Here is a 57671-nt window from a genome sequence, read left to right as displayed (position 1 = left end):
GACATGACCAGTGATTGCCTTAGCTTCACGAGCGATAAGACCCGCTGCTGCGACATCCCATGGTGATAGACTTTCTGTATGTGCGTCTAGACGTCCAGATGCAACATAACAGATATCTAATGTCGGGGCAGCGAAACGTCGGATGTCTCTACAGTGAGTTGATAAGAGATTAACCCTGGCAAGAGCCGAATGCACCTTTTCTTTATCGTGTGGGAAACCAGTACCGATTATCGAGTCTGACAAGGATCTGGACTGAGGTACTTGAAGCTTTACACCATTACAAAGTGCTCCTTCTCCTCGAATACCTACATAGGTAACCCCCAGATTAGGAGCATGCACAACCCCTGCCCAAACAATGCCATCAACTGCAATGGCCGCAGAAATTGCGAAATGAGGGAGGTGATGCGCATAGTTTACCGTTCCGTCCAAAGGGTCAATAATCCAAACAGGACCTTCGAAGATATCGTTAGTCCAAACTCCTTCAGTGGTTTCTTCGGAAAGAATACCATGTTCCGGGTAAGAGCTAGTTATTGCCTCACGAATGATATGATCAGAGGCAAAATCCGCCGAAGTTACAAGTTCTCCGGTGTCTTTATATGTAACTTCTACAAGAGACTCTTCTTTTAGTTCGATAACTTTTTTTCCAGCTAAGCGAACAACCTTATCTGCGAATATAGCCCAATCAAGTGCTTTATCTTTCACTCGTCGATACCCTCCTTATAATATATCTCTGCTACATGCTGTCTTTTATCATTGAACTATCCAGCCCGCTAGTTTAATAGTCTACTGAGGTCGATTCATATTAGAAAAGCCGCCATTTTGGCGACTTCTTAAGTGTGTATGTTTCCTCCGACAAGTTCATAGTTTATTAAACGCCTTGTGCTAGTTGAGAATATACTTTACCTTTTTCCAAAAGTTGCTCATGAGTGCCCTGTTCTTCTACACGGCCCCCATTCAAAACATAAATAATGTCAGCATTCATAACTGTGGTCAACCTATGTGCAATAATAATCGTTGTTTTCCCCTGACGAAGAAGATCTAGTTGCTGCTGTACAAGCCGTTCGGTCTCCAAGTCCAGCGCCGAAGTAGCTTCGTCCAGAATGAGAATTTCACTATCCGCCAATAAAGCACGTGCGAGGGCAATACGCTGGCGCTGTCCACCTGACAGTTGGATCCCCCGCTCTCCCACATTTGTATCATAGCCGTGTTGAAGAGACTCAATAAACTCATGAATTCTCATGCTTCTGCAGATATCCATCAGCTTATCCTCATGAATATTGCGTCCCAATGTCAGATTATATCGAATCGTATTGGGAAATAGATATGCATCTTGAAAAACGATATCAATGCGCTTCATCCAGTCATCTCGCAGAATTTGCGTTAACGGTTCACCGTTAATCGCAATCTGTCCTTGATACGGATCGTAGAATCGAACAAGCATTTGGGCAATAGTCGACTTCCCTCCGCCACTTGCCCCAACAAAAGCTACCTTTTGACCTAACGGTATATCAATGTCGAGTCCTTGAATGACCGGTTGACTATCTGAAGAATATTTAAAGGATACGTTTTCAAAGGTAAGACTACGTAGTGGCTCTTTAATCTGGATTGTGCCACTCGCGATCATTTCTCCTTCCATCACTTCACGGACTCGCTCTACAGATGCCATACTTCCTGCCACCCCCATCAAGAAGTTGTATACCTTCTCATAGGCTTGGAGAAGTTGCGTAGAGAACTGAAACACGACGACTAGCCAACCGATGGACATACTTCCCTGAATGACCAGCACGCCTCCGTATCCCAATACGAGCAAACGAATCCCCCACAACATGATCATGGAAAACATCGACTGCCGATTGGAAATGTCAACCTGCTTCATTAAATTGGTAAAGTGAACAGACAGCTTGTCCCTGAAACGCAGACTTTCCCATTCTTCACGATGAAAGGCAATAACCTCACGGGAGGAAGCAATTCCTTCTTCAATAACAACAATAACATCCGTCTGACTAGAGGCGCTGTCCTTTGCTGCTTTTTTCATCCGTGGTGCATAATATTTGCCCAACAAAATATAAACGATACTGGTCAGTATCACTGCCAGAAGCAAGACTGGACTTGCTATTCCGATAATAATGGAAAGAATGATTGCTCCGCTAATTTCCATCATACCATTCGGGATCGTACCGCCTACCAGATTCGCAGATTGATTAACATCATCAGTGAGATTGGTAACATATTTGCCCGTGCGTTCGTTCCGGAAAAGTCCTACCGGAATGCGATGCATATAGCGCAACATATCGGCAAGCAGTAGTTTCTGTAGTCTGAACGTTGCTTTGTTTCTCACAAGTGCTGCATATAAATGAAGTACGTTGTAAGTGACTGCTAGACCAGCAAGCCCTGCCATCAATGGGACTAACAAGTCATACTTACGGTTTACAAATAAATCATCAATAATAAATTTCTGAATGCCGACAACACCAATATTGGCTATTATCTCCAACACTAACAGCAATATCGTGAGCACCAGCAAGCCCTTGACCTGCCGTGCATAAGTCCAGATCCATGACCAATTATTCACAAACCGCACGCTCCTCTCCCGCTGCCAAACGGCGGAATGAGCCTTGCTGGTGCATCAATTGTTCATAGTTACCCTTCTCAACAATGAGGCCTTGATCTATGACAATAATTGTATCGAAATCTTTCACCGTTGATAACCGGTGAGCTATCGCAATGATTGTCCTTCCTTCAAACAAACGATTCAAAGCTTGCTGTACTTCCCATTCGCTAACATTGTCCAGAGCCGCTGTTGCTTCATCGAGCAATACAATTTTGGGATTTTTGATAAACATACGAGCTATTGCGATGCGCTGCTTCTGACCCCCCGATAACTTCACACCGCGCTCTCCAACGAACGTATCATAACTTTGGGGAAACTGTTGAATGAAGTCATGGGCATAAGCCGCCTTGGCTGCGGCTTCAACCTGCTCATCCGTTGCATCTGGCGCACCGAATCGTATATTTTCACGGATAGTGCTGCCAAACAAATAGGTTTCTTGGAACACAAATCCCATTGTCTCGCGAATCTGCTTTAGCGATAACTTCGGAAGCGGAATACCGTCTAGACGAATTTCCCCATGAGTCGGATCATAGAAGCGGCCGATCAGCTTAAGCAATGTCGACTTACCGTTGCCGCTGGTACCGACAAAAGCGACCTTTTCCCCTGGTCGAATATGTAAGGAGAATCCCTTAATTAATTCGGATTGGGTCTCATAATTGAAAGATACATTACGAAAAACAATTTCTCCTTGAACCTCCATTAGATCGTTCGCAGATTCACTTTCCCGAATATCCGGTTCTTGCTTCATAAAGCTGAAGAGTCTTTCAACCTGATTCATCAACACTTTTTGTTCGGAAGTCATCGTGACAAGGAACGTGATATCCTGAATCATACGGAAATAATAGAACATAAAAGCGACTAAAGCACCTGTCGTTACAGCGTCTCGGCTTAATAAATACGCACCATATGCGAATACGGCCACAGCTCCGAACTGAACAGAAACTCGACGAACAAGACCTCTCGCATAGCTCATAAAATGAAGCAGGTTGGTTTTATCATGCAATTCATGCTGCTTAGACATAACTTGTGCTGTATCCCAATCTTCTCCTTGATAGGCTCTTAGCTCCAGCAACCCGGACACAGTATCATAAATCTTCTGCTGAAAGGCCATTCGTTTCACCTGTGTTTCATGTCCGAGACGAGCAGCTTGTTTCTCAAAATAGGGACCGATCAAATAATAGGACAAGAAACAGGGAATCACAACGAGACTCAAGCCGATATGTATTGACAGCATCATTACCGAGCAGGCCAGAAAAGTCACACCTGTGATTATCATCCCAGGAAAGTATCGGTAATAAATCTCTTGAACAGCCTTTACCTCCGAGTTAAACAGGGAGAGCGTTTGCCCAACTGGATTTTTCTCATAGTACGAGAAGCCTAATTTTCGCAAATGAGCAAATAAAGTAAACTGCATATCACGTGCAGCCTTTTCCTGAATATAACGCTGTAACCTGTTGCGGAACAAAGTAAAAGCAATCACCAACACAACGAGACCAGTCAAAATGCCAAGCGCAAGCAAAAATACATCCAGTGCACTGCCGGGAAGCAAATGATCCACAAAATATTGAATAAACTTCGGTACGAGCAACTCTACTCCGATAATAAAAATACTAATGAGAATATAACCTGCAACCTTCAGCCAGTAAGGCTTCAGAAAGCGAATGACCCATAGATAGGATTGAATAGACGATCTCGTATTAATGACTTGTAACCCCCTTTTTATCTAAAATCAAGACATACGAATATATGGTCTAATTCCCATTATTAATTCTACAGATATTGGAAGTATCCTGCCCGTTAGCTTAATGGGCTCTCAAAGACGATTAACATAAAAAAGCCGCCATTTTGGCGACTTCTTATGGTGTATGTTCTACTTTTCTGCAAACAGCACCAGCCCCGATATCAATCCAAGGAATAGATAGTGCACCCCCTCCTCAATTTATCTGTGACATATATTCAAATGCTGTAGTTCCATATACGCTTTTAAAGTGCTTATTTAGATGGGTTAAGTCAACGAAACCACATGCGGCTACTGCAGAATATACATCTCCACTTTGTTCGATTAACTGTTTTGCACGTTCGATTTTGCAGTTAAGAAAGTACTGGTAGGGTGAAATTCCAGTATGAGCTTTAAATAATCGAATAAACTGAAATTTCGATAAATGAAGCTCGTTACAAATTTCATCAAGTTTAAGTACATGTTCTAAGCTAGAATGAAACATATCCTTTGCTTTTCTAATTACTGTGTTATCCTTCTTGTCAGCTGTAGAAAGACTGGTTTGAATTAAGATATCCGTGAGAGATAAGAACAATTCATTGCATAATGCCTCATCTTTATCACTTAAAATGGCATGAGATAGACTTAATATTCGTTGTTCAATCTTGCGATTATACACAACAGGAGTTGAAAAAAGTACAATATCCTTTTTTTCAGTAGCCTCTAAAAGCATTTGTGGTTCAATATATATCATGACATAATCGAGTCCTGCCTTATCATGTGCCATTCCGTCATGAGCCTGTTCTGGATTAAATAGCATAACTCCATTTTGATAGGATAATTGTAAACTGCCATCCAAGTTATAATGTTGGATTCCTCGTAAAGTTACACCGATCGCATACTCTTTGTGTGCGTGTTTTTTATATTTGAATTCGGTCATGCTTGCTGATAACGCAGTAATACCAGCAGATTTTTTGTAATGAAATTTCTCCACTTTCTCCACCTCCGCTCTAGCTATCCTATATCCAGATCATGATGGAAGCATAAATTAAAAACAAAGCCATCATTCCATTAACCATTTTGTTATGCTTCTGTATAAACGCTTTAAAGATTGTACCGAAAAGAACCCATGTAATAAAAGCTAAAAATCCAATCAAAGTTATTATGAAAATACTTATCGTCACCGCAAAGGCCGCACTATACTGGGGTATAATAAAAGTGGGAATTACAGTCATTGTAAATAGTACCACCTTTGGATTCAAGAACTGCATAAGAAGGCCCGACTTAAATGTAGCCGATTGTTTAACAGTCGGATTTGATGTATCTGTTTTAGAAATTTGATAAGCGAGATATAACATGTAAGCACTCCCAATGATCTGCATTACTATTAATATTTTCGGTATGATCGTTATTAGCATCGTGTTCAACGTAGCAGAAAGAACAAGTAATATACCAAAACCAATCGTTGCTCCATACGAATATTTCAATGCCTTTTTGGGCCCGTAATTATTCACAGTGGACAATATAACGATATTGGTAGGACCCAGTGTAAAAGTAGCAATCGTACAGTAAATCAAAAAAGATGTAAGATCCATGAGATAACTCCTTTCAAGCTCTTCTCATATCCTACATCTTATATAAAAATACATTATAGTATATTATTGCAGGTATTACTTACACCTCTTAATAGCCCAGGAACTTTATTTCTTATCCCCAAGATCTACCGATCTTTTTAATTTTTGAATTGTTTTTAATATTACTTCCCTATTATTTTTATCCTTTATCCATTGGGGCAATCTACTAAAAAGTCCTTGATTATCCCATCCAAATTCTTCGTGTCTATTATTTTCTCGTAGCTTTGCCCCTACATAGTTCTCAATAAATTCCAAATGTTTCAAATTATAAGCCCATAATAAGTTTCCTTTGCAATTAGCCGTCAGCCATAAGTCGTAATTATTAGAACCCTCACTAATACCCCCGCAATGGTTACAAACAAACAGTTTCTCTTTGAAAAGGTTATGCACTTGTTTATTGTCATTTGTAGTTATACTCGCACATTTATCGCAGCTAGGGCACTTTACCAAATAGTAATCTGCGAAGTCATAGAGATGTAATCTTGGATTTTTGAATCTTTGCGCCATTACGTTCACCTTCAGTAGTTAGTTACTATTTTTAAGGATCAATCAAATATTCAAAGAATTTCTTAAAGTTGTTATTTGTGCGATATGATGCTTTCCATGCCATGCGTATAATCCAAGATTATAATCAAGTCTAATCGGTTCCAGTGATTCTGGGTGATAAAACTGTTTCTCAAAATCAGACGCAGTCATGGATGCTAACAAGACAACCCATTTCTTATGTAAAGCTTCTAATAGCAATAAGGAGAGGTTTATGTCTGTATTTACACTATCATGAAGTTCAGCCCAACAATCTTCACGATAAGGTTTTATTGTAGGTGCATCTTCAGTTAGAGCTAATTTAAATCGTATAAAACTATTCATATGACTATCAGCAAGATGGTGTACAACCTGCCGTAGTGTCCATCCACCTTCACGATACACCAGATCTAATTGTTCATCAGATAAGTCCTTAACAGCTTCTCTCAATTTGACAGGCATTTCGTCAATTTCTTTTATCCATATATCTCGTAGTTGTTTTGAAATCGTTCCAACGTATTCAAATTTTCCAATAGGGAATCTGCGATCCATTAAACATCACTCCATTTTCCGCTTTCTACGCCAAAATGTTTGAGTTAACATTTACTATCAATTATTAATTCTTTAAGCCTTGTTAGTATTTTTGTTATATGACCGTTTAATATCACTCCATTGAATAAACCTTCAATAAATCGATCTCCGCGTATATAACTTGTCATCAATTTTCGAAGAGTATCTAAATCTGCTTTCATTAAATGCTCTTCTATATCGTTTTCTATATTTTTATAAATTTCATTTTGATCCAACCAACTCTTCCAATTAAACACAATGATAAATCCTGAATTACATAATTCTGTATAAAATTCTCGTATTTCTTCGCATTCAAGAAAATTCCTTTTTCCCTCTTCACAAGTCATTGCGTCTAGCCTTTGAAAAAAATCAAGATATTTGAGTAGTTTATTTACCTCTTCATATTTTATTTCTGAAATATTTGAAATCATATTCACCTCAATTAATATCTATTTAAATCAAAAGAGTTAAATACTCGTGTTTTCGGCCACCTTGAGTCTATTTCTTTATCCATCTTCCAAGTTAGATGTACTTGTACACACTTATGTGGTTTAGTTTTGTATTGGTATAATACTTCGTCTTTATCTTCTCTTCGTGCAATGACGTCTAGAACAGCCCCATAAAGAATATGGTTTTCAGATATTTCTTTATGTAGTTCTTCAAGGAAGACCATCGAAGTTTCAGGTATCCACGGTTCTAAAAATTTCATCTCTTGTTGGATATTATAATCCCCTTCATTAATTCTTTTTGAATATTATTACATAATTTTAGTTCAGAAACTTTTTCATCTGTCCAATTTCATTTTAAATATCTTGAGTTACTTAGACTTTATCTACCCAAGTATTTTATTGATCCAGTGTCATCAATTGCCCTAAATACAAAACCACCAGCATCTTTACTATCCAACTCCTGAAATGTACCCGCGTATCCATTTACGATGTTAAGTTCTATAAATATATTTGAGTTCTCTTTTATTTCTTCCACATCAGTGGATTTTTCATTATCAATCTTTTCATTTGTTATTATTACTTTTCTAAATCTAGGATCAGAAACCTCAATTGCTAGAATTGTGTCATATCTTTTATTAGAATTTAGGTGTGCAGACCATGTTCTCAAATTTGTTTCATCTGGATATAAGGGACCTAGAACTGAAACATTCGTGACTTGAAATAATACATTCCATTTAGATTTAATTAATTTTGCATACGTCTCTTGCTTTCCCTTCAAAATAACTAATGTATGATTACTAAAATTCTGTTCGTATACAATATCGCCATCATATGGAACTGAATATTTCAATGCTCCTTCCTTGCTGAAAGAGTATCCAGACATTTTTAGAAAAAATAAAACTGAACAAACACAGATTGTTAGAATTACGACTAGTAATTTATGTTTCTTCATTATTCCTCCTTAATTGATCTTGCAGTAATATCCTACAACTTTCTTGTCCCACGGCCGCAATGCGGTTAGGAGGTGTGGATGTGTCCAGTTAATATCTCTATGGTATTAAGGCATCTGTCCGGACCGAGGGGCAAATGTCCTGAAGCGCGAATAAGTTGTTAACTGATGTGGATATCCGCTTTGGATTAACTTACAAATTATTTTTATTATTTACACCCCGAATTAGTTCGTTTACCTCATTTTCAGAAACACTAATATTCCCGCAATAAATCGAATTATGAGAGAAATCCCAATACCCTTCCAAGATCAAACTGTAGTGTTTGGCTTTTTTCTTTAATAGTGCCCATGATCCAATATCTCCTTGTGAGCACGAATCAATATAGAGCCATTCCTCATAAGTGAATATATGAGAACTATCATATAAATCAAAGTTTTTCATAATCCCTGGACTTTCACGTGATTTCAATCGTATATCTGCTTCTTTTAGTAATAAAACATCTTCAATTCGTATAACTATCCATGCCTCTTTCTCATTACGAGATATAATACTCTTAAAACAAAACTTTACCATGGCTGAGTTATTTATTTCTTCAGGATGTTCATCCCAGCCATTAAATAAAGATAGAGCAGGCTGAAAAAGAGTCCAAATCTCATCCCCAATTGCCAAATTAAATGGATGAGAAACCAAAACGGATCTATATGATCCAACAACAGGCATAGTCGAGGATCTCTCCCAATGTCTTTCGTTAAGATTGGGCACTTCTATCATAAAATCTGACCATTCTACTCCCCAATCCACTCCACTTATCGATATATCTTTATCTTCTTTCATATTCATTGCATGGAATTCGTGAACTTTCTTGCAGGCTGGGCATAAAAAAGATAATTTATTATTCTGCATATGATTACCAATCCACCTATCGGAAATGAAACAAAGTTTTTATCAGTCGAGAATGATTTTTCTTAGTCATCCGTAAACCAGAGTCTGAAAAAGACCCTGGCTTCATTTTTTTCTGTCAAGTAACAATCAACTTGTAAGAGTTAGCAACTTCGCAAAAATAGCTCTAAGCTCAAGCTCCGTTTGCTCTGTCTTCACGACTTTCTCCAGCTTTGCACGACTTCCGAAAATTCGGTATAGAACCTGCTCCCGTTCATATATTTCTTTAGACAACAGCTCATGAAGCAGTGCTTCTGCTACCTCGATCCGATCGTCCACGAAGTTTTTGACGGGCCTTGCTTCCTCATTCCCTGCAAGCAGAATGTCTACTAGGACTGGCATAAGCTCCGGCTCCATGCCGTGCGCATCAATAAATGCCTCAGCATAACTATCCTGTATCATTTGGTGCTCTGTATCTACCATCTTCATATATCGAGAGACGAGTGAGAAATATTCCTTACTATACAACCCCAGTCCTAATACCGCATATGTGCCTGGCATGACCGATTTTTCACTCGGTTCTGTGTCCTTGTACCACGCATAGGGTTCCATAGCGATATTTGCATACGCAGCCAGCTTAGAATAAAGGGCGGGATATGTAAGTGCTACTGCAAAAAACTGATGCAGTCCAGATTTAGCCATTTTTTTAAGAGGAAGATAGTTCTTTTGTTTACTTTTCAGCTTCAGCTTATATTCCTTCGGAAATCCTTTCTCCAGCAATTCAGTAATTTGATCCAACGCTTCCCCATAAGCTTTTTCCTCCTCGGTCAAAATCCGAACTTCAATCGTCTGTGTTACATCATTATTATGAATTTCAGCACTGCTACCTTTATACACTGGATCGAATTTCCCGCTCCCCCGCTGGATATACTCCGTTGCCTGCTTTGAACCTAGCTGAACAGCAAGCTTCAAATATTGTCCCCGGGTATCCGGTTTCGTCTTTCCTATCTGCAAAGCGGCATACACAAAAAAAGAAAGCCCCTCTGCATTAGGATTCATAAGAGCGATATCTTCTTTGGGTGTCCAGTCTATCGTAAAACTGTCTGTACGTATAAAATAACGAGGAAGATAAACGTTCTGCACCCAATCATCCATAGCCAAAGTATACTGGCCAGTCCATTCGTTAAAACGTTCTCTGTTACTTCTGAGCTTGTCTGATAAACGATGGATCAAAGGGTCAAGCGCTGCTTCTTCCTGCTTCATAAGATCAGGGTTCAACAAGTGACGAGAAAAGAAAAACTGGTCATCTACACTCGGCAATACCGGAAGATCAGGCATGATTTTGAATTCTATAAACTTCTGTAATGATTGCCGCAGTTGGTTTAGCTTCTCTTCGTTTACCAGCTGCTCGCTAATCGTTAAGTCTTCGTCCTCCATTTTAAAGGAAAGTATGAGCTGGAATCGGTAATCAAAAAAACGAGGACCTAATTTCTCTGATACAAAGAGCTCCTCCAGTCGCTTGCGTAATGCCGGATAAAGCTCAGATCTGATTAGTTCATCCGTAAGCTCAGCAATATAAGAACCTGCTTCGATCTTATAAGAGCTGTCAGTCCAATCAAGCGGTTCTTCAACATCAATATGTATTTTTCCATCACGCCAAGCTACCTGGAGATAATCCTTTACACCAGCCTGAAGCGCACGATTGTCTATGAACCCATTTATTCTTTCACTCTCTTTATAGTAAACGGTCATCAACTCGTTCCACACATCGTCTAAAAACCTCTGTACTGCTACGTACATTATTTCTCCCCCTATTTGCTAAAGATATGTTCCGAACAAAACCTCCATCCGTTCCCGTGAATAACCATCTTCCCCGCGCCAGGTTGCTACGGACATAAAATCTGTGCCTCGTCCCCTCTCTTTTCGAAAATCACTTGTTGCAACAAGCAATTCGGCGTATCCCCAGATTTCGAGCACAGCGTCCCGCTCATGCTTATTCGATGGAAATACGTCTTTCCAGCGTTTCTCGAGGCCTCGTGCCGCATCTTGATTGTCGCACTCATCAATGGCTTCTATCATTTTTTTAAGAATGTTCACGTCATCCTTTGTCACTTCGAGCCCGGATTCCTTGCTCATCATTTCCAGATCCATTAAGCAATAGATGAGATTATTGAGCCGAACGCCTCCCCATTTCACTCTCTCGAATTGAAGCACATTCAGATCATAATTTATATATTGCTCATCAGACATTAGACGATTGCCATTACAATAAGCACATGAGCTGTACATCGGTTCTTCCGTTTGTTTGTCACGGTAGCCATGCTGACAGAGATCACGGGTCAACGCCCAGCTTGATAAAGCGCTCCGCAAATAAACTTTCCGAGTCGTTAATCTGTGTAGAAAAGCTTTAACCACTTTCTCACGCGTTACTGCCTCTTTGTGAATATGCCTCAATTTAAGGATGCATTCATCGTGTGTTATGGTCAGCGGATCAAACATCAGCCCTTTATCCTTCGCGTACTCGAAATCTTCTGCGATGCAGTTTGCCAGCCCACCTTGCCTCCAGCCGCTAGCTGACCAGAAGGCGCTCGTTAAAATCTTCTTTGCTTTGGAATCCATGATAACTCCCTCCAATATGCGTTCGCTTCATCTCTATTTGAAAAAACTCAAAATCTAGCTCTACTCCTCCACATGTATAGTTACTTCATTATACCAATTTTTAGTTGAACTAACCTGCCCGTTAGCTTAATGTACTAGAACCATTATGATAAAGTTTGTTGCTGCTCATCTGTATTTTTAATTAAAAAAGAGCAGACGGTATGTAGACCGCTGCTCATACTTTATTTAGTGATGTTGGTTTCCTAAAACCATTTCATGATCTCTTGATGTGCTCCAAAAAAATAATCGAAATTATATCCTCCCTGCCATTGAGGAAGTAATAATCTAATCGTCTTTTATTGTCTTTCCATAACAAACCTCCATGTTTTTATTAACACTGCATTTATGTAATGGAATGCAATACCACTATACAGCAGTTCATCACGGTACATTTTTGGTTGTTATTCCAAGCGCGTTTGCTCGCATTCTTCCTGATCAGAATTCCTTCCACCCGAATACCGGCCTCAACATCCTGCGAATCAAAAAAGCGAGCATCGTCCCTACATTCCATACACTGGGATTCTGTAAGTACTCCATGTATTGATCGTTCATCGTATAAGTCCAAGTAGATGTAGGATTCTTCAGCCCGAACTTTTCCCACTTCTCAGGGTCATTTGAACCTCCGAGCTTTATAAGCATATTTGTCGACTCTCTAATTATTTGAGCCGGTAACTGCTCGTATGCTTGGATGATTTGCATATGAAATTCGTCAATCGGATTACGGTTCGTAAGGCTCGTCAAATGAATGCTTTCGCGAATGTAAGAAACGTATGCTAGATGGTCAGCCCAGAACTTGTCGATATAATAAAGCCGTACTCGTTGCTCCGAAGGACTCATCGGCGTCTCACCTTTCAAGATTCCAAGCCGTTCCTCGTATAGAAGACGCCTTTGTTCCTCTACCATATCGGAATAACGGTTCAGTTCTCGACGGATTTGGAAGTTTTGGCCCATAATAACGCGCTGAATATGCGTAACTTTGCTGTGAAGCACCGACTCGCTGAGAGCCTCTTCCTTCCTAAGACGACGATACATAGGTGGAATCGCTTTCTCGATTCCGAACTGAAGGATCAACTCGTCCTCTAAGCTTACGAAAAACACAGAAGCTCCCGGGTCGCCTTGACGGCCAGAGCGCCCGCGAAGCTGGTTGTCAATTCGCACGCTTTGGTGCACATGTGTACCAATCACGTACAATCCGCCCAGCTTGGCGATAACTTCTGCTTGCTCTGGGTTGCCTCCGCCGAGCCGAATGTCGACTCCGCGTCCCGCCATATTCGTAGACACCGTTACGGCGCCGATTTCTCCGGCTTTGGCGATGATCTCTGCTTCTTTTGCGTCGTTTTTCGCATTTAGAACATGGCAAGGTACGTCGGCTATTGCTAGTGCCTCCGCCAGCATATCAGACTCCTCGACGCTAGACGTACCAATGAGAATTGGACGTCCCGCCTTATGGACGGTCGCGATTTCTTGCACAAGCGCCTTAAGTTTGGCTTCTCTATGGGTATAAATCCGGTGAGGATGGTCGATCCGTTTGTTCGGCCGGTTTGGTGGGATTTGCACGACCTGAAGCGCATAAATTTCTTCGAATTCCATTGCGGAAGCCTGCGCGGTAGCCGTCATTCCACAAATCTTCGGATATAAGCTAAGAAAGTGTTGAAGAGTGATCGTACCGAGAACTTTCCCACCAGCTAAGGACTGCAATCCTTCTTTAGCCGCAAGCGCGACTTGCAGCCCTTCTGGCAAATGTCTGTTCTCTGCCACGCGGCCGGTATATTCGTCAATAAGCTCAATTTTACCGTCCCGGACGATGTAATGGACATCTTTTTTCAGTATCGATTCCGCATGCAGTGCGCAATTTAACGACGACAACAAATGACTATTATGACTTTCGTACAAATTGCCGCATCCCAAGAGTGATTCTGCTTTCGCTGAGCCCGCTTCATTTAAATAAACGTTTCGCATAAACTCATCGAAATTGTAATGCTCATCTTGTACAAGCTGCCTTGCTACTTTTGCAAAACGAATGCCATCATTGTTGGAAGAGCCCGGCTCGCCAGCAATAACTAGCGGGACCCGCGCTTCGTCGAGAAGCAGCGAATCCGCTTCGTCAACGATGACATAATTAAAACGACGATGTACGGTATCGGCTTCGTCCAGTGCGATCGTATCGCGCAAATAATCGAATCCCGCCTCTTTGGCCGTAACATAGGTTATATCCGCGGCGTACGCTTCCCGCTTTTCCGATAAACTCATGCCGGCTTGAACCGAGTTTACCGTTAACCCTAGGAAACGATAGATCGGGCCCATCCACTCCGCATCTCGTTTCGCCAAATAATCGTTAAAAGTCAACACATGAACGCTTTCGTCGGTTAATGCATTTAGATAAGCAGGCATAACAGCAGAGAGTGTCTTCCCTTCGCCTGTATGCTGCTCGATCAAAAATCTCTCGTGCAGAGCGATAGCAGCCATGATCTGGACTTCATAAGGCTGTAATCCGACCGTTCTCTTCGCTGCCTCGCAGACTAACGCATAGGCATCAACAAGAAGCTCATCCAAAGGCGTACCCGACTTTGCTTCCTTTTTCAACCGGAGAGATTCCAATTGTAACCGCTGATCGTCCCAATCTTCCAAATTGCGTCTCCTGATGAGCTCCGCTTTGTCCCGATAGCCTTTCAACTTATGCCGGTTATCGTAGTCTTTGAAATCTCGTATCAACTTGACGGCTAAATTCAATTCAATCCCTCCTTGGTAAAATATGAGATTCTATTGTGGCTAGAGTATAATTAAATTTCATAGATATGGCAATGTTTGGAACAGGTAACAGATAACGATCAGGCAAGTCAGGTTTGAACCAGTGTAGGAGAATATCCTAGATTGTCGAATAAGGTTAAAGAATGGATGAAATAAAACAAAGTAAATGCATTTTAAAGGGGGCTTTCTTATGTCTAAATTCAATTCAGCCATGAACTTAATAAAAGAAAGGCCTGGTATGTATTTAGGAAAGAAAAGCTTTACAATTTTATATGGATTTATTACTGGTTTCTCGTACGCAGAATTCAATAATAAATTAGAGGATCATTCAACGTTATTTCCTTTACCATTTCGATTTTTTCATGAGTTTGTGAAGGTTAAACACGACGCATTCCCATCTAGACAGTTGACTGGTTCTAATGAAAACAGAAATCCATTATATGAGCCTTATTTTTCTGACCCTGAACAAATATTTTTAATGAAAATGTCTAATAATCTTGGCTACCTACGAGTGATTCTCACTAAAAAAGAATGCTATTTGGTATTTAAGTTTTGTAATCATAAACAGGAGTCCATCGAATACTTCCAAAAAATTTTTGGCGAGAATTTAAGTTGGATGAAAGATGAGTGGAAGAATGAAGTGTTAAACAATAGAGAATTAACTTGGGCTTAATGTGTCCAAAAGGAGATGTCAATGAGAGTTGGAATTATCGGCGGAGGGTTTGGGTTAGAGGTACAGGCACCCATTATTCGGTCCTACTCCAAAATGAACTTAGTTGCTGTAAGTACAATGAAGCGTCATAAACTTCCAAAGGACCTAATGAACGGTGATTCTTCTCCTGCCCATTATACAGACTGGACCCAAATGCTAGACCAGGAGAAGCTTGATCTTGTATTTGTTAGTACCTTGCCTGCTCATCATTACGAAATGGTAAAGTATGCTCTGAGCAGAGGTATTCATGTTGTATGCGAAAAGCCCTTCACCATGAACAGTCAAGAGTCCGCTGAGCTGTTAAACCTTGCTGAGGAGCAGCAACTCAAAGTCTTGATTGATTTTGAATGGAGATACCTACCGATTCGCCAAAAAGCGAAGAAACTCACATCCCAACATGCCCTAGGTACACTCCTTCATCTGGAATATCATACTTCCAGTGCTCAGTTCCTGAAACTTCAGTCCTCTGCAATTGGCTGGATGGGAGACAAGAAGCAGTTTGGAGGTATGTTAGGAGCATTAGGAACGCATATGATAGATTGTGTTAGATGGTTAGCAGACGATGAAGTGCAATGGATTCAGGGCTTTGTCCATACCCATGTCCCGGAAGGTGCTGGTGAACTTAGAGACGCCGACGATGCTTTTTTCATCCATGGAACTATGGGTAGAGGTCCTACTTTCTCCATCCAGCTGTTATCAGGGATTAACCATGGATTCGGTTCTCACTTAAAAATATTCGGAAGTTCGGGTACGATTCATATTATTAACGATAAGACCCTGTATTATGGTACAGCAGTCGAACCACTCCAAGAGATCGATATTCCCACTTTAACTACAGCACCAAACACCCTATCAAGCGAAGCCCAAGCTTATTATCCTGCTTTTCACACGTTTATCAATAAGGTATATGACTATATTGCCTTTCATAAAAAAGATAAAGACTTACCCACGATTGCAGATGCGCACGAAAACCAGACGATTATTGATAAGATATTAGCTAACATTGTTCCACCAAAAAAAGCGTGATTCCTCACGCTTTTTCGCCCTGTTATTTAATCTCCTAATGGATAATTCAAGGTTCTAATTCAAGATGCATCTTAGCTTCCGCCTCATCCCATGGCACCGAGTAGCCTGCTCCCTTGGCGCAAAAGATAGAGGAAGATGTATACAGTGGATCAGCCTCTTTACGGTAGCCCATCCGTTCTATGACTTCCTCCGTATTATGGCATCGATCATAGCCACTAAACACACAGCGAATACTACCTCGTCCATGCGTAAAGGATGCAAATTCAGCACTGTAGTTCATAAAAGTCGACACGGGCACCCTTCCTGTAACCACTGCTTGCGTTTCGGTTGTCTGTGGCGGATCAAAAAGACCTGAAGCACGCTGAATATCAGACAGCACCCTGCCCATTTCATCGATAGTGACCTTAATTTTGAAATCGTAATAAGGCTCCAGCAGTACATTGTCAGCCTTCTCCAGCCCCTGCCGTAGCGCTCTAAAAACAGCCTCACGAAAATCTCCGCCATGGGTATGTTCTTTATGCGCGCGGCCCTTAAGCAGTGTAATATTCACATCGGTAATCGGCATGCCGGTCAGCAGTCCGTGATGCTCTCGTTCATACAAATGATTCCGAATTAGATTCTGATAGCTGACATTCAAATCATCGGAATGACATCTGCTATCGAACTTGATGCCGCTCCCTCTTTCTCCAGGTTCAATCAGCAGATGCACTTCCGCATAATGTCTGAGCGGTTCGAAATGGCCGTAGCCTATCACAGCCGACTGAATCGTTTCCTTATACAAGATTTCCGGTTGTCCAAAAGAGATAACAAAGCCAAATCGATCCCTTACAATCTGCTCCAGCACTTCCAGTTGAATCAATCCCATGACGCGGATCGAAATCTCTTGGAATTTCTCATCCCAGACAACGTTCAGAGACGGTTCCTCCGCCTCCAGAATGCGAAAAGCACCGAGTACCTTCTGTACATGTATCGAAGTGTCGAACAATACCTTCGATTGTAACGTCGGCTCCGAGTCATAAGCTAACTTATCTGTTATCAATCCCAGACCTTGTCCAGCCTCGGTGGTGGACAATCCGGCAACCGCAAACAAGTCGCCGGCCGCGATTTGTTCTACCGGCTGCGATTTGAGACCGTTCACCAAGAAAATTTGTGTAATTTTCTCGTCATATTGAACCCCACCGCTCGTATAACTAAGCTGTTCTCTCACCTTCAATCGACCTCCCAGCGCCTTAATGAAGGTGAGTCTCGTTCCGCTTGCATCGTACCGGATTTTATAAACCCGCCCCTGGAATGATGCATTCTCATCATAAGATGTTGTCGTCAGCAGGTGCAGCTGATCCAGAAATTCAATAATGCCTGTATCCTGAAGCGCAGAACCATAAGCACAGGGGAAGAGAAGACCTGCTGCTATCATCCTCTGCAAGGCCTCAAACCAGAAACCGGAATCCTCTCTTCCCTCCAGAAACGCTTCCAGCAAAGCTTCGTCCCGCTCCGCCATGGCCTCACGCAGCTGCTCACCGATCAAGCCATCAGCGAAGCAATCTGTGATGCAGCATACTTCCCCCGTTAACTGCTGACGAATATCTGCCTCGGTTCTGCCTGCATCTGCACCAATCCGATCAGTCTTGTTGATAAAGAAGAACGTCGGAATCCGATGCTTGCGCAGCATCTGCCAGACCGTTTCAGTATGACCTTGAACCCCTTCGACCGCACTTACAATCAGAATAGCATAATCAATAACCTGAATCGCCCGTTCCATTTCCGGTGAGAAGTCGACGTGTCCGGGCGTGTCTATCAAATAATAGGTGTCTCCTTTATATTCCATTACTGCCTGATCAGCGAACACCGTAATGCCCCTTGCCCGTTCGATGTCGTGGTTGTCCAGGAAAGCATCCTGATGATCCACCCGCCCCCGCGACCGGATACTGTTTGTATGGTACAGCAACTGTTCCGCAAATGTTGTCTTACCTGCATCCACGTGGGCGAACAGGCCAATTGTTAGTCGCTTCATAGAATCCCACTTTCATTGCTTCTTGTTGATACTGCTCATTTTATTAAAACATAGAAACCGGGATAGTGGGATCTTTAAGTATGATTCTCCTCCTTTATCTGATTGTGTTGTTCTGTATACATATTGTCCTATCAAATTTAAATTCGTTATAATTTAATAACGACAATAAACAAACTCTCAGAAAAGGTGGCAAAGTTAACATTGGAATTGTTCGAGTTTATTTTACTTATGCTAGCAACAGTTGCATTATCCAATTTGATAAACAGATTTATCCCTTCTTTATCTGTTCCAATCATTCAGATCATCCTTGGAATGACAATTACTCTATTACCTTTGGATTATAAATTAACCTTAAATCCTGAGTTGTTCTTAGTGCTATTTATCGCACCTTTATTATTCTATGATGGTAGAAATGCAGATAAAAAATCATTATGGGAATTAAAAAAACCTATTCTGTTAATGGCATTGGGACTAGTCTTCATGACTGTATTGGCACTTGGCTACTTTATGAATTGGCTTCTGCCGATCATACCGTTAGCAGCATCCTTTGCACTCGCAGCTGCACTAGCTCCTACCGATGCTATAGCCGTAGGCGCATTGGAAGAAAAAATAAAAATTCCGCATCAAACAATGAAAATATTAGAGGGAGAGTCCTTGATCAACGATGCTTCCGGCCTAGTCTCTTTTCAATTTGCGGTGGCTGCTATGGTAACAGGAGCATTTTCTCTTAAGACTGCAAGTATCAGCTTTGTTCTCATATCACTAGGGGGCATTGTACTAGGTTTAATGTTAACACTGGTGAAATATGTATTCGTTAGATGGCTGAGAAGACTTGGCATGGAGAACGTTACACTTCATATGCTCATTGAATTATTGACCCCATTCGCCATATTTTTATTAGCAGAGGAACTAGGGGTTAACGGAATCCTTGCGGTGGTTAGCGCAGGTATTGCTCACTCTTTAGGATTTAAGAAATTACATCCGGAAATTGCTAAATTAAACATTGTGTCCAAAAGCACCTGGTCTGTTATTGCTTTTGTTTTAAATGGATTGGTATTTTTACTCTTGGGAACTCAGCTTCCAGACATCATTCAAACCATATGGAGCAGTTCGTATATTGGACATGTTCAATTGATTTTCTATTCTTTATTATTAACAGTGGCGCTGCTAGGACTTCGTATGATCTGGGTCCTCATCATGAACATTTCTCCACAGTCGGAGAACCAATCTCAATCATGGCAGCATAAGCTTAAAAATGCTCTCATTCTTAGCTTATCGGGTGTACGTGGTACGATAACACTTGCCAGTACAATGTCCCTTCCTTTCATACTGGATAATGGGAATCCCTTTCCAGCAAGAGATTTGATTATTTTTCTAGCATCTGGCGTGATTGTATGGACACTGCTTGGCGCAAATTATCTACTGCCTCTTTTATTAAAAAAAGAGTCCCAGGCTGAACATAACAAGGATGAAATCCAAGCTAAGATCGACATGCTTCGGAACGTCATTGCTGGTTTACACGAACAGGTAACCGATCAGAACAAGTTAGCTTTAAGTCATATTATCGGTACGTATGCGGCAAGAATTCAATCTCTTCAGATGAATGAAGCTTCAAATCAACAAGTTAAATCACTAACTATTGAAATATTGAAATGGGAAAGAAAAAGTACACTTCAAGCGATCAATAACAAAAGTGTAAATCCATTCATAGCCCATAAGTATTTAACTAGATTGAATAAATTGCTATTCATGTACACACATGATCATCAATATAAGAAAGAGCTGCCTTCCTTCAAGAATCTGCCTGAAATGATAGAAGTACTCCGTACTTCTAAGTTAAGCATTCGTGAAAGAAGAGCAGAGCTAAATCGACTGAGAAAACACAATATATTTTACATTCTTGATCATTTAAAAAGCTTATTATCAGAGGAGCCGCCGAATATTGAGATTGTAAGTTCGCTCATTGCTCGTTATGAAAGAGAACTGATTCTCTTAACTGGAAGTAAAACCGATGCTCCTACCAGACAAGAGTTTGACGCAGCGTTACAGGAATTATCCAGAATAGGGATTCAGCTAGAACGGGATCAAATTCAGTCCATGTTTGAGGCTGGTCGTATTTCAAGATCAATCATGAAAGAATTAAAAAACAACCTATGGTTAATGGAACACGATCTGAAAGAAGAATCTAATATTATTTAAGAACAGCTATCCCATCAAAAAAAGGACCTTTCAAAGGTCCTTTTTTTGATAGGATTCACTACTTTCATTGACTTTTCTAGGCAGCCCTCTACACGGATTGACCAATTCTTTTAATAATGATGCTAGGGATGACTAGTAAAAGCACAATAGAACCGTAAACGCCAATTGTATAGCTGGTGACATAACTGAGATCGAATCCTTGATGAAAAAGGGTCGTAATAAGATGAATAAACATGTTCGTAAAACAAAAAGCATAGCTTCGAATCATCCCGTTCCGGTGCTGGAGAATTCGTTTCTTTTTGATTTGTATGAGCGCTATAATGGTGATAATCAGCCATATCATATTAAGAGCGTTGAATCCAATACTGCTTATTTTTCCACCAGTAGCGTAAGGCGCCATGTATCCGGAAGTAGTCACGACAACAAGTACGGACAATAAATAAACATAACCGTTTATACGGTGGAATTTGCGGCTTTTTTCAAAAATTCTACTCGAAAAGTTTAGCAGCCCCGCCGCCATAGCGACACAGGCAAACACAACATGAACTCGCATGACGGTTAACCAAGCAGGAAGATTAAGCTCCCGCTTCAAGCCAATTTTATGGCCTAGAAATCCCGTAGCACCGGGATCACTAATAAAATTGGCCACCAAACTATAAAGGATAAATACAATACTGATACAGGCTAAAAGTCTATATAATAACTTCCGATTCTTCATGCGATTCAAAGCTCCCTCTATTTTACTGTTGTTAACCATGGGTAAGTTAGAAAATCCGCTTGCCTGTTAATTTGGATGCCGGCAGTATACCGGCCTTAGCGATTCCGGTCATCTGATCTCCGTCGACATCCACTTCAAATTTCAGATTTAATCGCATGGGTTTCGTGATACGAAGCGACCAGATAAGATTGTTACCTTGAATTAATGGGGTTATAAACTCGACCACCTCATCCCCTTGTGTGGCCTTTCCTTGGATGGTCCCGTTACTTATGGAGATAGAGAGCCTGACCTCCAGTTTCCCAACAGGTGTAGCGATTGTCGCATCCCAATCCCCGTTGAAATCCGATTCCTCGGTTTTTTTATGTCCTTGGTGTAAGTCATCTCCACTTTATTCGCTTCGATGTTCGTGTCTTCGTCGGGCACTTCGATATGAGAGCTAGGCACGATTCCCTCTTCCCGCCATACCGTTCCTTTCCGTTCATATTCGAACAGCTGCTCTATCTCAAGTGCGATGCGCGGCCCAAGCTCTCGTTCCACCAGATACAGGGCTACATCGAGTCCTGAAGTAACACCGCCGCCAGTAACGAGGTTGCCGTCGTCCACTAAGCGTGCCCGGACGGGAACGGCACCGGTTGCTCCAAGTGCACCCATGCCCATATGATGCGTTACTGCTGGTCTGCTCTCCAAAAGCCCTCCCATGGCCAGCAACAGAGAACCGCCGCAAACGGTGGCGACAATGATGTCTTTTTGCTCAAGTGCCTGACCAATCATTCCAGTCAATTCTGTATTCATGGCCCGTGACAGAATGACAGGGGGAGAATCAGGACCCTCTCTTTTCACGTCACCCGACGCACCGGGTACGAGAATGATGCCCGGTTGTTCCGGGTTCAGTCTGCCGCTCGCTTCAATTTTTAACCCTTTAGTGCCGCTAGCGACGGATCTGGGCCCTTCGGCCGTGACGATTTCTACGCTTACCGCGTTTTCAGCATACATTTCAGCAGCGCAAAAAACCTCATATGGCGCAAGAGCGTCCAGAAGATCGAAGCCATCAAATAACACGATTTGAACCGATAACATGGATAAACCCCCTAGTATTTAAAGTCAGTGCTTTAATCCTCCACTGCGAATCGTCCTACAAAAAATCATAACAAATGAATATCTCAAACAAAGCTGAACAAAGGTAACAAAAGAATAAACATTACATAACAAAACATGAAATTACGCTTGTTCTTTTTAAAAAAATGATAGACTAGGCTCAAAGGTGGGATATTCATGATCGAAGAGCTTACGATACTGGTAGTAGACGATGACCCAAGTATTGTCGAACTATTGAAGGACTTCTTAGTATTTGAAAATTTCAAAGTAATAACTGCTTTCGATGCCACTCAAGCATGGGCCTCATTTAAACAAAGTTCCATCCATTGTATTGTTCTTGACATCATGATGCCGGGACAGAACGGATTGGAGTTATGCCGCCGGATTCGGGCGGAGAGTAACGTTCCGATCCTCTTCTTAAGTGCACGCAGTGATGATGTGGACAAGATTCGTGGGCTGACACTCGGCGGTGATGATTATATCGTCAAGACTGCTTCACCCGGTGAGATCGTAGCCCGAATAAAGGCTGTATTGCGACGTTCTGCTTCTCAACAGCAAATGGAGGACAGAATCTTGGATTTTGGTCACATTAAGCTAAATCTATCTTCAAGGGAAGTTACGGTAGATGGGAAAAATGTAGAGCTCACGCCTAGGGAATACGAGCTATTACAACTATTTCTCGAACACCCTAGACATGTATTTTCATATGAACAGCTCCTCTCAAAATTGTGGAATGGAGTGGGCGATAGGCATACCATTCGGGTGCATCTCGGTCGTCTGCGTGAAAAAATCGAATCCGATCCGAATCACCCTCAATACCTGGTCAACATATGGGGAATCGGGTATCGCTTTGAGGGAGGATAATATGAGAACGCTTCGAATTCGTTCGTTTATAATACTGATCTTTTTCTTACTTCTGATAATACCGTGGATCTTCTTTGTCTCAGCTCACTTCATGGAGACAGGAACACTCAGCTTCACAAAAGAAGGTCCGCGTGATGAAATTATGAGTGAAAATTTGAACAAGATCATACAACTGATCGAAAGCAACACGGACAAGTGGCGGGACCCGAGTTGGCAAAATCGATTAGATACCCAACTGCAGCAAACTCAGATGGAGGCGGTTATTATATCCGCTTCAGATCAGGAAATTTATCGGTCTAATAAAGAGAAGCGCAGCAGGTTGTCCTCAACCGAACGGTTCTCCGTCATAGAAGACGGCAGGTTACTTGGAAATGCCTTCATTTATATGCCGAAATCAAATACAACACTAATCATTTCGATAATAGCTGGACTATTACTCGCTTTCTTTATTATCGGAGTTGAAATGCGAAGATTCCTGATGAAACCTCTTGAAAAAATGAGTTTTGCAGCTAGACAAGTTGCCGCAGGTGATTGGGAGATGGAGTTGCCTCCATCCAGAATCACCGAAATCTCGGAGGTACGCGATGGTTTCAAAGTGATGGTAGGAGGACTTCGAGCATCTTTTCAGAAACAAGCGGAATTAGAGGAAGAACGCCGATTCGTAATCACAGCAATCGCGCATGATTTACGAACCCCGTTGTTCGCCTTACGAGGTTACTTGGATGGCCTGGAGCAAGGCATCGCCCAATCTCCAGAACAAATAGCCAAATATATAGCCGTATGTAAAGAGAAATCGGCGCAATTGGATCGGTTAGTAGAAGACCTTTTCACATTTTCAAAGATGGAGCATGTGGAGATGAAACTCCACAACCAGACAATAGATCTAAAAGTCATCATTCAGAAGTCAATTGATAACCTAAGTCCTTTGGCCCAGCAAAAGCACATCTCAATTTCGAGCCATACGTCAGACGACTGCTTCATTAAAGGCGACATTCATTTGTTAGAGCGTGCGATGAACAATTTGTTGGATAATGCCGTCAGATACACACCCGCCTATGGCGAAATTATTGTTCAATGTCATAAAGCTGATAACAAGATCGGATTTACGATACATGATACTGGCCCAGGTTTCTCCTTGGAAGAACTCCAGCGAATTTTTGAACCACTATATCGAGGCGAAACATCCAGGAATCGTTCAACCGGAGGCAGCGGATTAGGGCTAACCATATCTCAAAAAATTATAAGGCTGCATGGAGGCGAACTTTCCGCAGATAACCATTCGGAAGGAGGGGCACTGCTAACAGGTTGGATACCTGTAATTTCATAATCCCCCTCAATCCAAATAGACTATTGCATGTCTTTCACTAAAATTTATTAAATATTATATCGATGTTAATCACTCATACCCGTCTTGTAAGTAATGATTGTTCCGATAGCACAAAAAAAGCCGCTTAATAAGCGACTTTAATGTAGTATTTAGTATTTAATTATTTGCTGCTGATAGGTTGACCTATAAAAGCTTGAACATTTAGCGGGGCTGTCAAGTATTGTGGAGCTTTAGCTACGAATGCCTGAAAGTGGCTGCTCGCATTGTGAGCCTCTACTGCTTCTTGATCTTTCCACTGTTCGACCATGAGGTATGTGTCATCCTTACCAGTATCCTTCAAGAGCTTATACGACACATTTCCAGATTCCGCACGGGAGGACTCAATAAGCTCTTGTACGGACTCCAAAAATTCTGCTTCAACTTCACGATTTACTTGCATTTCTGCATGAATAATAATCATGCCCATAACCTCACTTCCACTCCGCAATACGGTCAATTGGAAGACGAGTTGTTCTACGTGCTTCTTTAGCAGCTTTACCTACAGAAATGAGCATAACCGGTACATAACGTTCCTTCTCCATACCAAATGCTTCTGCAATTCGTGTTTTCTCAAATCCACCAATTGGGTTTGTATCGTATCCACGGGCACGAGCAGAAAGCATTAGTTGCATGGATACCAAGCCGCTATCAATAAGAATCATTTCGCGAAAAGCTTGCGCTGGTATACGTTCAAAAAGATCGGTGTAGTTAGCCATCATTTGATCTTTAATCTCTTGCGGTAAATACCCTTTTTCCACAGCAGAACCCATAATTTCGTCAGCATATTCAAATGCGTTCATATCAGCGAACACTGCAATGACTGCAGAAGAAGTTGTAACTTGTGTTTTGTTACGTGGTGCAAGCTCTTCAAGTGTCGATTTACCTTCTGGGCTATCAACGACAAGAAATCTCCATGGCTGAAGATTAACGGAAGATGGTGCTAAAGTCGCTTCTTCCAAAATTTCAGTCATTTCCTCACGGCTGATTTTAACCGTTGGATCGTACACACGCACAGAGCGCCGTGAAGTAATAATTTCTTTAAAATCATTGTTTAAGGATGTTACAGTCATGTTATTCTCTCCTAATCTCTATAGTTAATTGGTTTTACTTGGTTCGGTCATTTGTTGAATCTGGCTGTTCAGCTTTCGTAAAGCTTGAATAAACCCAAGGCGTTCTGATTCCGAGAGGTCTGCCTGCAGTTCCTCCAGAAATCGATCTTTCTCCGCTTGAAACTTTGCTACTTTACTTTTGCCTTCTTCGGTTAGCTGAACTAGCGTAATCCGATTGTCGCTCTCACACCTAGTTCGTAGAAGAATTCCTTCCGCTTCCAACTGCTGAACATGACGGGTCACCGCAGCTGGATCAATAGACACTGCCTTCTGCAGGTCCGACTGGCTAATTTGGCCACCCGTCAGTTTACAGAGCAGTTCGAGCCGATTGGGACTAACTCCAGCACATCTTTCAAACCGGGTCGCAATATGCTTGTTTAAATGCATTAGCAAGTACAACAGATCATCTTTAAGACATGTAGAGATGATAAAGACCTCCTCAAATTCATTGACCCGTCAAAGGTTGATGGGTCAATGATAAATCTTTATTTAAAAAAAATCAAGTCTAAATTATTTGCTGCCTCTTATTACAGCAGCAGCCGATCAACTGACAGCTGCTACTGTTGTGGCATATTAGGCTGTCATTTATTTGATTACACTAGATCACTTTGTTCATCTATGCACTTCAAAAATAATCTCATTGTCTACATTAAGTTTATAAAAATAATCAGTTAATGTTTGGCGTTTCTCATCGTCTATATCATATTCAATGTCTATTCGAGTACTCACTTTTAAAGATTCTGCAGTTTCATTGGTTAATATAATTGTAATAAGCTTAGTCCCTTGACTTATACTCACTATCCCTCCATATTTAGATCTATCTTGATTATTAATTGTAATATGGATTTGATTTAATAGTTGATTGTCATCTAGATATAATGACTTCTGAAGTAACAGATAATCATTGGTCTCAAACTCGTCATCTGCAAAACCAATGATCAGCGTTTCATCTTCAATCCCAAAATATATAAATGATGCTTTTAATAGAGTATTCATAACATATCACCAATTTCTGCAGAGTTTAGTACTTCAAAAAAAGTTATTAACGGAACGTTGCGACTGGCTTACATAAAACCTTTATGAATAAAGTTAGCTGATATTGGTTTAATGCCCATTTCCCTCACCCATATAGACAGTTGACCTATATGATGGATCTCATGAGCAATGATATGTCTCAATACTTCCCCTTTATATAACTCATCTTCCATCCATTCGACTTTTACCTTATTGTATTCCATATCATCCGTCCAACTGTCCAAATATTTCTGAACAATAAGGCGATATTCATTAGACAAGCCCTTGACTAATTCTAGAGTTTTATAATCTTCATAATCGGGATCCATTACTACATTTCCTGATATTCCATCAATCCAACTGTACTCCACATCTACAATATGAAATAAAGTCTTCAAAATACTTCCTGCTCCACCTATTCGAGTACGAAGTAGTTCTTCTTCAGGGATTTTGTTACATAAATCAAACCATTCATCCCGAATTCTCCAGTTATATTGAAAGAGTTTTATCATATTCTATTTCTCCATTTTTTATTAGATTGAGGTCATCAATTCAGCTAAGAAATACAAGTTTTTGTCCTTCTCGGCTAAATATCACGAAGCAGCGAAGTATCCAACTCGGCTCTTCCCAGATAACCGCTGCAGATGACAGGGCGGTTAATGATCTCACACAGTTTTTTACGATCTGTAATATCCTCTTGGCTCCATGTTTCAAACGAATCGAACTCAGTCTTAGAAATTTGATGGTACTCCGGGGAGTCAGTTATCCCTGTTAGGACCTCATACGCATAAATATGGTCGCCAAACATTCCTACAGATTGGTATCCACCTGTTTTCAGGCGGATATAATCGGTGTATCTCATAGTCAGCACTCTTCCTTTCATTGATTTCATGGTAGCTTTCGTTTCGGCTTCTTTGGGAGCAAAGGCTTCCATGCCAGCAGATGGCCAGCTTCTCCACAAGCTTGATTGACCTGATCGAGATATGTTGGCTCCACTTCCCATAGCCAGTGCTCGTCCCCAAGATTCGTTAACTTGCCACGTTCTTTACTACTTCTAATCCATTCCACTAGCTTTAGCCCATCAATTTCGATCTGCAAGTGCTGACTGTTCACCAGGTTACATGGGTAAACCATCCGGAGCTTTTCCCCTGAATACCGCCCCTTCCCCTTATACATGCCGGGCGTCTCTTTCTTAAATGCAAAACCGTTCTCGTATGGTAACAATGTTACCCCGTTATTTCCTGCCGCATATTGATGCGCACGAGTCATTTTTTCAGCGGAATACATAATCCCATAAGAAAAGCGGGGAAATCGCTTTGCTAAATCTGCAAGCCACGATGTCAAAGGGGCATACACCTCATCAATTGAAATTTCGCAAACTGCGGAAAGATGCGGAAAGCTTCCATAATCCCCGGTTTCTCGGCTGAATGCTGCATACCAGGGTACCGCTCCCTTTCGCTCATGGTAAAGCCAGAACGCATCGCAAGCTCCGGTTAACACATTCTCTTTTAAACTGTCGAGAGGAATATCGAACAGTTCGTGATCCCCTTCGTGATCTCCATTGCTTAAAAATTTGTAATACGTTGCGGCGTTCACGCTGACACAGATCGCATCAAAAAAGGACAATCCGATGTTTAAAGCCTCAGGCGCGTTAATATTCTCCGTATCATAAATTGCGATTCCCGTGATCAAGACAATCACCTCCTATTTTTCGCTATAGTAAAACGTTATATAATATGTATTTGTAATAGCTCATGAGATAAAAATTGCTTATTGTTTTATAACAACTTTTGTGAATTATATTCTTTTAATTTAGTTTCAATGTACTCCCAAGCACTTGATAAATCCTTGAATACCCATCCAATTTCATCTATTCCTTCAGTACTCACTATCCCTAGTATGAGGGTTCTAATAGCTTCCTCAGATTTATCCCCAACAATTATTGCAATCGGAAATGGTCTATCTCTGTACTTGTAGCTGCCAACATAAAATACATCTTCTAGTTGATCTCCCCACTCATAAAACAATTCACTTAAATCTATAATGAGTCCCCCTGGATTCCAAGCTTCTAAAACTGCCTCACCCATGGCTCTCATAAAAATCGCGTCTGAATTACCTGCTGAACCAAAACCATACTCCCCAATAAACTTAAGAATCATGATTTTGAGAAAATTCACTTCATTAGACTTACCAATATGAACTTCATAATTAATTTCACTCAATTCTTCTAACTTTTTTTGAACTGTAGATATATTCATGTGCTCCTCCGATCTTTTTTGCCTAAAAAAGTTTATTTACATTAAATAACACAAACATAAGTTATCTCTTATAGTCAGGCTGTTCCAGCGCTATAGGATTTGGATTGCTGAGTACCCAGTGCACTGCCAGTTCGCACAGTCTCGCAGGTTCATGACTACCATTTCCGTTGTGAAGATCTTTCGTTAAAGTTACTGCCTCCTGTAGCGCGGCGGGATTTAATGACGTACCTTGGTTAAAGTAATGTATTAAACTATTGAGCATTTTGCGATATTGATTATCCCAGTTGATCCCACCATTATCTAGAATTTCGTATGATACTTTACCAGTAATACGTATAACCTCACCCTGTACGGTTTTCGCATGGCCTTTTGAAGGTATGAGTAAACTCCAGAGTTCATTATGCTGCGCCTGCCATCCCTCAGTTGATACAGTTATTGAAGAGGTGCCGTCGTGCGTCTTTCGCTTCTCTATTGGGGAGACATCAAATAGCTCATATAGGCGTAGAAGCGCCTCATCGGTTTTATGCAAATATTCTTTATTAAAGCCTTCTCTATGAAATTCAAAATCTTTTCCGATTCGCTTAATAGAGTCTTTCATTTCTGGTGTTACAGTTGTTCCAGCGTTAAGCAAAATATCAGCAATTGGCGCCATATTCACAATATCCGCGTTTCTGCACACTGCCAAAGCTTTTTCTAATGGAGTCTGTTTCATGTTGTTTTCTGCGCTGATATTTGCACCTCTAGTTACCAACGTGTGAACCGCATCTGGTTTAAATGAACCTGTAGCGGCAAATAAAGGTGTCTCATTTTGATAATCAATGGCTTCTATATCGGCACCCAAATCAAGCAGCAATTCCGTATTACCACACCAACTAATTGCATGCTGATGTAGAGCCGTTCTTCCGTAATTGTCCCTTGCATTTATATCAGCACCTTGTTCCACGAGCCAGCGAACCAATTCATTTGGTATTTCAAAAAAACTCAAGGCTGTTGATTTACTGAAACCACCGCGAGCATCTAATTCACAATGGGTAAATACTTCTTTTAATGCTGATATGTCGCCTACATTAATGAGTTCATCAAAATTTTTAGGTAAAGTTTTTTTCTTTCTGCCCATATGTACTTTCTCTCCTTAAGTCAGAGTTTAAAGTTACCCTCTACTATTCAGTTTTGCATAACGCTTCCAGCCTTTTGGCCCGCTTATACGCTTCATGTAAAAATTGCTTAGGCATTAAACTCGTATAATCCCAATTCATAACCTCTATAGAAATCGGGCCTGGATAATTCACTTCTACTATTCTTCGCATGATTGTAGACCAATCAAGCGTACCGTCAAAGGGCAATCCATGCTGGGCATAACTCCCATTGTCATCATGCAAATGTACTGCCATCAACCTAGAACCGTACAAGGATAATAAGTCTTTGTCTGGATAATAACGATAATGGTGTCCAGAGTCGTAACAAAATCCAATATGAAGAGAATCTACTTGCTCCAGCATATATGCCAAATTGGTAAGATTCCATAAATTCTCCAGTGCAACATTAACATTAAGCTGTTCAGCTCTGTCAGCAATTCTCTTGATCCTATCCAGTCCCAATGCATTATGTAGATGGTCTTCATCCGGTAGATGCACCACCATTGTCGGAATCTCAAAATTGGCACAATCTTCAATGCACTTCAAATAGCAGTCAGTTAAGGCTTCACCATTCAAATTGTCCAGCCAAAGGTCATGTTGATTTTGGATAGGCGCATGGATGTTTTCTATAAATAGGCCCGCTTCCCGCGCAATTTGCGGTCCGTTTCGGTAATACCCCCGGCCAAAGTCTTCACTCCACCATAACAAAACACCATCAAATCCGGCTTCTTTTATTAACTTATAACGTTCTCCAATCGGCAATTCATAACCAAACCAATCATAAATGCTAATCATTAAGATACCCCCTCCAAACTTTGTAGCGCGTGCCGAGTTAGCCTATCAGAATCGCACCTTATACGAATACTATCCAATCTATTATTATTCAAAGCATCACCTTCTTGGTTATAAAGTGTCTTCATACTTCGCGCCGATTTCATATGACATCAATTTTACGAACCACTAGAACAATTCCATATGTAGAATATTCGCGAAATTATTTGAGCTATCCTGCCCGTTAGTTTAAGGAACGGCAGTCTTCAGCTGGAGACTTACCCTCAACGCAAAAATAAAAAGCCGCGATTTTCGCGACTTCTTAAGAGCTACTACCGGACTAGTCTTCTAGTGCAATTTCGATACGTGCAAGGACACCAGCTGGATTATCTCCGCTTCTGTTTGCATTTGAAGGGAAGTTAAAAGCAGCGATTACAATATCATTTGTTCCTCTCCGGAGGAAACGTCTAATATTAAACGATCTTCCCGGATTAAAGAATGAAACATTGCCCTGCGGATTGTCGATAACTACCGACCGTCCATTTATTAAAACAATGGCAAAGTTATCAACGGCCAGGAATAAGCTAGCACTTTCAATATCGTCTCTAATCGTAAATCTTCTGGCGACCACAGCAGCAGGGCCGTTAGGATCATTTCTTCCCCAAACGTATGATTCACCTGCTTGCGGCGCTACCCATGCTGGATTACGCTCGATTTCGAGTGCATTTACCCAACTTCGATTCGTACTTATTCTCCTGGTTCTTTGATTAACAACAACCGGTATTTGTGCATTCAATGATCTTTGTGCGGCAATCATCATTCTCATTGCCTTCGCAACGCTACTCGAATGGATTCCGTAATGTCTTCTAGGTGCTTGTACTTTTTTGACCGTATGATTCGCCTTTTTTATAACTGTTCTTTTATGCATTTTACAATCCCTCCTTTTTTATTAACAAATCTTTAACATATATATGAGACCATCGATTTATTGGATATGGACAAATGAATATTCAAATCACTCAATTTCCTCAAATGAAAACAGACCTCCGTAAAAACGGAGATCTGTCTCACATTTTGCTTTTTAAATTTCTTTAAAGTTTCTTCAAGTAATTACACCACAAATCTCTCAATTGCAACCGCAACTCCATCATTATCATTTGAATCGGTTACGTGGGTTGCACAATTCTTTAGTTCATTTATCGCATTTCCCATCGCAACTGGAAATCCGGACATGTGGAATAAACCTAAGTCGTTATAATCATCCCCAAATACCATTACATTTTCTGATTTTACTCCAATATCATTTAACACCCATTGCACCGCTTGTTCCTTTGAGGCTGATTTATGCGTGATTTGGACCAATACTCCTTCATCTGTTGCGATCACGTTCACATGGTCACCGAATTGCTCGCATATATCCTTCCATATGCTGCAACCTAGAACCAATATTTTGGTCGGTGAAAGTGAACTAATATAATCTTCATCAACAACCTGGGGTCTCGGATCATTCGGGCGAATACCTAATTGAGCGCATTGGGAGTCGTGAATTGGTCTAAAGGTATACCATGAATCATTAACCTCGTATGAGACTATCGATTGAGGTACTCGTAACTCGATAAATTTGTTTATCTCTCGGTTAATCTCTATAGGGATACTAATGTGCCGCTCATTTTGCTTAGATTTGCATGTAACTAAAGCACCGTTGTAATAAACCATGTAGTCTACAAAAGGGAACTTCTCCAAAAATTGATTTGCCGCTCTAGGCGGCCGCGCCGTGGCAACAATAATATGAATTCCAGCATCAAAACATCTTTTAACAGCCTGATAATTCCTAGAAGATACCGATTTATCACTACCGAGCAAAGTTCCGTCCAAATCTAGTACAATCGCCTGAATATTCGACATCTGTATCCTCCCACAAAATAAACTAAATTGGAAAAATAATACTACCCAGGAAGGGACGCTTTTCCTAAAATGCACATCAAATAAATACTAGTTATAGTAAACCTGCCGTTTCCATACTCTATTATTTTTCATTTACTACTAGTAAATTATATATTTGATTGGAGTGAAGTGGGAATGAATTTCAAATGTAATCTTAAGGTTTCATTTCTAACATGGAATATTTATCAAGGTTTTAATGTCGCGCCACTGTTTGACCCAGCTCTAACTCCAGAGTTGGTCCCTGAAGTTGTAACGCAAATTTTCAGGCAATTTCTTGCGACGAATTTTTCTGTTCGTGCCAAGGCAATTGCCAAACTGATCGCTTCGGAAGAACCTGATCTTATCAGTTTACAAGAAGCCGTGCGTGTAAGACTAATTATTCCAACCTTCAGAACCGTAACTTATGATTTTATAGAGATATTATTAAATGCGTTAGAGGAACAAGGCTTGAAGTACGAGATTGCGGCTCGTAATAATAATGCAGCGGCAGAACTTCCTGACAGTAACGGAAATTTGGTTCAATTTTTGGAAAGGGATGCAATCCTGGTTCGTAAAGGCCATAAAATGGACGTAATAAGAAAGAAAGAAGCTAATTTCAACACAAATCTAATGGTACCTATAGCCGGACAACCTTTTACAATACTTCGTGGATGGTCATCTATTATTGTGAAAATTGATAGACAATATTTCAGAATGATTAATACCCGTTTAGATCCAACTGCTGAAGACATACGTAATGCCCAGGCAATTGAAATTCTTCAAGGACCTGCAAATACACATTTACCCGTGATTATTACAGGAGATTTGAATGCCATCCCTAATAGTTCAACTTATAATTTGTTTATGAATGCAGGCTTTCAAGATGTATGGTCTCAAGTTGGTAATGGACCGGGATTTACCCATGAACAGAATCCTGATCTTTTAAATGCAGTTTCTCTACTGAGCGAAAGATTCGATTATGTTTTATTTAAAAACGGCTGGGAACCAATTGAAGCAGAACTAGTTGGGGAATCACAGAAAAACCGAACAAAAACAGGGCTTTGGCCATCTGATCACGCGGGAGTATCAGCAAGTTTATTGTTGTAGAACCATCATGCCTAAGATGACTTTTTGTGATGAATCTCTGCGTGATTGATCTTCAACCCTGTCCGTGAACTTTATAAGCTATCAGTTCATGTCTTGTTTTTCGGTAAAGAACCCAAGTTCATGTCATTGTGTTTGGACAAGAACTTGGGCTCTTTAACAATAAAACGCAGTGACTTTTTCAAGAAAAATATCAATCGTCTATAAATCCATTTGAGATATTTCTAATCATCAATGTCTTCTCCCGATGATTATTGATCAATCGTGGCCCGTTAGCTTAATATTGAAAAGTGATTTAATGTCGTGTGCAGCTTTTAATTTGCTCTTACTTTAATCATAACCCCCTTCGGCTTCAGGCAAAGATTTATAAGCATCCTTAGCCTCAATCATCTGCTGAATGTAGATTCTTAATTCAAGTAATTGATTCGCATCCTCCGTCATTCCACAGTTTTGGTCAGACCACGAAAAAGTCTTTGTTTGGCCATCAACAGTTACTTTCCACTGGTCTTCGTTGCTTGGTATTTTGAAACAACTACCTTCTTTAGGTAAATCTTTCGGTCCCATAATGTCTAATACTTTCATTTTGTCGTATATTTCACGTAATTCATCTGTGTTAAATTTGATGCTTGCTGTTGCTGAGCCTTTAATAATCAAATCTTTCGTTACTGTTCCACTATAAGTGTCTATTACATTCTTGGTTACATCTCCATAACCGAAGCTGACCATGAAATTAAAATCCGCTGGCATTTCTAACGCCATATCGTCTTGCTGTTTAACTGTCTCCGCCAATTTCATGTTATTTCCCATGCCAGAATCAGAACTTTGAGAACATCCAGTCATCACCCACAGTATTAATAGCAACGTACAAAGTAACCCTTTCATTTCATCCCCTCCCGCTAATGTTATGACGATAACTGGAAGGGATTGGTTGCATCAAACTGTCCATTAACTTCTTGGATATTCCCTCTTCATCAATCATTTTGACGTTCATATTCTTCGATGAGCCGATCGATAATTTCTTTTTTTATATCTTCGATTCCTGCCAACTCTTGTAATTCGATCCCCCACATGGAAACAGATGCATCCTCATCTTCACGATGATATATGGATCGGTCAGGCTTTATCCGCTCGTTTGTATCGAATTCGAAAGCGTAGTACTTCATCCACCAATGTTGAGGCTTATTACCTTTGCTGCTTAGTTTGCATAGTCCAGCTAATATGCATGGCTGGAACTCATCCCAAAGATGATGATAAAATTGAACATTTACACACAGTAATTTTGCTCCAGCTCCAGTTTCATTTCGGTAATAAAATCGGGACATATACGGAGGAAAAAAACTGCTTGGTTGATCGTAAGATTGATTAATGTTTTTACTTGGTTCACATCCGAGGGTATTTCCAAAGAGCGGCGTAAAACCGGCCTTGGATAAGAGCAGATCCACATCGCGCAGAAGTAAAATGCTATTATTAACCATACTTCGGACATTTTGTACAGAGATTCGCAAGGCTTCTTTTTGATCCATATTATATACTCCTATATTGCCAATTTATTTTTATTACAGGGTGAACTGGAAGTTGCTTTTCTCTTGAGTAGTTCCAGGAAACTGGGAGAACAGACCGGACTGAATAACCAGAGTAGGAGATCAAGTCCTTTCGATTTAAGTACTTTAGCAGATCATCTTTTATGTAACCGTCGCTCCCCTGCATTACCCGCTCCCTAAGAACTCCGTAGATAGATTTCCAGGAAAGCCAATAGAGTACTTCCTTTCCGTCTACTTGATTCTCATGGTTACGCAAGGAATTAATCGTGTCTTGTAGCTCTTCCCTTGGCATATAACTTTCAAGAGTAAGATAAATCATGTTTCTAGACAGAATACGTTCTTTCGATATTCCTAAAAGTTGATAATTTTCAGGCTCGAATAGGTCCTCTATTTCTCTGGCTAACTGATCCCTCTGTCGATTATTTCTATCATCTTCTTCAACATTTAAATCCTCTGAACTAGATTTTCCCGACAGATATTTGGCCTCAATTCCAATAACATGTGTACCATGTGATGAGTCAAGAAGCAACACTAGGTCTGGTTCACTGTTCAAAAGTCGTGGCCAAAAGAAGTAGATAATCCTCTCAGTATCATCTGGAATCACCAAGCTACGATTGTCTAAATTGAAACTGCATCTGAGAATGTCTACTGTAGTTTCGGGTGTTGAAAGATATTTTAACAGACCAAAAATATTGGAAGTCAGTATGTCTTCGCTCCAGGTCAGCTCTGAGGGGGCCTTGCCATGTAATTGTGCTTGAATCATCGTTTTCTCCTAAGATCCGTGATTTTAATATAATTAGTATAGTTACTTAACAGAGTAACTGTCTCTAATTTCATTAATTTGTTTAATATGTCTTTGTTCATGCAAGTACAATGATCTAACCCAATCAATTAGTAACATCTCTTTAAAGACAGGATGTGTATAATGTCTTCTACTCAGCACTGACGGGTCTTCTACGGTGTTTAATATTTTATATAACTTTTCTCTTGAATGGTTTAGTCTTTCAATGATTTCTGGGTATTCTAAAATTTCATCAGTTGGTTTAGCAATGTCAGGTGCTTCTAACTTTTTACTTCTATCTAGTAAAAATTCTAATGGTATCATATTTATGAATGAATCCTCTTGACTCTTTAATCCTCTCGTAATTGCTACAACATATAATTCTTCTGTCTTTATTAGATGCTGACATACCTGACTAATACTCCAACTGTATGAGTCTATCTGTTTGTTTAATTGTTCTCTACTCAATCCATCAATTATCCCTAGTAATTCCTCTCTTGTTTCTTTTAGTTTTTGATAGATTTCTTTAAGTTCCATGAAAAACTCCCTTTCTTTAATTTTTTGCATATATATCCTTTAACATCTTATTTACGAAGTTCATGAATAATCCCTTATGTAACGAATTCGCAAAATTATCGATTTATCCTGCTCATAAACTGAACAGACTGCCGATGACCTCGGCAGTCTGTTGTCATGATGTTATCGTTCCTTGTTAGCGGAACACTTAACACACATATCATTATTTTCCTCCAATATGAAACACACCGATAACGGTTTCACCATCAACGTCATACAGCGGAATATCACGACCGTCTGGAGATCTACTGTTCTGTATCGCAATGGCTTCCTCTGGTGTTTTTGGTAGCTCACCGTCTAAGTCTTTCTTCAGCACATATCCTGCAGTGCCGTCCACTCCTGTAGCACTGATCAATTCAGGTTCCGTTTCTGGTGAAGTAGCATCTGCACTAGAACCAAATGTTTGTCCGTTTTTATTTTTAGGATAGTTTATATTCTTAGCGCTAATATGAAAAGATCCAATTATGGTTCTTCCATTAACATCATACAGCGGGACATCCCCTGGTTCACCAAGATAATCTTTTTTCAGCAAATACCCTTTAATGCCATTCACACTTCCTGCATGAATTAATTCAGGCAGCATTTCAACCGAGGTGCCTTCTTCAGCAGAACCGTATGTCTGTCCATGTTCATTTTTAGAATAGTTCGGAGAATTTGTATGGCTATGATTCGTTGAACCTTTAGCATATGTGCTTTGGATTAGCATTACACCACCCACTACACCAACGATTAATACCACACCAATCAATATTCTGATGTCTTTAAAGAAGCTTCTCACAATTTCACTCCTTTCCCACTCTTCACTTAGTAACCGTCCGTCTCGTCCTTATCTAATCATATATTACACCAGATAATGGAATTTGGACAAATCTGCGTGTTAGCTGTAGACCAGTTTTACAGAAAACTGATGCAAAGCCCCCGGTAGTCCTCTAAACATTAATATTCCTTGGTTAACTAAGATCCAAATTCGATAGGAAATAAAAGAATACCCTACGAGTTGCCGTGATATATCAAACACTCTTGCTACGACACTCCCGGCTTTGATAAAACCATTCTCATCTTGTTCTTGCTCCAGATCAATGACTGACCTTATTATCAACTCATCTAGGGCATTCACATCCCTACCTCTAACCGTACCTTCTTCCCACAAACGAAGCACATCATTTTCTTCAGTGAGCATTAGCCATTCTGATTCATACCTTCTTCTTTGCCCAGGATCAAGTGGAATGCCTTCAAAATATTTACTTACAATGGCCTGAAAATGCTCTCGATCCATTAAACTGATAGCATAAGGTACATCTCCCTCTTTGTCTTGAAGCCCAGAATCATTAAAAAGCTCCGTCACATTAACAACATTAACCGGCTTTTTTCTTTCTCTCAACAAATGCAACACGAAGCGTAGTCCTGTTTGATCATGTGCATTATCCGCACACCAAATAACGATGGTTTTATTTTCTGGAATGCCCTTTATTTCTTCTACCATATTGGAAAGTTGATGCGCTTGGTTAGCATGTTGACCGTATATGTATTCCCCATCGTATTCCATCAACCGCAAGAGCCTATTTTGCTGACCAGTTGTTGTATCTAAGTTAGATATTGGTCCAACCGAAAACCATTCATTGAATGCTAAGACTTGACATAGTTCCCGTTTACCGATCTTACTTAAGGTTACTTTTAACGAACCTGCATCAGAGAGACTGAAAACAATATGGACATATTGTTGGAGCTCATACGTTTGTAACTGATGGTTTCGAACTACATTTAATTGATCCTGAAGGATGTTAACGAATCCCTCTGCTAACTTTTTTTCTTCAATGCTTCCTTCCTTACGATAGCGATCTACTGTATTTAATACATTGTAAAAGAACATCCGCATGTCCTTTTCATCGAATTGCTGTAAGTTTTCGTAGAATTTCTTCATGAATATCCTCCTCACAGGGCAATATCCACCATAGTACCACATACTTGAAGAATACTTCTTCTAATATAGTCCAATAATACCTCTGCGTGAAAAATTACAGAAACAATTAGAATGTGAACGGTAAAAAAATTCAAACCCAACTATTCGTGCTCCCTATTCTTAACTCAAGCCTATAGTTTATGAAATGCGACTGAAATATAGTTTGGCCACTCGCTAACTTGTGCAATCTACATATAAATAGCTACACTTGTTATAGCTAGAACATCATAATATCTTGCCTGTTTATAACATACTGACGACCTAGATTTCTTACGCGACGTCCCTTTCTCACCACGATTGGTAATAATTAACACAATAACCATACTTATAGTAAAGCTCAATAAATTTGTGATATACTTTTTCATTGAGTCGACAGTATAGTCCAATTTAGGCAGTTGGAATTCGTCTATACTGGATACCCTTACTAAAAGGATGATGCATTTAGCAGAATATTTATTGCACCAAGGAGGAAGTGACAGCATGTCTGATTTGAACAAACAAAAAATTGTTGAAAGTGTTCCACAACGAGGTTTTTTTGGACATCCCAGAGGGTTGTTTACTTTATTTTTCACCGAGTTTTGGGAACGTTTTTCCTATTATGGAATGAAAGCGATCCTGGTTTATTATATGTATTACGAAGTGAGTCGAGGCGGACTGGGTTTAGATGAGAATACCGCTCTCGCCATTGTGTCCATCTATGGTTCACTTGTCTATATGTCCGGAATTATTGGTGGTTGGTTAGCAGATAGGATTTTCGGTGAGTCTAGGGCTGTGCTCTACGGCGGTATATTAATCATGCTGGGGCATATCAGCATGGCTATACCAGGCAGTATGACCTTATTTTTTGTTTCCATGGTTCTGATCGTACTGGGTACGGGCTTGCTGAAGCCCAATGTATCTAGTGTCGTAGGAGATCTTTATAGTGAACAAGACCAGCGCCGAGATGCAGGATTCAGCATATTTTACATGGGTATCAACTTAGGGTCATTCATCGCTCCGCTCACTGTGGGAACCATCGGCTTGAAGTATAATTTCCACCTGGGATTCGGCCTCGCAGCCGTGGGTATGTTCCTAGGATTGCTCATGTTTGTCTTTACCAAGAAGAAAAACCTCGGCCTTGCAGGTACTTACGTAGCAAGTCCGTTATCACCTGAGGAACGGAAAAAAGTTTTTCGTATCATCGGGATCGGAGCCGTGCTTCTCGCGGCTATCATTGCAATTACCATTCCGTTAGGTCTGTTAACGTTTGATTCGCTTATCTTGATCATAGGTATTCTCGGTATTCTAATTCCAACCATATATTTCATTGTCATGTTCCGCAGTCCGCGAACCACAAGCGAAGAACGCTCAAGACTTATCGCATATATTCCGCTGTTCATTGCAGCGATTATGTTCTGGGCTATTCAAGAACAAGGATCAACGATCCTTGCCAATTATGCCGATAAACGGACGCAATTGAATTTTGCCGGCATTAAAATTGAACCAGCCTGGTTTCAGTCTTTAAATCCATTATTCATTATCATTTTTGCTCCCGTATTTGCTTGGTTATGGGTGAAGCTTGGTAAGCGGCAGCCTACGATACCAAAGAAGTTCGCCTTGGGATTATTGTTTGCCGGATTATCCTTCCTGGTGATTCTCTTACCGGCATACTTTGGCGGCGAGAATTCCTTAGTTAATCCTTTATGGCTCGTTCTTAGCTATTTCATCGTTGTACTAGGGGAATTATGCTTGTCCCCTGTCGGACTATCGGCTACGACAAAATTGGCACCTTCCGCTTTCTCAGCCCAGACCATGAGTTTATGGTTCTTATCCAATGCGGCTGCCCAAGCGATAAATGCACAAATTGTTAAGTTCTATTCTCCGGCTACAGAGATGTTATACTTTGGTATCATTGGAGGAGCGGCAATTCTGCTCAGTATTGTGCTCTTCTTGTTCTCCTCAAAAATCCAGGGGTACATGAAAGGGATACAGTAAAAGAACGATGTCCTGATTTCGTATTTCTACGACAGTAATCCCTGTAATGGTCGAAAAACACAAAATGGCGATCCTCAAGTGAGGGTCGCCATTTTATGTTAGATCAGCAGATTCATCATTAATGGAACAGATCAAACACATTTAGTTGCATACAGCAGCTGATCATCGGGAGTCATATCTTTTAGTTTCAAGATTTACGAGCTCACTGGACGGCTGCTTTCTTGTCACATTAGAACAATGGATTCATTACTTTTGTTGCGCCATAGCCTCCTTGATCTTCGTCTGGGACTCTTCTTCTAGTTGTCTCAAAACGGTTACAACATCTTCTCCATCTGCGATTTTTTTCTCAGCGCTTTCCAGATCAACAAAGACATCCCAACGGCTTTTTCTATTCGTTGATACTCTTGTTAATTGATAATAAGCTTCTAAATTTTTCCCCTCATATTCTTCAAGATCCTTCGCATACTGTTTGTATAATTCTGGGTCGGATAATGGTGGAACTGTTCCGCCCGAGCGTACTTGTTGTAGCATTATTTCTGGTTCGAAATAAGCTTTTAGTACTTCAAGTGCTTCTTTCTTATGTTCACTGTAGTTTGCAATAATCATTGGGGTAGTCCCTGTTTCAGGCCCGCTATCGGGCATTCCTGGCCAAACCGGGAAAGGGGCCAACTCGAATGGTTTGAGATATTCTATATCCCCCCAACCATGAGCCAAAGTTATATTATTTCTAATGGCCATAGCGGCCCGTTTTTGTGCGAACGGATCATTTTCACCAGTATCTTTAATACCCGGAATGCTGTAATACCGTGCCATCATATCAAAGTACCTCTTAAATCCTTCTTCGTTATTAATCTGTACTTCGCCTGTCGTGGGATCAGTAGCTGTAACAGCAAACTGATTTCGGGCAAAACGAAGCAAACTCGGATCGAGGCCTATATATTGAACCCCGTCTCTAACCACCGTCATCTCTTGCGCCAAGTCCATCACTTCAGGCCATGTCATCGGTTTGTCTAAATCCGGGTAAGGTTGACCAAATAGATCGAAGATATCCTTATTAAAATATAAGGCTAAGTTAGTTGTCCCATCAGGAAGACCGATTAATTCTCCATTATCACTGTATGCTTGAAGCGATTCTATCATGGATGGATTAAACATCCCAATATCGAAATTTTCTTGTTCCATAAATTCATTCAGTGGATAAATGACTTCCAAATCTTGCAGAGCGAAAACGTTCTGATCAACGAACATATCCGGCTTGATTCCATTTGCAAATAATTCTTCGAATGTTTGCCTCGTCCCATCGGACGGAACGTATTCAATTTCTACATTGCCAAGATATTCTTCAATGGGATCGTAACGTTTATGAAAAGCTTCTTCTCCCCACTGATATGCAATAACTAATTTTACTTTTTCACCATCTTTAACCTCATTAACCTCATCAACTTTATTTTCTGCTGTATCCTTAGAACAGGAAGCAAATGTTAACATCATAATAAATGATACAAGCAAAAAACCTATTTTTTTGGCCACGGTAAATAACCTCCTGATATCACTCCTTTTATTATAAAGCGCTTACAATGAATTTCAGATTGTCTTGCAATAGAGCCTGATGCAACTTTATGGTCGGCGTCAATATTCAGTAATGTATTCCGTTGATAGCTGTAGCAGCACAAAAAGTCGAGCTGTATTAAATCGAAACCGCAGAATGCGTAATCAAGATCCCCCTTTCAATTTACAATTACATCCAATGGTATTACGAACCTTCGCTCCTTTCAATGTACCCGAAGAACATCTGAGTGTAGATTTGATACTTGTAATCATGATGGATCATTATTAAGGTATTAGCTAACATTGTTCCAACAAAAAAAAGCGTGAATCATCACGCTTTTCCAAGTTCAATTATTAGTGTGACACGAAACGAGTATTTACAAACTTCATGAAACAAGAACTAACATTGTGTTTAACTGAAACAGCGTATATCTATCAGCCCTCAAGACGGTTCTCCAAAGATTCAATTGCCAGTTTAAGCGCAGTTAAGCGGCGCTCATTTATTGTTTTTTGAGAACTACCTTCTTTTACTTTGGCTATCTGTTTTTCGATAGATGGAATGACACCTTGTAAAATATCTTTAGAAGTCAAAATGGTTTCCTCATCATAGAAAAAACCACTCTCATTCCAAACATCTTTGAGGCTTTCCAAACCAATTTTCACAGCATTTCTTCTCTTTAGGACAAGGGTGGTATTTGAACCTTTTTCGGTCATGCTAGTATAAGCATTTGATAGTTTATTTAAAGTCGACTCTAAAGATTTAATGGACAAATCTTGAATATCTTGGCTAACAGCCTTCATATTATAACTCTCCCTCAAGAAATTTTATGAGGTATAATTCAGGCTGCGTGAGAAACTCCGTAAAGCTACATAAATCCGAATACGTCTGATGCTCTACGTCATAACAGCCGATTAGGCCTTTTTTCTTCGGATTCCAAACTAACTGTAGATCGGAGTAGTTGTCGATATCGGCGGATAAACGCAGTAGTTTTTGCCTGCCAACTTTCATCTCAATCGTATCTGTCAATGTGAAAAAGTCGATATAATCGATTTCAAATTCATTTTGTGCCAGTTCAAGATGAAGCTTCTCTCCCGTAAGAAAACTGACCAGTTCATCGGATAATTTATATTTTTTCAGCTCATACCTCTTGTTTTCCACATTGTGAAAATCAATTGGCTCCAGTGATCTCAAATAGTCAGCCATGACGGTGTCCTTATTGCTGACCGCTATCGTATACGCCCGCTCACCACCCTTTTCTGTTAAAGTAACGTCCGCGCCATGTTCAATCAAAAATTTAACCATATTCAAATTACCCATACGTGCGGCCACGGTTAACGGGGACGCTTGATAAGGGTAGACCATATCCGATTTATTATAGTTGATGTCTACCCCAGTATCGAGCAAATACCTAATCGTCTTCAGATCATGATCCGATACGGCTTGACGCAATACGGGGCCGCCATGCTGCTTGATATCCAATCCCAACTCATGAATAAGCGGAATATTGTTTTTATTGCCATAGTAGGCCTGTGAGTAAGCGCCAGCCCCCGTATGATTGAATTTGTCCATCTCGGCTCCATGTGCCACAATGTATCGAATGACGTCTTCCTTGCAATATCGGACAGCCCTCAAAAAAGCGGGATTATGATGGACATTCAGGTTGACACCGTGCTCTACCAACAGTTTTACGACCTTCATTTGCTGCGAAACAAGCGCCAGATCCAGCGGACTTAACGTGATATACTTGCTTAGTACGATACCATCTTCAATGCTCCAGCCTGCTCCAATTGCAGTCTGTAAAGCCGGAATATCTCCTTGGTAAATATGCATAGCGATTTCCGGCAGCTCCTCGAACTTCCCGATATCTTTCAATACGATCATCCCAAACAACTCCTATATCTACATTAGTAGTTAATTTCTAATCAAGTTGCGAATCGAAGTTCCGTAGGTATCTTATTTCATTATAGTGATCGTTTTTCCTGAATCTACCTACTTATTTCCTATATTTAGGAGTTATATCAAATTCATTTCCTCATAAGAAAATAGGGTGTCTCTCCGTCTTTTCAAGACTCTGGGACACCCTTCTCTCGATCAACTTAGCATTATCTTGCTTCTCATTTCGAATTAAGTGCTCATATGATCGATCACTTATTATGCTCCAATGCTGTATTCTGGGACATCAGCTGGCTTCACAAGCGCCTTCTTCTCCCAAGCCCGACTTTTCCAGCGAAGCAGCATGATGAGCCCACGAAGCCATTCGTCAATCGTAAAAGCAATCCATACCCCAAATAACCCGATTCCCAAATGAACTCCAAGGATATACGCAAGCGGCACTGAGACTCCCCACATCGAGATGACGCCCATCATGACGGGAAAACGTGCGTCCCCCGCAGCACGCAGTGAATTGATAATTACAATATTGAAGGTCCGGCCGGGCTCAAGCACAATGGAAAGCAAGAAAATACTCGCTCCGAGTGCGATAATATTGGGGTCATCCGTAAACATGCCGACCAACTCATGACGGAATATTGATGCCGTACCGACAATGGCAAGCGTTAAAACAAAGCTGATCCTCACGCTTTTCATGAGTCTCTTGTAGGCCTCTTTCATTTCTCCCGCACCTACCATTTGTCCCACAATAATCTCTGTTCCTGCCCCAATAGCCATCGCAAGCGCCATAAAATAGTTCGATACGTTCATCACGTAAACATGAGTGTTTAAAGCCGTGAAGCTAATCATATTAACAAAGCTCATGATCATAAGGTACTGCGACTGCCAAGCGAGATGCTCCCCTGCAGCAGGCAATCCAACACTTATAATCTGCTTTACATAGGAACCGTTCCAGGTAACGTAATCCTTGCGTCGAATTGGCGCAGGAACCCGGCGGTACAAAATGAAAAACAGGACGAAGATACCAAGCAAACGACTTACGACCGTTGATATCGCTGCCCCCGTCACGCCCATTTCTGGAAAACCTAGGTTTCCAAAAATGAGGAGATAATTACCTACGACGTGGATTAGATTAACACCAAGCGTCACGTACATAACACTCTTCGTATGACCGCTCGAGCGGATCACCGACGAAACCGCATAAGATAGCGCTTCAATCCAAATGAAGCCGCCGATAATTTTTAAATAGTGGCTTGCGATTCCGATTTGATCTGGATCCAGATTCATCAGCACTAAGAGAGACTCTCCAAAAAAGACGAGCAGGATGCTGATGAGTATTCCGAAAATCAGGTTAATCGAAATCGCCAACGCCGCGATACGACTCGCCTCTTTCTCTCGCCGAGCGCCGATATACTGGGAAACCGCCACGCTGGTTCCGATTCCGACAAATCCGAACATCATAATACAGAAGAAAATAATTTCATTGGCCAAGCCTACGGCGCCTGTCGCCTTGTCGGATATACGGCTTAACATAAACACGTCCACCGTACCAAGCATCATCCGAAGTACAGAATCGATGAAAATGGGCCAAGTAACGGCAAACAAGCTGAGTTTTTTCCATGATGGAATTTGATCTGTTAGGGTCACGTTGTTCAAGCTCCTATTATGTCTATTTTTTTCGCTTTCCCCAGTTTATATCCCGTAAGAAAAAACGTCTATCGTAAATATTCAAATTAAGGAAATACAGCTAATTTAAAATATTTCATGATAAACCTTATTATTTCTTCTATGTACATCGTCATAGCAAAGAAGCCGCCTCTTGGCGGCTTCTTAAGCTTGTATGTTCTTGTCCTCCGACAGGTTCATGCGTCTACAGATTCTCTTAAAATTTCCTATAAATATTCTACTTCATCCATTTCAAAATAAATCGGATTACAACAGGTATCTCCCTGTAACCGACTGCTTCTCATGAATGATCTCCGAAGGTGTGCCCTCAAATACCACTTGACCACCCTTGCTGCCACCATCCGGGCCCATATCGATGATCCAATCTGCTTGGCTGATCACATTGAGATTGTGCTCGATGACAATCACTGTATTGCCAGCGTCCACAAGCCGGTTCATGATCGCCAGCAAGTGACCGATATCCGACATATGAAGGCCGGTCGTCGGCTCATCCATCACATAAATGCTGCCTTTCTTATGCAGCTCGCTTGCTAGCTTGATACGCTGGCATTCCCCACCCGAGAGTGTGCTGAGCGGCTGGCCCAGTGTAATATAGTTCAATCCCACATCGCTCATAGCCTGAAGTTTGCGTACAACCTCTTTCAGTTCGAAAAATTCCAGTGCTTGTTCCACTGTCATCGACAGCACCTCAGCAATCGACTTACCGTTCAGCTTGTATTCGAGCACCTCATCTTTGAACCTTCTGCCCCCGCATACGTCGCATGGCAGCTTCACACTGTCAAGGAATGAAAGGTCTGTATACACAACGCCAAGCCCTTGGCAGTTATCACAAGCTCCTTTGGAATTGAAGCTGAACAAGCCTTGGTTCACCTTGTTCGCTTTAGCAAACGCTTTACGTACGTCATCCATAATGCCCGTATAGGTCGCAGGATTCGATCGTGTGGATACGCCCACTGCCGATTGATCGATAACAATCGCATCCGGATGCTGGCTTAGAAATACTTTATTGATCAGTGTACTTTTGCCTGAACCGGCTACACCTGTAATCACTGTCAGTACTCCGGTTGGAATATCAACGCTTACATGCTGTAGGTTATGTAAGGTGGCATCCTTAATGGACAGCTTACCGGACGGCTGCCTGCAATCTTGCTTCAACTGGAGTGGTTGTTTCATATGAGAGCCGGTCAGCGTACCAGATTCCAGCAAGCCTTCGTAGCTTCCTTCATACATGATGGTGCCACCTCGACTACCGGCGTGAGGTCCGACGTCAACGATATGATCCGCCAACTTAATCACATCGGGATCATGCTCAACAACAATCACGGTATTGCCTTTGTCGCGCAGCTTTTGGAGCAATTCATTTAACCGATGCACATCGCGAGGATGCAAGCCTACGCTTGGCTCATCAAATATGTAAGTGACATCCACCAAGCTGCCGCTCAGGTGCTTCACCATCTTAACGCGCTGCGACTCGCCGCCGGATAATGTATCCGTCTCTCGATCCAGTGTTAAATAATCGAGTCCGATATCGACCAAATGCTGTAATCGTTCCGTCAGCGATTTGATGACCGGCTCGGCGATCGAGTCGTCAATCTCCCGAACAACACGGATGAGCTGACCGACCTCCATGGCGGACATCTCTGCTATGTTATATCCATTGATCCTGCAATTGAGCGTTGCCTGACTGAGTCTTGCGCCGCGACAGCTGGAACAAGTACCCTCGGATATGAACGGCATAACCGCTTTCTGTGTGCGTTCAGACTTCGTCTTCACATCCTGTTTGATATATTTGTTGGTGAACTTTTCAATGACGCCTTCCACCGTAATATTCGTTGCCTTACCAGCAAAATCCATCTTTACTTTTCTTGCTTTAGCGTACAAAAGTTGTTCCAGTTCTTCATCCGAATAATCGCTCAACTTCTTGTCTGGATCAAAGTCCCCCGATTGAAGAACCATGTTCCATTCCCAGCCGCCCACAGCATAGTCTGGCAGCAAAATGGCCCCTTCATTTAACGACTTGGTCATGTCCAGAGCCTTGCTCATGTCTACGCCAAGTTTACGGCCCATTCCATTACACTCGGGACACATTCCCTGCGGATCGTTAAATGAGAACATATTCACTGGTCCAACATAAGGCTGACCTACTCTAGAGAAGAGAAGACGGAGTATAGGAGATATATCAGTAATCGTGCCCATCGTGGAATGGGAACCTCCACCCAGCCGCTTTTGATCGACAATAACAGCCATGCTTAGGTTTTCTATTGCATCCATGTCCGGCTGCGGAACACGTGGCAGAAAAGTACGCACAAACATGCTGAAATTCTCATTCAGTAAACGAGTTGATTCTGCAGCGATCGTATCAAAGACGATCGAGGACTTGCCGGATCCAGATACCCCTGTGAAGATCGTAATTTTCTGCTTAGGAATTCGTAAGGATACGTTCTTGAGATTGTTCTCTCTTGCAGCCGTGATGATAATATACTGTTTATTCGACTCGTCCATTATCAAAATCCTTTCGATTCATTGTTCCAACCTTTGAAAAAAAAGCGTTCATATATCCTCCTTTTTTTTGTGGTCGAGCATATACTCCTCGAATCGATCTAAACGTTCTTCCCACAGGATACTGAAAGAATCGAACCATTCATCCAGCTCTTGGAATGGAGCGGCTTCGAGGCTATATATTCGCTGTTGTGCCTTGCTTCGGGATCTTACTACCCCAGCCTCGCCCAATATACGTAAATGACGAGATACATGTGGTTGGCTAATGCCTAACGCTTCGACGATTTCTCCCACGGATCGTGGGCCTTTTTTTAATAATTCAACGATGTTAAACCGATTCGGTTCGGCGATTGTAAGTAATGTTAATTGTAGATCTGTCATATTCATGCTATTAATATACACTTGTATATATATAATCGTCAATGTATACTCTCTCAACAACTTCGCCCAGGACTTTTAATGTTTTGGTGTGAATGGCGTGAATACAGTTGTTAATTTAGTATTGAACTGATAACTCTCTCTTAAACATCTAAAAAGAGCAGGCTACTACAGCCTGCTCTTAGAACGAATCATTACATGTTTTAAATTTAAATATGATTCATCAACTCGTTTGTCTTTAATGCGCAGAAGGCTTTTATAATTCAACCTCAACAAAATGTATTCAGCGCCTCATTGTTAGTTATCAAGTTTGCGAGTACCTATCCATTTCACCATCTCAGGATCGCGATGAGAAAAGAACAGACTTTCTTTGTTATCTAACTTCATAATCGACTCCATATCTTCTTGGCTTATTTCAAAATCAAAAATACTGAAGTTTTCGAGAATTCTCTCTTTACGAACAGTCTTTGGAATCACAACAATTTCTCTTTGTGTTAACCAGCGTAAGACCACCTGAGCAACGGACTTATTATATTTTTGTGCTATAGATACCAATAATTCATTTTGGAATAAGTTATTTTTCCCTTCAGCAAAAGGCGCCCAGGATTCAATCTGGACTTTGTTCTCTTTCATAAATTTTACATTTTCAATTTGCTGGTTGAATGGATGAGTTTCAACTTGATTTACCGCGGGAACGACTTCATTATGAATAATTAAATCGATCAGACGATCCTCATGGAAGTTACTAACACCAATTGCACGGATCTTACCTTCACGATACAATTCCTCCATAGCACGCCAAGAACCATACACATCACCAAATGGCTGATGAATTAGATATAGATCTAAGTAATCTAGTTGTAATTTTTTCAGTGATTTTTCAAATGCTTTTTTTGTACGCTCATAACCAGTGTCCTCAACCCAGAGCTTTGTAGTAATAAATAGTTCCTCTCTTGCCACTCCACTCCGTTTGATGGCTTTTCCAACTGCTTCTTCATTAAGATACGAAGCCGCTGTATCAATCAACCGGTAGCCTGCCGTAATTGCATCATAAACGCTTTGTTCACATTCATTTTGATCAGCAATCTGAAAAACTCCAAAACCCAGTATAGGCATCTCAATTCCATTGTTCAATACTACTTTTTGCATGTATTAAACCTCCTATTTGTAAAAATATGTTTGTAGTCGCCAATATCTTCATTCCACCAGGCATGACTACCACTCCAATACCTTCACCCTTCTCCAACTCTCACATTTTTATTATGAACTAGATGATTAAGCTATCGTTATAATAAACCTGCCAAATGTTTGCCTAATCCTCTCATATCATAGAAATAAACGAATGTTGTGATAACACCTATATAGTAGGTGATAATTATAGATGAAGACGTCTCATATCACCGATAAAATAAAGGCTATGTTATGTCTTATTGTTGATTATCAACCAAAAGAAAAACCGTCCTTCTATAAGGGCGGTTTTAATACGTTAAAGTTAACCCGTACGTTCAATAAACTAAAGTAAATCTATAAGCCTTTTGCAAATCGAGTCGACTCCGTTGTTTGAGGTGTCAATAACAATATCCGCTCCTCCTTCCAAGATAGGTAATACGCTTCCGTAACTTGCTATAACTTTTTCCACTTCCTCGGGACTCTTACCATAATTATTTGATGTCCTGTTGTTTATTCTTTCGAGCATCACGTTAAGTTCGACCTTCAGTAGAACCACATAATCGAAATGCTCATAGAATTTTCCTTGGTTTGAATAAATTCCTGCGATAAACAGATGGGAATCCCTGTACTCCTCCAACAGGTTCGTTATTTTTTCTTCATCCAAAACCACTTCTCCGTAATCTTCTTCTTTTATGTAGCCGTAGTCCGTATCCACAACATTGTATCCCATTATCTTTAACTCCTCTAACACGGTTGACTTACCTGTTCCTGATAAGCCTGTAATAAATATTGTTGCCATACTCGCACCTCCAGTGTATTTTGATATACGACAAATCAAGGTAAACGACAAGAAGTACAATATTGATTTCAATTGCCCAATATCTCAAAAGTAAGCCATACGTCGAAGTTTGGTGCTTGTTTCCTTTACAGAAAACAGCCCTGAAGTCACCAACATGTTTTTCTTATTCGACGTTGTCTTCTCATATTCCTTACTGTCGAGATAGCGGAACCATACCAGGTAATGCTACAAATACATGGTTGCTTGTCTTCACTGTCCAAGCCCTTAGCAAGTTTTATCAGATCCTTTAAATCCACAGGGAAATCAGCTCCGAGCGATATGACTACCCTCATTATAGAACAAACGTTCGAAAAATTTGGATATCAACAATCAAGATAAACAATGCCAAAATAAAAAAGCCGCGATATTCGCGACTTTATAAGATATTCATCTAAATAAATTTGTAATCATGTTTATGATTCTTTGGCCTGTGTTCACTTCTGTCAGGGTAACATCCCACATCACAACATTTGTGTTCATATTTGATCCCTCGCCTAAGAGTTTGATGGTCAGTTCGGTTACGCCCTTCAGAGAAAACTGAAAAGAGTCCGGCTGATGCTCTTCTCCCAAACTGATGGAATATATCTCAGATCCGTCTGCGATAAAGCAGATTTCATTTCTCTCATTGCTTACAGGATCGTCAGGGCCTGTTATGGCGACATAGCCTTCCAACTTTGCATAGTTCCCGTTTAATAGATAAGAAAATTCATTGTTTTTACTGTTATTTTCTTGACTGTAAAGATTAATTTGAGGTTCTACCATGGTCGTACCTGCAGTAAAGGCTGTCAGACTTTCATCCCATTGTACAGCTCCATCCTTGATCGGAAGCGCATTGAGGGCAACGACTTCTCCATCCACGTGATCAAAATAATAATTAATGCTTCCAACGACAAGAAACATTCCTGAAGAAATAACAATCGCTGTAATTACGATTCTTATCATTCCTTTAAATGTACCCCGATATAGTTTTACGATGTGCTGCGACCAATATCCGACTGCAGCTCCTAGCGTATTTATGATAATGTCGTTAATATCGAACGCTCCTAAGCGGGAAAACATTTGAATTAACTCTATTACTGTAATGCTTAGCATAAATAAACAGATAAATCGGGTAAAATTGCAACGATACAAAAGCGGGATGACTATTCCAAAAGGGATAAAAGCGAGAAAATTCCCTAAGTCAAAGAACCAAATTTGAAAGTCTCTCCCCATGGGAAAATGCAAAGGAATACCCTCAAATGTTAAATAGTATCTTAGTCCTTGCTCACCATTCAAAGAGGATCTATTGAAACCTAGGAATAAAAAAAATAAGGTTAATATCGTGTATAACCCCAACAGCATGTGGACGATTTTTCGTGACTTTCCTTGATACATAATTACACCTTTTCTTCTCTATAAATATCTCTACTAAATATTATGCTAAAGTTTCACGGCCAGCAAGACCATCGTGAAAATGGCCGATTGCACACCCATGTAAAATAATCAATCAGAATATTCTCTAACTTTGCACAGTATGATTTTGATGACTATGTCATACTCCAAGGGGGAAAGTAATTTGGTTCAAAAAGAAAACAGCAAAATAATATGGGGATGGTTTATGGCCTTTATAGCGCTATGTTGGCTTTTAAGTACTTCAACTGTTAGCGCCTCAGAAACCGACACCTCATCGATCAGTGAAGCTGCTGATAACATAATCGAAGGTTATGCATTGTCAGCAAGTGCATTAAGTACTGGCGGAGTCCCGATTACTAACATTGTGAACAATGGCGGTAATTATGGATCGAGCACAATTAATAAAGCGATTGATGGAGATCCGTCCACGCATTGGGAGACAGGTACACCGAATTCCTCCACCTTTACCAACACGGTTACCGTAACCTTCGATCAGGTGCACACCTTATCAAGAATCGAATACCTCGTTCGACAAGGTGCCGATTGGAAGGGATTCCCTTTCCATTATAAACTGTATTCTAGTTTGACCGACACAGGCGAGAACTTCACCTTGTTCAAAGAAGACACCTACATGTCAGCCATCGGCACATCCATCGAATTTGAATTCCCCCAAACTGATGCCCGCAGAGTCCGCATGGAGTTCATCCAAGCGAAAGAGGATTGGGCCAGCATTGCAGAGATCTCCTTCTACCAGCCGGATGCTTTCTTAGATGCATTTAAGCAGGTCTTCACGGATAAAACCTACTCGAAATTAACTCCAGCCTACAACAATACATCCTCTATTCAAAATTTAATAAACATGGCAGTCGGTCACCCTAATGAGAGCAACTGTGTGCCGATTCTAAATGACGCGCTCACTCTCGTTAATCAACCAACGGCGTTTGATAATAAGATTTACACCGCTATACAGCGGGGCAATATTAATCAAGAGGCCAGTCGTGGTCAGATGGATTCGAGACATACCGTGGTCCCTACTGGCTACTACGTCACCCCTGGCGAGACGATTCGCATCTATGTAAATGCTGACTATGGCGGCATCCTCCCGCAGCTTGTGTTGGGGCAGGCATTGACTAACGGAGGCAACTGGGCAAGTTGGATTAAAGTTTACGATCTAGTGCCCGGTATCAATATCATCAAGGCTCCCCCTTTAGCCGTAGATGACACGGATGGAAGTAAGATTAGACCGGCAGCAATCTATTTGCAAAACCAAGCATATCCGAATCAGCAGCCTTATGTGCCGCAGATTCGTCTTGTAGGCGGTACAAAGTTCCCGATGTATGTTCATGGGAAAACGAATATAAACGATTTCATGTCGGAGCTCACAGCATACGTGAATAACGTGGAAAACAACGACCTGTATTTCGATTATGACGCTATTGTCAATTCGGGACAACCGCCTAAGTTCTACAATATTATGGAGCTGGTAACCGATAATACCATCACGACAACAAGTGCGAGAGCCGCCTTGGAGGGACTGAACGAACAGTTTGCCGCTAAAGGACAGACCATAGCGGATACCGCAGAGACTTGGGAGAGATTCTATCGAGTCATGAACGAATATTCAGGATATGAAGCCAATGACACTAATCCTGTTCACCAAACGCCGAATAGTATGATGATGTCAAGATTGTTCACTAAGGGTGCTCATGCTTGGGCTGGCGGCGGAATTACAGGATATCAAGCCTATGACGACTTGAATAATGGTCCGCGTACGGGCGGATTTGCCAAAGAGTTGATTCAGGTGGCCGGTCCCGGAGGAGGCTGGGGAGAAGCGCATGAATGGGGGCATATTTATGACAACCATGCTATTGAAATCGCTGAGATTACGAATAATATGTACTCCTTGCGGATGGAGCGCGAGTTCGACATACCTTCAAGATTAGTTCAGGAAAACCGCTGGGATACCATTAGGAGATTCAATGAGGGCGAAGCTGTAGAACTCAGTGTATTTGAACAAACGGCAATGCATTATCAGCTAGAGATGAAATACGGTTTAAATACTTTATATCCGCTAGTGAACCGATACTTACGTGAAGAATCGTTAAAGGGTACATTTGCTGGATTAGACAAATGGCAGACAATGGCGGTTGCGATGAGTAATGTCATAGGCGTTGATGTTACCCCTCATTATGCGCACTATGGCAAGTCCATGGATCTTCCTAAAGTTCGTGATCTGGTAAACGGACTACCTGTACTTCAAGATAAAACATGGCTAATAACCGACCAGTCCCGTACACTCGGGACATTCGTCAACGGAGATAAACCGCAAATTACATCGGTTGACCGCTTTGACGTAGGTGTACAGCTGACTTTTGGAATAAATGAGCCCCAGAATACAGTGCTTGCCTATGAAATTTTCCGCGATGGTGAATTGCTCGGGATTACCTACGGCTCGACCTATGTAGATACTACAGCAGAGACTAATCAGGTTTATGAATATGAAATTATTGCATATGATGGCAAAGCTGTCGCTTCTCCGAAGAGTGATAAATACCGACTTCGCGGAAAAACGGCTTCTATCTTTGCTGCAGACTGGACATTCACCGCTTCACCTTCTGCACAATCGGCATTTCCGCTGACGAATGCTTTTGACAAGAATACTGGTACCTTCTTTGAATCGCTTAAGCAAAGCGGCAACAAGACCATTACCATTGATATGAAGAAAGAGTTCTATATCAAAGGTTTTTCCTATGTGGCAAGACCGTTCGATCAATGGAATGAAGGTATGATGAACACCTTCAACTTCTACGTCAGTCAGGATGGAACGAACTGGACGAAGGTAATTAACAATGGCACGGTGTCGAACCCGAATGCCAGAGGAAACAACTACAACAATATTAATCTACCCGTCATTACTAAAGCTAGGTATGTAAAGCTGGAGTCCCTATCTGTCCTGGAAGGTACCGCGCTTGCGATAGCAGAACTCTCGATCACAGGCAGCGAGACATTGTTCGACCCGAACGGCACATACAAAATCATTTCAAAATCCAGCGGCAAAGCGATCGGCGTGCAGAATGGCGCCACGGGCAACGGTTCTCAGGTTAAGCAGTTCACTTACATTAACAATGACAGTCTGCATTGGAATATCGTTCAGAATCCAAACGGTACTTACAAGTTCGTCAATAAGCTGAACGGTAAAGTGGCGGATGTGAACGGTAACTCGACAGCGAACGGCGCGAATATAATTGTGTACGCCGATTCAGGAACGGCTAATCAACAATGGATACTTTCTTCAGATGTGCAGGGTTATTACACAATCACCAGCCAGCATAGCGCCAAAGTCATGGATGTTAACGCCAATTCTATGCTGGATGATGCGAACATCATTCAATACACGCCTAGTGGAGCAAATAATCAACAATGGAGTATCGTGCGAGTGGATTAAGGACTGTAAAAGGGGTCAATTAGCCGCTATCCAGCTGATCTGGGTCTTTTACTCGCAAAGTTCCATTTCCCAACATATATCGAAAAAAGATAGGAAGAGCTAGCCCTTTCTATCTTTTTTTGGTGCCTGGACAAACATGGACCAATAGAATCTAATGATTCGGTAAGTATCTATACTTTTCAAGGTCAATCAAGCCATTCTCACCGGGTATAATTCCTTCTTCACTTAAATAGACAATCTGCTTGAAGTGAGACTCATCATCCTTAATTGCAATTTCCCCTTTAGCATTAACTACCCGATGCCACGGTAGTTCATATGCTCTACTCATGGAATGCAGAATTCTTACGACCTGCCTCGCTCCTCTTGCGCTACCAGCCAGTTGAGCGATTTGACCATATGTCATAACATAGCCAGGCGGGATTTTTTTTATAATATCGATCACTCTTGCCGTAAATGGATTCATTAGCTCACATCCTCTTGATAAGTCAATCTATCTGTTTATAAGCCCACCACTCAAACCATGTATTCACCCATAATAAGCTCAATATCGTATGGAGTAACCCCATTCTCTACAGAGAATATTACATCGGCCTGATCCGCTGTATCAACGTGCTCGCCTCTTGCCTTGGCATGAAGCATGAACAAGTCGTACAAGTCCGGCTTCCGTAAAGTCGTCATAGCTTTACCCATCAGAACTATCCCTTTCTGGTTACCCTCTACATTATTGTAGTAGTAAGGAAGTCTTGTCAGAGATAAGTCTGTCCAGATGACGGTACGCTCTACCAGGTCCAGAATAACAGGAATCGCAATCTTCGAATCCGCAGCAACATCGATTTTATTGCTCACCGTAGAAGGCTCGAATATTTCACCAGAGCCAGGCTTCTTCCGCATCATCCATCCCACGAAGCACTCCGGCAGGTTACAATACGGCTGATCCGTAAAGGAATGCAGACTCGCCACAATGTAGCGCCCCCCATACCCAACGATGGATGGAATGTGCAGATCAATAAATTCGCATGCTCCTTGCGGTGCAGCTACGATATCTCCACTGTGAACGGCTCGGTAATGGGACGATCGCAGATTCGTATATGAAATATGCTCCACATAATTCCAATCTTGATCATACATGACGGCAGACAGGTCAATATCGACACGACCTGTTGGTTCACCGTTCACATTCCCCTCTCTCCACCAGTTGAAGAAGCGAATTGTATCCCCCTCTGCCAGCGGAACACGGCTTCCTCGTACAATCGTATGTAGTGCTTTACTTGCCGATCTTTGGGAGAACGGCACATGATAGTCCTTCAATCGCTCATCGACATAAACCTTTCCCAGAGGTGGCAGCGCTGAGAACCGCTTGATAAGCACCTGCTCACATACTTGCATGATATCATGACATACTTTTTCATGAATATCTTCAAGGGTGTTAGGAACAACAAAGGCTTTGGCCACATTCCCCTTTGGAAAAAAGACACGCGAGCTTTCTGGCTTTCCAGCCTTTAATCGGTTGGCAAAATGATTCTTTACTTGCAGTAACACGGGTGTCGATACTTGCTCTGCCACTTCGCCGAATGCCATCACAACGTATTCCGTATGTTCCGTTGACCTTAATACCTGATCCAGTCTTCTTGCGAATTCGCCTGGACGCTGCATCAACAGATCAATGACATCCCAGACCAAGTAGTCATACTGAAGCGCGAGCTCTAGACGTCCGTTATAAGTTGTAAAGGGTTTATTATTACGCAATATATCAAAAGCTTCCTCGCAGCGTTTAAAGCGATGCTTATATTCGGAAGGATGTAGAATTTCTCCTAATCGAATCCAGCGATTCTTATATCTCAGCATATCTTCCGTAATGGAATGACACTGCTCTAGCAATCCAAGCAGCAGACGTCTCTCAGATCGTTTAAATTTACGGAAGCGCGTAACCTCTGCTAAGCTGACATCG

Annotated in this window: 52 protein-coding genes and 1 pseudogene (2 of these 53 cut by a window edge); 8 read left to right on the top strand and 45 right to left on the bottom strand. The window is 41.1% G+C overall.

Going from position 1 to position 57671, the window contains the following annotated elements:
* The 13 genes from ACFQV5_RS00570 to ACFQV5_RS00510 form a co-directional block, all read right to left on the bottom strand.
* On the bottom strand, positions 1 to 702 hold the 5' portion of the coding sequence (locus tag ACFQV5_RS00570; protein ID WP_379242527.1) for an inositol monophosphatase family protein. 108 nt of this gene lie to the left of the window's left edge; the window shows 702 of its 810 coding nt (coding positions 1–702); its start codon is at positions 700 to 702; the stop codon falls past the left edge of the window.
* A 166-nt stretch (positions 703 to 868) separates the two neighbouring features.
* Positions 869 to 2572, bottom strand: a complete 1704-nt coding sequence (locus tag ACFQV5_RS00565) for an ABC transporter ATP-binding protein (RefSeq protein WP_379242525.1) — start codon at positions 2570 to 2572, stop codon at positions 869 to 871.
* Positions 2565 to 4226, bottom strand: a complete 1662-nt coding sequence (locus tag ACFQV5_RS00560; protein WP_379242647.1) for an ABC transporter ATP-binding protein — start codon at positions 4224 to 4226, stop codon at positions 2565 to 2567. The genes ACFQV5_RS00565 and ACFQV5_RS00560 overlap by 8 nt, the downstream gene beginning before the upstream one ends.
* 319 nt (positions 4227 to 4545) lie before the next feature.
* Positions 4546 to 5322: an AraC family transcriptional regulator gene (locus tag ACFQV5_RS00555; RefSeq protein WP_379242523.1), complete on the bottom strand. Its 777-nt coding sequence runs from the start codon at positions 5320 to 5322 to the stop codon at positions 4546 to 4548.
* Positions 5323 to 5347: 25 nt separating this feature from the next.
* Positions 5348 to 5923: a LysE family translocator gene (locus ACFQV5_RS00550; RefSeq protein ID WP_379242521.1), complete on the bottom strand. Its 576-nt coding sequence runs from the start codon at positions 5921 to 5923 to the stop codon at positions 5348 to 5350.
* 105 nt (positions 5924 to 6028) lie between these two features.
* The gene (locus ACFQV5_RS00545; protein WP_379242520.1) at positions 6029 to 6469 is read right to left on the bottom strand and encodes a hypothetical protein; all 441 of its coding nucleotides are present in this window, start codon (positions 6467 to 6469) and stop codon (positions 6029 to 6031) included.
* 42 nt (positions 6470 to 6511) lie between these two features.
* Positions 6512 to 7036 (bottom strand): YfiT family bacillithiol transferase, encoded by a 525-nt coding sequence (locus ACFQV5_RS00540; protein WP_379242519.1) that lies wholly within the window; start codon positions 7034 to 7036, stop codon positions 6512 to 6514.
* Between the two features lie 44 nt (positions 7037 to 7080).
* Complete coding sequence (locus tag ACFQV5_RS00535; protein ID WP_379242517.1) at positions 7081 to 7485, bottom strand: DUF6508 domain-containing protein; 405 nt, start codon at positions 7483 to 7485, stop codon at positions 7081 to 7083.
* 397 nt (positions 7486 to 7882) lie between these two features.
* Positions 7883 to 8455 (bottom strand): hypothetical protein, encoded by a 573-nt coding sequence (locus ACFQV5_RS00530; RefSeq protein ID WP_379242515.1) that lies wholly within the window; start codon positions 8453 to 8455, stop codon positions 7883 to 7885.
* Between the two features lie 190 nt (positions 8456 to 8645).
* Positions 8646 to 9356, bottom strand: coding sequence for a hypothetical protein (locus ACFQV5_RS00525; RefSeq protein WP_379242513.1), 711 nt, complete (start codon positions 9354 to 9356; stop codon positions 8646 to 8648).
* Positions 9357 to 9482: 126 nt separating this feature from the next.
* Positions 9483 to 11132: a DUF6138 family protein gene (locus ACFQV5_RS00520; RefSeq protein WP_379242511.1), complete on the bottom strand. Its 1650-nt coding sequence runs from the start codon at positions 11130 to 11132 to the stop codon at positions 9483 to 9485.
* Positions 11133 to 11150: 18 nt separating this feature from the next.
* Complete coding sequence (locus ACFQV5_RS00515) at positions 11151 to 11951, bottom strand: hypothetical protein (protein WP_379242509.1); 801 nt, start codon at positions 11949 to 11951, stop codon at positions 11151 to 11153.
* 474 nt (positions 11952 to 12425) lie between these two features.
* Positions 12426 to 14720: a preprotein translocase subunit SecA gene (locus ACFQV5_RS00510; protein WP_379242507.1), complete on the bottom strand. Its 2295-nt coding sequence runs from the start codon at positions 14718 to 14720 to the stop codon at positions 12426 to 12428.
* A gap of 208 nt (positions 14721 to 14928) precedes the next feature.
* Here ACFQV5_RS00510 and ACFQV5_RS00505 point away from each other — a divergent pair, with 208 nt between their 5' ends.
* On the top strand, positions 14929 to 15411 hold the full coding sequence (locus tag ACFQV5_RS00505) for a hypothetical protein (RefSeq protein WP_379242505.1): 483 nt from the start codon (positions 14929 to 14931) through the stop codon (positions 15409 to 15411).
* 21 nt (positions 15412 to 15432) lie between these two features.
* Positions 15433 to 16476 (top strand): Gfo/Idh/MocA family protein, encoded by a 1044-nt coding sequence (locus ACFQV5_RS00500; RefSeq protein WP_379242503.1) that lies wholly within the window; start codon positions 15433 to 15435, stop codon positions 16474 to 16476.
* A 46-nt stretch (positions 16477 to 16522) separates the two neighbouring features.
* On the opposite strand, the gene ACFQV5_RS00495 is transcribed toward ACFQV5_RS00500, so the two are convergent.
* Positions 16523 to 18487, bottom strand: a complete 1965-nt coding sequence (locus ACFQV5_RS00495) for a GTP-binding protein (RefSeq protein ID WP_379242501.1) — start codon at positions 18485 to 18487, stop codon at positions 16523 to 16525.
* Between the two features lie 186 nt (positions 18488 to 18673).
* Between ACFQV5_RS00495 and ACFQV5_RS00490 the strand changes: the two genes are divergently transcribed.
* Positions 18674 to 20686, top strand: a complete 2013-nt coding sequence (locus tag ACFQV5_RS00490; RefSeq protein ID WP_379242499.1) for a Na+/H+ antiporter — start codon at positions 18674 to 18676, stop codon at positions 20684 to 20686.
* Positions 20687 to 20774: 88 nt separating this feature from the next.
* Here the strand turns inward: ACFQV5_RS00490 and ACFQV5_RS00485 are convergent, their stop codons facing one another.
* Together ACFQV5_RS00485 and ACFQV5_RS00480 are read right to left on the bottom strand one after the other, a co-directional pair.
* Positions 20775 to 21404 (bottom strand): DUF2306 domain-containing protein, encoded by a 630-nt coding sequence (locus ACFQV5_RS00485; RefSeq protein WP_379242497.1) that lies wholly within the window; start codon positions 21402 to 21404, stop codon positions 20775 to 20777.
* A 46-nt stretch (positions 21405 to 21450) separates the two neighbouring features.
* Positions 21451 to 22481: pseudogene (locus ACFQV5_RS00480) on the bottom strand (DJ-1/PfpI family protein).
* Positions 22482 to 22676: 195 nt separating this feature from the next.
* Between ACFQV5_RS00480 and ACFQV5_RS00475 the strand changes: the two are divergent.
* Together ACFQV5_RS00475 and ACFQV5_RS00470 are read left to right on the top strand one after the other, a co-directional pair.
* The gene (locus ACFQV5_RS00475; RefSeq protein WP_379242495.1) at positions 22677 to 23363 is read left to right on the top strand and encodes a response regulator transcription factor; all 687 of its coding nucleotides are present in this window, start codon (positions 22677 to 22679) and stop codon (positions 23361 to 23363) included.
* A gap of 1 nt (position 23364) precedes the next feature.
* Positions 23365 to 24690 (top strand): sensor histidine kinase, encoded by a 1326-nt coding sequence (locus tag ACFQV5_RS00470; RefSeq protein WP_379242493.1) that lies wholly within the window; start codon positions 23365 to 23367, stop codon positions 24688 to 24690.
* Between the two features lie 160 nt (positions 24691 to 24850).
* Here the strand turns inward: ACFQV5_RS00470 and ACFQV5_RS00465 are convergent, their stop codons facing one another.
* The 12 genes from ACFQV5_RS00465 to ACFQV5_RS00410 all read right to left on the bottom strand — a co-directional run bounded on the left by ACFQV5_RS00465 (position 24851) and on the right by ACFQV5_RS00410 (position 32922).
* Entirely contained in the window at positions 24851 to 25150 is a 300-nt protein-coding gene (locus tag ACFQV5_RS00465) for a putative quinol monooxygenase (RefSeq protein ID WP_379242491.1), read from the bottom strand.
* A gap of 10 nt (positions 25151 to 25160) precedes the next feature.
* Complete coding sequence (locus ACFQV5_RS00460) at positions 25161 to 25799, bottom strand: nitroreductase family protein (protein ID WP_379242489.1); 639 nt, start codon at positions 25797 to 25799, stop codon at positions 25161 to 25163.
* A 24-nt stretch (positions 25800 to 25823) separates the two neighbouring features.
* Positions 25824 to 26237 (bottom strand): MarR family winged helix-turn-helix transcriptional regulator, encoded by a 414-nt coding sequence (locus ACFQV5_RS00455; protein ID WP_379242487.1) that lies wholly within the window; start codon positions 26235 to 26237, stop codon positions 25824 to 25826.
* A gap of 213 nt (positions 26238 to 26450) precedes the next feature.
* Positions 26451 to 26834 carry an Imm10 family immunity protein gene (locus tag ACFQV5_RS00450; protein ID WP_379242485.1) on the bottom strand — a complete coding sequence of 128 codons (384 nt, stop codon included), beginning with the start codon at positions 26832 to 26834 and terminating at the stop codon, positions 26451 to 26453.
* Between the two features lie 68 nt (positions 26835 to 26902).
* Positions 26903 to 27364, bottom strand: coding sequence for a DinB family protein (locus ACFQV5_RS00445; RefSeq protein ID WP_379242483.1), 462 nt, complete (start codon positions 27362 to 27364; stop codon positions 26903 to 26905).
* Positions 27365 to 27438: 74 nt separating this feature from the next.
* A complete protein-coding gene (locus tag ACFQV5_RS00440; protein WP_379242481.1) occupies positions 27439 to 27714 on the bottom strand; it encodes a hypothetical protein in 276 nt (91 codons plus the stop codon).
* A gap of 26 nt (positions 27715 to 27740) precedes the next feature.
* Complete coding sequence (locus ACFQV5_RS00435; RefSeq protein WP_379242479.1) at positions 27741 to 28544, bottom strand: hypothetical protein; 804 nt, start codon at positions 28542 to 28544, stop codon at positions 27741 to 27743.
* 86 nt (positions 28545 to 28630) lie between these two features.
* Complete coding sequence (locus ACFQV5_RS00430) at positions 28631 to 29110, bottom strand: hypothetical protein (protein WP_379242477.1); 480 nt, start codon at positions 29108 to 29110, stop codon at positions 28631 to 28633.
* Positions 29111 to 29171: 61 nt separating this feature from the next.
* Positions 29172 to 30227, bottom strand: coding sequence for an ankyrin repeat domain-containing protein (locus ACFQV5_RS00425; RefSeq protein ID WP_379242475.1), 1056 nt, complete (start codon positions 30225 to 30227; stop codon positions 29172 to 29174).
* Positions 30228 to 30270: 43 nt separating this feature from the next.
* The gene (locus tag ACFQV5_RS00420; RefSeq protein ID WP_379242473.1) at positions 30271 to 31041 is read right to left on the bottom strand and encodes a sugar phosphate isomerase/epimerase family protein; all 771 of its coding nucleotides are present in this window, start codon (positions 31039 to 31041) and stop codon (positions 30271 to 30273) included.
* Positions 31042 to 31357: 316 nt separating this feature from the next.
* Positions 31358 to 31945 carry a hypothetical protein gene (locus tag ACFQV5_RS00415; RefSeq protein ID WP_379242471.1) on the bottom strand — a complete coding sequence of 196 codons (588 nt, stop codon included), beginning with the start codon at positions 31943 to 31945 and terminating at the stop codon, positions 31358 to 31360.
* 182 nt (positions 31946 to 32127) lie between these two features.
* Positions 32128 to 32922, bottom strand: a complete 795-nt coding sequence (locus tag ACFQV5_RS00410; RefSeq protein ID WP_379242469.1) for a Cof-type HAD-IIB family hydrolase — start codon at positions 32920 to 32922, stop codon at positions 32128 to 32130.
* A gap of 174 nt (positions 32923 to 33096) precedes the next feature.
* Here ACFQV5_RS00410 and ACFQV5_RS00405 point away from each other — a divergent pair, with 174 nt between their 5' ends.
* On the top strand, positions 33097 to 34047 hold the full coding sequence (locus ACFQV5_RS00405) for an endonuclease/exonuclease/phosphatase family protein (protein WP_379242467.1): 951 nt from the start codon (positions 33097 to 33099) through the stop codon (positions 34045 to 34047).
* A 327-nt stretch (positions 34048 to 34374) separates the two neighbouring features.
* On the opposite strand, the gene ACFQV5_RS00400 is transcribed toward ACFQV5_RS00405, so the two are convergent.
* From ACFQV5_RS00400 to ACFQV5_RS00375, 6 genes are all read right to left on the bottom strand, one after another.
* A complete protein-coding gene (locus ACFQV5_RS00400; protein WP_379242465.1) occupies positions 34375 to 34926 on the bottom strand; it encodes a hypothetical protein in 552 nt (183 codons plus the stop codon).
* Positions 34927 to 35015: 89 nt separating this feature from the next.
* Positions 35016 to 35567 (bottom strand): hypothetical protein, encoded by a 552-nt coding sequence (locus ACFQV5_RS00395; RefSeq protein WP_379242463.1) that lies wholly within the window; start codon positions 35565 to 35567, stop codon positions 35016 to 35018.
* Between the two features lies 1 nt (position 35568).
* Positions 35569 to 36348 (bottom strand): hypothetical protein, encoded by a 780-nt coding sequence (locus ACFQV5_RS00390; RefSeq protein WP_379242461.1) that lies wholly within the window; start codon positions 36346 to 36348, stop codon positions 35569 to 35571.
* Positions 36349 to 36390: 42 nt separating this feature from the next.
* Entirely contained in the window at positions 36391 to 36903 is a 513-nt protein-coding gene (locus ACFQV5_RS00385) for a DinB family protein (protein ID WP_379242459.1), read from the bottom strand.
* 202 nt (positions 36904 to 37105) lie between these two features.
* A complete protein-coding gene (locus ACFQV5_RS00380; RefSeq protein WP_379242457.1) occupies positions 37106 to 37720 on the bottom strand; it encodes a hypothetical protein in 615 nt (204 codons plus the stop codon).
* 99 nt (positions 37721 to 37819) lie between these two features.
* Entirely contained in the window at positions 37820 to 38863 is a 1044-nt protein-coding gene (locus ACFQV5_RS00375) for a DUF1835 domain-containing protein (RefSeq protein WP_379242455.1), read from the bottom strand.
* Between the two features lie 519 nt (positions 38864 to 39382).
* On the opposite strand from ACFQV5_RS00375, the gene ACFQV5_RS00370 reads away from it, so the two are divergent.
* On the top strand, positions 39383 to 40876 hold the full coding sequence (locus ACFQV5_RS00370) for a peptide MFS transporter (protein WP_379242453.1): 1494 nt from the start codon (positions 39383 to 39385) through the stop codon (positions 40874 to 40876).
* A 246-nt stretch (positions 40877 to 41122) separates the two neighbouring features.
* On the opposite strand, the gene ACFQV5_RS00365 is transcribed toward ACFQV5_RS00370, so the two are convergent.
* The 9 genes from ACFQV5_RS00365 to ACFQV5_RS00325 form a co-directional block, all read right to left on the bottom strand.
* Positions 41123 to 42406, bottom strand: a complete 1284-nt coding sequence (locus tag ACFQV5_RS00365) for an ABC transporter substrate-binding protein (protein WP_379242451.1) — start codon at positions 42404 to 42406, stop codon at positions 41123 to 41125.
* A gap of 453 nt (positions 42407 to 42859) precedes the next feature.
* Complete coding sequence (locus tag ACFQV5_RS00360) at positions 42860 to 43225, bottom strand: hypothetical protein (protein ID WP_379242449.1); 366 nt, start codon at positions 43223 to 43225, stop codon at positions 42860 to 42862.
* Position 43226: 1 nt separating this feature from the next.
* Positions 43227 to 44306 (bottom strand): ankyrin repeat domain-containing protein, encoded by a 1080-nt coding sequence (locus ACFQV5_RS00355; RefSeq protein WP_379242446.1) that lies wholly within the window; start codon positions 44304 to 44306, stop codon positions 43227 to 43229.
* Positions 44307 to 44576: 270 nt separating this feature from the next.
* Entirely contained in the window at positions 44577 to 45962 is a 1386-nt protein-coding gene (locus ACFQV5_RS00350; RefSeq protein ID WP_379242444.1) for an MATE family efflux transporter, read from the bottom strand.
* 285 nt (positions 45963 to 46247) lie between these two features.
* Positions 46248 to 48503 (bottom strand): ATP-binding cassette domain-containing protein, encoded by a 2256-nt coding sequence (locus tag ACFQV5_RS00345; RefSeq protein ID WP_379242442.1) that lies wholly within the window; start codon positions 48501 to 48503, stop codon positions 46248 to 46250.
* A 48-nt stretch (positions 48504 to 48551) separates the two neighbouring features.
* Positions 48552 to 48887 (bottom strand): ArsR/SmtB family transcription factor, encoded by a 336-nt coding sequence (locus ACFQV5_RS00340; protein ID WP_379242440.1) that lies wholly within the window; start codon positions 48885 to 48887, stop codon positions 48552 to 48554.
* Positions 48888 to 49175: 288 nt separating this feature from the next.
* Positions 49176 to 50027, bottom strand: a complete 852-nt coding sequence (locus ACFQV5_RS00335; protein ID WP_379242438.1) for an aldo/keto reductase — start codon at positions 50025 to 50027, stop codon at positions 49176 to 49178.
* Positions 50028 to 50391: 364 nt separating this feature from the next.
* A complete protein-coding gene (locus tag ACFQV5_RS00330) occupies positions 50392 to 50847 on the bottom strand; it encodes an AAA family ATPase (protein WP_379242436.1) in 456 nt (151 codons plus the stop codon).
* Between the two features lie 426 nt (positions 50848 to 51273).
* Positions 51274 to 52227 (bottom strand): VanZ family protein, encoded by a 954-nt coding sequence (locus tag ACFQV5_RS00325; protein ID WP_379242645.1) that lies wholly within the window; start codon positions 52225 to 52227, stop codon positions 51274 to 51276.
* Positions 52228 to 52441: 214 nt separating this feature from the next.
* On the opposite strand from ACFQV5_RS00325, the gene ACFQV5_RS00320 reads away from it, so the two are divergent.
* A complete protein-coding gene (locus ACFQV5_RS00320) occupies positions 52442 to 55723 on the top strand; it encodes a discoidin domain-containing protein (RefSeq protein WP_379242434.1) in 3282 nt (1093 codons plus the stop codon).
* Between the two features lie 151 nt (positions 55724 to 55874).
* Here the strand turns inward: ACFQV5_RS00320 and ACFQV5_RS00315 are convergent, their stop codons facing one another.
* Both ACFQV5_RS00315 and ACFQV5_RS00310 read right to left on the bottom strand, forming a co-directional pair.
* Positions 55875 to 56186 (bottom strand): MGMT family protein, encoded by a 312-nt coding sequence (locus ACFQV5_RS00315; protein ID WP_379242431.1) that lies wholly within the window; start codon positions 56184 to 56186, stop codon positions 55875 to 55877.
* Between the two features lie 50 nt (positions 56187 to 56236).
* A protein-coding gene (locus ACFQV5_RS00310; RefSeq protein WP_379242429.1) for a TerD family protein crosses the window boundary here: on the bottom strand, positions 56237 to 57671 show its 3' portion. It continues 680 nt past the right edge of the window; only the last 1435 of its 2115 coding nucleotides appear in the window; the start codon falls outside the window, past its right edge — the gene reads right to left on this strand; its stop codon occupies positions 56237 to 56239.

Origin of the sequence: Paenibacillus sp. GCM10028914 (assembly GCF_042666275.1) — a bacterium.
Classification (GTDB): domain Bacteria; phylum Bacillota; class Bacilli; order Paenibacillales; family Paenibacillaceae; genus Paenibacillus_AQ.
The sequence above is the reverse complement of the archived record's forward strand: the minus strand, read 5'-3'. Positions and strand labels throughout refer to the sequence as shown.

Bases quoted from the DNA above. Each gene is read 5' to 3' on its own strand.
- ACFQV5_RS00550 (WP_379242521.1), bottom strand. From the start codon at position 5,923: ATGGATCTTACATCTTTTTTGATTTACTGTACGATTGCTACTTTTACA.
- ACFQV5_RS00545 (WP_379242520.1), bottom strand. From the start codon at position 6,469: ATGGCGCAAAGATTCAAAAATCCAAGATTACATCTCTATGACTTCGCA.
- ACFQV5_RS00540 (WP_379242519.1), bottom strand. From the start codon at position 7,036: ATGGATCGCAGATTCCCTATTGGAAAATTTGAATACGTTGGAACGATT.
- ACFQV5_RS00535 (WP_379242517.1), bottom strand. From the start codon at position 7,485: ATGATTTCAAATATTTCAGAAATAAAATATGAAGAGGTAAATAAACTA.
- ACFQV5_RS00530 (WP_379242515.1), bottom strand. From the start codon at position 8,455: ATGAAGAAACATAAATTACTAGTCGTAATTCTAACAATCTGTGTTTGT.
- ACFQV5_RS00525 (WP_379242513.1), bottom strand. From the start codon at position 9,356: ATGCAGAATAATAAATTATCTTTTTTATGCCCAGCCTGCAAGAAAGTT.
- ACFQV5_RS00520 (WP_379242511.1), bottom strand. From the start codon at position 11,132: ATGTACGTAGCAGTACAGAGGTTTTTAGACGATGTGTGGAACGAGTTG.
- ACFQV5_RS00515 (WP_379242509.1), bottom strand. From the start codon at position 11,951: ATGGATTCCAAAGCAAAGAAGATTTTAACGAGCGCCTTCTGGTCAGCT.
- ACFQV5_RS00505 (WP_379242505.1), top strand. From the start codon at position 14,929: ATGTCTAAATTCAATTCAGCCATGAACTTAATAAAAGAAAGGCCTGGT.
- ACFQV5_RS00500 (WP_379242503.1), top strand. From the start codon at position 15,433: ATGAGAGTTGGAATTATCGGCGGAGGGTTTGGGTTAGAGGTACAGGCA.
- ACFQV5_RS00495 (WP_379242501.1), bottom strand. From the start codon at position 18,487: ATGAAGCGACTAACAATTGGCCTGTTCGCCCACGTGGATGCAGGTAAG.
- ACFQV5_RS00485 (WP_379242497.1), bottom strand. From the start codon at position 21,404: ATGAAGAATCGGAAGTTATTATATAGACTTTTAGCCTGTATCAGTATT.
- ACFQV5_RS00475 (WP_379242495.1), top strand. From the start codon at position 22,677: ATGATCGAAGAGCTTACGATACTGGTAGTAGACGATGACCCAAGTATT.
- ACFQV5_RS00470 (WP_379242493.1), top strand. From the start codon at position 23,365: ATGAGAACGCTTCGAATTCGTTCGTTTATAATACTGATCTTTTTCTTA.
- ACFQV5_RS00465 (WP_379242491.1), bottom strand. From the start codon at position 25,150: ATGATTATTATTCATGCAGAAATGCAAGTAAATCGTGAAGTTGAAGCA.
- ACFQV5_RS00460 (WP_379242489.1), bottom strand. From the start codon at position 25,799: ATGACTGTAACATCCTTAAACAATGATTTTAAAGAAATTATTACTTCA.
- ACFQV5_RS00450 (WP_379242485.1), bottom strand. From the start codon at position 26,834: ATGAATACTCTATTAAAAGCATCATTTATATATTTTGGGATTGAAGAT.
- ACFQV5_RS00445 (WP_379242483.1), bottom strand. From the start codon at position 27,364: ATGATAAAACTCTTTCAATATAACTGGAGAATTCGGGATGAATGGTTT.
- ACFQV5_RS00440 (WP_379242481.1), bottom strand. From the start codon at position 27,714: ATGAGATACACCGATTATATCCGCCTGAAAACAGGTGGATACCAATCT.
- ACFQV5_RS00430 (WP_379242477.1), bottom strand. From the start codon at position 29,110: ATGAATATATCTACAGTTCAAAAAAAGTTAGAAGAATTGAGTGAAATT.
- ACFQV5_RS00425 (WP_379242475.1), bottom strand. From the start codon at position 30,227: ATGGGCAGAAAGAAAAAAACTTTACCTAAAAATTTTGATGAACTCATT.
- ACFQV5_RS00420 (WP_379242473.1), bottom strand. From the start codon at position 31,041: ATGATTAGCATTTATGATTGGTTTGGTTATGAATTGCCGATTGGAGAA.
- ACFQV5_RS00415 (WP_379242471.1), bottom strand. From the start codon at position 31,945: ATGCATAAAAGAACAGTTATAAAAAAGGCGAATCATACGGTCAAAAAA.
- ACFQV5_RS00410 (WP_379242469.1), bottom strand. From the start codon at position 32,922: ATGTCGAATATTCAGGCGATTGTACTAGATTTGGACGGAACTTTGCTC.
- ACFQV5_RS00405 (WP_379242467.1), top strand. From the start codon at position 33,097: ATGAATTTCAAATGTAATCTTAAGGTTTCATTTCTAACATGGAATATT.
- ACFQV5_RS00400 (WP_379242465.1), bottom strand. From the start codon at position 34,926: ATGAAAGGGTTACTTTGTACGTTGCTATTAATACTGTGGGTGATGACT.
- ACFQV5_RS00395 (WP_379242463.1), bottom strand. From the start codon at position 35,567: ATGGATCAAAAAGAAGCCTTGCGAATCTCTGTACAAAATGTCCGAAGT.
- ACFQV5_RS00390 (WP_379242461.1), bottom strand. From the start codon at position 36,348: ATGATTCAAGCACAATTACATGGCAAGGCCCCCTCAGAGCTGACCTGG.
- ACFQV5_RS00385 (WP_379242459.1), bottom strand. From the start codon at position 36,903: ATGGAACTTAAAGAAATCTATCAAAAACTAAAAGAAACAAGAGAGGAA.
- ACFQV5_RS00375 (WP_379242455.1), bottom strand. From the start codon at position 38,863: ATGAAGAAATTCTACGAAAACTTACAGCAATTCGATGAAAAGGACATG.
- ACFQV5_RS00370 (WP_379242453.1), top strand. From the start codon at position 39,383: ATGTCTGATTTGAACAAACAAAAAATTGTTGAAAGTGTTCCACAACGA.
- ACFQV5_RS00360 (WP_379242449.1), bottom strand. From the start codon at position 43,225: ATGAAGGCTGTTAGCCAAGATATTCAAGATTTGTCCATTAAATCTTTA.
- ACFQV5_RS00355 (WP_379242446.1), bottom strand. From the start codon at position 44,306: ATGATCGTATTGAAAGATATCGGGAAGTTCGAGGAGCTGCCGGAAATC.
- ACFQV5_RS00345 (WP_379242442.1), bottom strand. From the start codon at position 48,503: ATGGACGAGTCGAATAAACAGTATATTATCATCACGGCTGCAAGAGAG.
- ACFQV5_RS00340 (WP_379242440.1), bottom strand. From the start codon at position 48,887: ATGAATATGACAGATCTACAATTAACATTACTTACAATCGCCGAACCG.
- ACFQV5_RS00335 (WP_379242438.1), bottom strand. From the start codon at position 50,027: ATGCAAAAAGTAGTATTGAACAATGGAATTGAGATGCCTATACTGGGT.
- ACFQV5_RS00330 (WP_379242436.1), bottom strand. From the start codon at position 50,847: ATGGCAACAATATTTATTACAGGCTTATCAGGAACAGGTAAGTCAACC.
- ACFQV5_RS00325 (WP_379242645.1), bottom strand. From the start codon at position 52,227: ATGCTGTTGGGGTTATACACGATATTAACCTTATTTTTTTTATTCCTA.
- ACFQV5_RS00315 (WP_379242431.1), bottom strand. From the start codon at position 56,186: ATGAATCCATTTACGGCAAGAGTGATCGATATTATAAAAAAAATCCCG.